54 protein-coding genes and 1 pseudogene (1 of these 55 cut by a window edge) are annotated in these 55996 nt (G+C 64.2%); 26 read left to right on the forward strand and 29 right to left on the reverse strand.

The window, feature by feature from the left end; all coding sequences use genetic code 11:
* Nucleotides 1–76 precede the first annotated feature (76 nt).
* Nucleotides 77–265 (reverse strand): annotated as a pseudogene (locus tag FJ986_RS28270) (VOC family protein); the annotation flags it as partial.
* 91 nt (nt 266–356) lie between these two features.
* Nucleotides 357–1166: a helix-turn-helix transcriptional regulator gene (locus FJ986_RS28275; protein ID WP_140522536.1), complete on the reverse strand. Its 810-nt coding sequence runs from the start codon at nt 1164–1166 to the stop codon at nt 357–359.
* Between the two features lie 143 nt (nt 1167–1309).
* Between FJ986_RS28275 and FJ986_RS28280 the strand changes: the two genes are divergently transcribed.
* Nucleotides 1310–2230 carry a zinc-binding dehydrogenase gene (locus tag FJ986_RS28280; RefSeq protein ID WP_140676594.1) on the forward strand — a complete coding sequence of 307 codons (921 nt, stop codon included), beginning with the start codon at nt 1310–1312 and terminating at the stop codon, nt 2228–2230.
* Nucleotides 2231–2256: 26 nt separating this feature from the next.
* On the opposite strand, the gene FJ986_RS28285 is transcribed toward FJ986_RS28280, so the two are convergent.
* From FJ986_RS28285 to FJ986_RS28315, 7 genes are all read right to left on the reverse strand, one after another.
* Nucleotides 2257–3009, reverse strand: coding sequence for an SDR family oxidoreductase (locus tag FJ986_RS28285; RefSeq protein ID WP_140500256.1), 753 nt, complete (start codon nt 3007–3009; stop codon nt 2257–2259).
* Between the two features lie 50 nt (nt 3010–3059).
* On the reverse strand, nt 3060–5324 hold the full coding sequence (locus FJ986_RS28290) for a transglycosylase domain-containing protein (RefSeq protein WP_140522540.1): 2265 nt from the start codon (nt 5322–5324) through the stop codon (nt 3060–3062).
* Between the two features lie 137 nt (nt 5325–5461).
* On the reverse strand, nt 5462–5608 hold the full coding sequence (locus FJ986_RS28295; RefSeq protein WP_140500260.1) for a hypothetical protein: 147 nt from the start codon (nt 5606–5608) through the stop codon (nt 5462–5464).
* 23 nt (nt 5609–5631) lie between these two features.
* A complete protein-coding gene (locus tag FJ986_RS28300) occupies nt 5632–5886 on the reverse strand; it encodes a GlsB/YeaQ/YmgE family stress response membrane protein (RefSeq protein ID WP_140500262.1) in 255 nt (84 codons plus the stop codon).
* A 110-nt stretch (nt 5887–5996) separates the two neighbouring features.
* Nucleotides 5997–6200, reverse strand: a complete 204-nt coding sequence (locus FJ986_RS28305) for a hypothetical protein (protein ID WP_140547282.1) — start codon at nt 6198–6200, stop codon at nt 5997–5999.
* Between the two features lie 83 nt (nt 6201–6283).
* A complete protein-coding gene (locus FJ986_RS28310; protein WP_140500266.1) occupies nt 6284–6904 on the reverse strand; it encodes a ribonuclease D in 621 nt (206 codons plus the stop codon).
* Nucleotides 6905–7052: 148 nt separating this feature from the next.
* Nucleotides 7053–8435 (reverse strand): M20/M25/M40 family metallo-hydrolase, encoded by a 1383-nt coding sequence (locus FJ986_RS28315; RefSeq protein WP_140584599.1) that lies wholly within the window; start codon nt 8433–8435, stop codon nt 7053–7055.
* A 474-nt stretch (nt 8436–8909) separates the two neighbouring features.
* On the opposite strand from FJ986_RS28315, the gene polA reads away from it, so the two are divergent.
* The gene (gene polA / locus FJ986_RS28320) at nt 8910–11861 is read left to right on the forward strand and encodes a DNA polymerase I (protein WP_181171654.1); all 2952 of its coding nucleotides are present in this window, start codon (nt 8910–8912) and stop codon (nt 11859–11861) included.
* A gap of 39 nt (nt 11862–11900) precedes the next feature.
* On the opposite strand, the gene FJ986_RS28325 is transcribed toward polA, so the two are convergent.
* The 8 genes from FJ986_RS28325 to FJ986_RS28360 form a co-directional block, all read right to left on the reverse strand.
* Nucleotides 11901–12305, reverse strand: coding sequence for a Fur family transcriptional regulator (locus tag FJ986_RS28325; protein WP_140500273.1), 405 nt, complete (start codon nt 12303–12305; stop codon nt 11901–11903).
* Nucleotides 12306–12488: 183 nt separating this feature from the next.
* Complete coding sequence (mgrA, locus tag FJ986_RS28330; RefSeq protein WP_140500275.1) at nt 12489–13535, reverse strand: L-glyceraldehyde 3-phosphate reductase; 1047 nt, start codon at nt 13533–13535, stop codon at nt 12489–12491.
* Nucleotides 13536–13668: 133 nt separating this feature from the next.
* Nucleotides 13669–14811, reverse strand: coding sequence for a Gfo/Idh/MocA family oxidoreductase (locus FJ986_RS28335; RefSeq protein WP_140500277.1), 1143 nt, complete (start codon nt 14809–14811; stop codon nt 13669–13671).
* 11 nt (nt 14812–14822) lie between these two features.
* Nucleotides 14823–15569 carry a sugar phosphate isomerase/epimerase gene (locus tag FJ986_RS28340; RefSeq protein ID WP_140624426.1) on the reverse strand — a complete coding sequence of 249 codons (747 nt, stop codon included), beginning with the start codon at nt 15567–15569 and terminating at the stop codon, nt 14823–14825.
* A gap of 39 nt (nt 15570–15608) precedes the next feature.
* On the reverse strand, nt 15609–16709 hold the full coding sequence (gene ugpC, locus FJ986_RS28345) for a sn-glycerol-3-phosphate ABC transporter ATP-binding protein UgpC (RefSeq protein WP_181168322.1): 1101 nt from the start codon (nt 16707–16709) through the stop codon (nt 15609–15611).
* A complete protein-coding gene (locus tag FJ986_RS28350) occupies nt 16709–17644 on the reverse strand; it encodes a carbohydrate ABC transporter permease (protein ID WP_140624427.1) in 936 nt (311 codons plus the stop codon). Before FJ986_RS28350 ends, ugpC begins: the two co-directional genes overlap by 1 nt.
* On the reverse strand, nt 17637–18530 hold the full coding sequence (locus tag FJ986_RS28355; RefSeq protein ID WP_140676597.1) for a sugar ABC transporter permease: 894 nt from the start codon (nt 18528–18530) through the stop codon (nt 17637–17639). The genes FJ986_RS28350 and FJ986_RS28355 overlap by 8 nt, the downstream gene beginning before the upstream one ends.
* Nucleotides 18531–18624: 94 nt before the next feature.
* A complete protein-coding gene (locus FJ986_RS28360) occupies nt 18625–19863 on the reverse strand; it encodes an ABC transporter substrate-binding protein (protein ID WP_140522554.1) in 1239 nt (412 codons plus the stop codon).
* 402 nt (nt 19864–20265) lie between these two features.
* Here FJ986_RS28360 and FJ986_RS28365 point away from each other — a divergent pair, with 402 nt between their 5' ends.
* Nucleotides 20266–21309, forward strand: coding sequence for a LacI family transcriptional regulator (locus FJ986_RS28365; RefSeq protein ID WP_140500287.1), 1044 nt, complete (start codon nt 20266–20268; stop codon nt 21307–21309).
* 102 nt (nt 21310–21411) lie between these two features.
* On the opposite strand, the gene gndA is transcribed toward FJ986_RS28365, so the two are convergent.
* The 6 genes from gndA to FJ986_RS28395 all read right to left on the reverse strand — a co-directional run bounded on the left by gndA (nt 21412) and on the right by FJ986_RS28395 (nt 27263).
* Nucleotides 21412–22860 carry an NADP-dependent phosphogluconate dehydrogenase gene (gndA, locus tag FJ986_RS28370; RefSeq protein WP_281405850.1) on the reverse strand — a complete coding sequence of 483 codons (1449 nt, stop codon included), beginning with the start codon at nt 22858–22860 and terminating at the stop codon, nt 21412–21414.
* Between the two features lie 115 nt (nt 22861–22975).
* Complete coding sequence (locus FJ986_RS28375; protein ID WP_140676603.1) at nt 22976–24610, reverse strand: copper resistance CopC/CopD family protein; 1635 nt, start codon at nt 24608–24610, stop codon at nt 22976–22978.
* A 53-nt stretch (nt 24611–24663) separates the two neighbouring features.
* A complete protein-coding gene (locus tag FJ986_RS28380) occupies nt 24664–25182 on the reverse strand; it encodes a YcnI family protein (protein ID WP_140676606.1) in 519 nt (172 codons plus the stop codon).
* A 38-nt stretch (nt 25183–25220) separates the two neighbouring features.
* On the reverse strand, nt 25221–25763 hold the full coding sequence (locus tag FJ986_RS28385) for a copper chaperone PCu(A)C (protein ID WP_140522558.1): 543 nt from the start codon (nt 25761–25763) through the stop codon (nt 25221–25223).
* Between the two features lie 102 nt (nt 25764–25865).
* Nucleotides 25866–26222 carry a DUF2946 family protein gene (locus FJ986_RS28390; RefSeq protein ID WP_140549462.1) on the reverse strand — a complete coding sequence of 119 codons (357 nt, stop codon included), beginning with the start codon at nt 26220–26222 and terminating at the stop codon, nt 25866–25868.
* A 138-nt stretch (nt 26223–26360) separates the two neighbouring features.
* Nucleotides 26361–27263, reverse strand: a complete 903-nt coding sequence (locus FJ986_RS28395) for a GntR family transcriptional regulator (protein WP_140513783.1) — start codon at nt 27261–27263, stop codon at nt 26361–26363.
* A gap of 252 nt (nt 27264–27515) precedes the next feature.
* Here FJ986_RS28395 and FJ986_RS28400 point away from each other — a divergent pair, with 252 nt between their 5' ends.
* The 6 genes from FJ986_RS28400 (at nt 27516) to FJ986_RS28425 (ending at nt 35122) form a co-directional block, all read left to right on the forward strand.
* The gene (locus tag FJ986_RS28400; RefSeq protein WP_140500299.1) at nt 27516–29021 is read left to right on the forward strand and encodes an altronate dehydratase family protein; all 1506 of its coding nucleotides are present in this window, start codon (nt 27516–27518) and stop codon (nt 29019–29021) included.
* A gap of 110 nt (nt 29022–29131) precedes the next feature.
* Nucleotides 29132–30130, forward strand: a complete 999-nt coding sequence (locus FJ986_RS28405; protein ID WP_140522562.1) for an aldo/keto reductase — start codon at nt 29132–29134, stop codon at nt 30128–30130.
* Nucleotides 30131–30464: 334 nt separating this feature from the next.
* The gene (locus FJ986_RS28410) at nt 30465–31460 is read left to right on the forward strand and encodes an ABC transporter substrate-binding protein (RefSeq protein WP_140500303.1); all 996 of its coding nucleotides are present in this window, start codon (nt 30465–30467) and stop codon (nt 31458–31460) included.
* A 62-nt stretch (nt 31461–31522) separates the two neighbouring features.
* Nucleotides 31523–33076, forward strand: coding sequence for a sugar ABC transporter ATP-binding protein (locus tag FJ986_RS28415; protein WP_140500305.1), 1554 nt, complete (start codon nt 31523–31525; stop codon nt 33074–33076).
* Nucleotides 33073–34041, forward strand: coding sequence for an ABC transporter permease (locus tag FJ986_RS28420; RefSeq protein WP_140500307.1), 969 nt, complete (start codon nt 33073–33075; stop codon nt 34039–34041). The genes FJ986_RS28415 and FJ986_RS28420 overlap by 4 nt, the downstream gene beginning before the upstream one ends.
* Nucleotides 34042–34102: 61 nt before the next feature.
* On the forward strand, nt 34103–35122 hold the full coding sequence (locus FJ986_RS28425) for a zinc-binding alcohol dehydrogenase family protein (protein WP_140676609.1): 1020 nt from the start codon (nt 34103–34105) through the stop codon (nt 35120–35122).
* A 119-nt stretch (nt 35123–35241) separates the two neighbouring features.
* Here FJ986_RS28425 and phnF read toward each other — a convergent pair whose 3' ends face one another.
* Complete coding sequence (phnF, locus tag FJ986_RS28430; protein WP_140657252.1) at nt 35242–35991, reverse strand: phosphonate metabolism transcriptional regulator PhnF; 750 nt, start codon at nt 35989–35991, stop codon at nt 35242–35244.
* Nucleotides 35992–36107: 116 nt separating this feature from the next.
* On the opposite strand from phnF, the gene phnG reads away from it, so the two are divergent.
* The 11 genes from phnG (at nt 36108) to phnE (FJ986_RS28485) (ending at nt 45899) form a co-directional block, all read left to right on the forward strand.
* Entirely contained in the window at nt 36108–36569 is a 462-nt protein-coding gene (gene phnG, locus FJ986_RS28435; protein WP_140500313.1) for a phosphonate C-P lyase system protein PhnG, read from the forward strand.
* Nucleotides 36569–37180: a phosphonate C-P lyase system protein PhnH gene (gene phnH, locus FJ986_RS28440; RefSeq protein ID WP_140676612.1), complete on the forward strand. Its 612-nt coding sequence runs from the start codon at nt 36569–36571 to the stop codon at nt 37178–37180. The genes phnG and phnH overlap by 1 nt, the downstream gene beginning before the upstream one ends.
* Nucleotide 37181: 1 nt before the next feature.
* The gene (locus FJ986_RS28445) at nt 37182–38294 is read left to right on the forward strand and encodes a carbon-phosphorus lyase complex subunit PhnI (protein WP_140676615.1); all 1113 of its coding nucleotides are present in this window, start codon (nt 37182–37184) and stop codon (nt 38292–38294) included.
* Complete coding sequence (locus FJ986_RS28450) at nt 38291–39256, forward strand: alpha-D-ribose 1-methylphosphonate 5-phosphate C-P-lyase PhnJ (protein WP_224705830.1); 966 nt, start codon at nt 38291–38293, stop codon at nt 39254–39256. The genes FJ986_RS28445 and FJ986_RS28450 overlap by 4 nt, the downstream gene beginning before the upstream one ends.
* Nucleotides 39253–40029, forward strand: coding sequence for a phosphonate C-P lyase system protein PhnK (phnK, locus tag FJ986_RS28455; protein WP_056577906.1), 777 nt, complete (start codon nt 39253–39255; stop codon nt 40027–40029). The genes FJ986_RS28450 and phnK overlap by 4 nt, the downstream gene beginning before the upstream one ends.
* Nucleotides 40030–40093: 64 nt before the next feature.
* Complete coding sequence (gene phnL / locus FJ986_RS28460; protein WP_140676618.1) at nt 40094–40801, forward strand: phosphonate C-P lyase system protein PhnL; 708 nt, start codon at nt 40094–40096, stop codon at nt 40799–40801.
* Nucleotides 40798–41415, forward strand: a complete 618-nt coding sequence (locus tag FJ986_RS28465) for a DapH/DapD/GlmU-related protein (protein WP_140500366.1) — start codon at nt 40798–40800, stop codon at nt 41413–41415. Before phnL ends, FJ986_RS28465 begins: the two co-directional genes overlap by 4 nt.
* A 259-nt stretch (nt 41416–41674) precedes the next feature.
* Nucleotides 41675–42523: a phosphonate ABC transporter ATP-binding protein gene (phnC, locus tag FJ986_RS28470; protein ID WP_140500368.1), complete on the forward strand. Its 849-nt coding sequence runs from the start codon at nt 41675–41677 to the stop codon at nt 42521–42523.
* 91 nt (nt 42524–42614) lie between these two features.
* Nucleotides 42615–43523 carry a phosphonate ABC transporter substrate-binding protein gene (gene phnD, locus FJ986_RS28475; RefSeq protein ID WP_140500369.1) on the forward strand — a complete coding sequence of 303 codons (909 nt, stop codon included), beginning with the start codon at nt 42615–42617 and terminating at the stop codon, nt 43521–43523.
* Between the two features lie 58 nt (nt 43524–43581).
* A complete protein-coding gene (gene phnE, locus FJ986_RS28480) occupies nt 43582–44538 on the forward strand; it encodes a phosphonate ABC transporter, permease protein PhnE (RefSeq protein WP_140513796.1) in 957 nt (318 codons plus the stop codon).
* A 2-nt stretch (nt 44539–44540) separates the two neighbouring features.
* Entirely contained in the window at nt 44541–45899 is a 1359-nt protein-coding gene (phnE, locus tag FJ986_RS28485; RefSeq protein ID WP_140513797.1) for a phosphonate ABC transporter, permease protein PhnE, read from the forward strand.
* A 220-nt stretch (nt 45900–46119) separates the two neighbouring features.
* Here the strand turns inward: phnE (FJ986_RS28485) and FJ986_RS28490 are convergent, their stop codons facing one another.
* Genes FJ986_RS28490 through FJ986_RS28500 form a run of 3 tightly spaced genes read right to left on the reverse strand, consistent with a single transcriptional unit; the run spans nt 46120 to nt 49308 of the window.
* A complete protein-coding gene (locus FJ986_RS28490) occupies nt 46120–46971 on the reverse strand; it encodes a sugar phosphate isomerase/epimerase (RefSeq protein ID WP_140676621.1) in 852 nt (283 codons plus the stop codon).
* A 38-nt stretch (nt 46972–47009) separates the two neighbouring features.
* Nucleotides 47010–48197: a Gfo/Idh/MocA family oxidoreductase gene (locus FJ986_RS28495; RefSeq protein WP_140500376.1), complete on the reverse strand. Its 1188-nt coding sequence runs from the start codon at nt 48195–48197 to the stop codon at nt 47010–47012.
* Nucleotides 48198–48252: 55 nt separating this feature from the next.
* Nucleotides 48253–49308: a sugar phosphate isomerase/epimerase gene (locus tag FJ986_RS28500; RefSeq protein WP_140676624.1), complete on the reverse strand. Its 1056-nt coding sequence runs from the start codon at nt 49306–49308 to the stop codon at nt 48253–48255.
* A 397-nt stretch (nt 49309–49705) separates the two neighbouring features.
* Between FJ986_RS28500 and FJ986_RS28505 the strand changes: the two genes are divergently transcribed.
* From FJ986_RS28505 to FJ986_RS28525, 5 genes are read left to right on the forward strand one after another with little or no spacing between them, the layout of a single operon-like run.
* Complete coding sequence (locus tag FJ986_RS28505) at nt 49706–50593, forward strand: sugar phosphate isomerase/epimerase (protein WP_140513800.1); 888 nt, start codon at nt 49706–49708, stop codon at nt 50591–50593.
* A 56-nt stretch (nt 50594–50649) separates the two neighbouring features.
* On the forward strand, nt 50650–51819 hold the full coding sequence (locus tag FJ986_RS28510) for a mandelate racemase/muconate lactonizing enzyme family protein (RefSeq protein WP_140584110.1): 1170 nt from the start codon (nt 50650–50652) through the stop codon (nt 51817–51819).
* A gap of 2 nt (nt 51820–51821) precedes the next feature.
* A complete protein-coding gene (locus FJ986_RS28515; RefSeq protein ID WP_140513801.1) occupies nt 51822–52538 on the forward strand; it encodes a FadR/GntR family transcriptional regulator in 717 nt (238 codons plus the stop codon).
* A 5-nt stretch (nt 52539–52543) separates the two neighbouring features.
* Nucleotides 52544–53524: a hydroxyacid dehydrogenase gene (locus FJ986_RS28520; RefSeq protein ID WP_140500385.1), complete on the forward strand. Its 981-nt coding sequence runs from the start codon at nt 52544–52546 to the stop codon at nt 53522–53524.
* Nucleotides 53525–53565: 41 nt separating this feature from the next.
* A complete protein-coding gene (locus tag FJ986_RS28525) occupies nt 53566–53955 on the forward strand; it encodes a hypothetical protein (protein ID WP_140500387.1) in 390 nt (129 codons plus the stop codon).
* An 18-nt stretch (nt 53956–53973) separates the two neighbouring features.
* Here the strand turns inward: FJ986_RS28525 and FJ986_RS28530 are convergent, their stop codons facing one another.
* Nucleotides 53974–55269: an amidase gene (locus tag FJ986_RS28530; RefSeq protein WP_140500389.1), complete on the reverse strand. Its 1296-nt coding sequence runs from the start codon at nt 55267–55269 to the stop codon at nt 53974–53976.
* 120 nt (nt 55270–55389) lie between these two features.
* Between FJ986_RS28530 and FJ986_RS28535 the strand changes: the two genes are divergently transcribed.
* The gene (locus tag FJ986_RS28535; protein ID WP_140676627.1) at nt 55390–55737 is read left to right on the forward strand and encodes a GFA family protein; all 348 of its coding nucleotides are present in this window, start codon (nt 55390–55392) and stop codon (nt 55735–55737) included.
* Nucleotides 55738–55857: 120 nt separating this feature from the next.
* Here the strand turns inward: FJ986_RS28535 and FJ986_RS28540 are convergent, their stop codons facing one another.
* Nucleotides 55858–55996, reverse strand: the 3' end of a protein-coding gene (locus FJ986_RS28540) for an MFS transporter (protein ID WP_140676630.1). 1076 nt of this gene lie beyond the right edge of the window; 139 of the gene's 1215 nt are visible here — the last part of the coding sequence; its start codon lies off the right edge, out of view; the stop codon is at nt 55858–55860.

The following is a 55996-nucleotide window of genomic DNA, read 5'->3' on the forward strand; positions in this document are numbered from 1 at the left end:
CAATCCAGCCAGCATCTTGAATCACAAACATCCGGTTTTGGGAATCCTACGATTCTCCCAAAATAGGAAATGCTCTATGGCCGTCCGGTGTGCGCATCATGGCAATCTCGACATGCTGATCGCCCAGTCCGGTGACACGTCCGGCCCATTCTCCTTCGATCGTGGCCCGTCCTTCGAGCTCGAGGCCGAGTTCGCGAAAGAAATCAACCGCCTCTCCGAGGTCTTCGACGACGATTCCTACGTTGTCCATTCGCTTGAGCGCCATGTTTCCAATCTCCAAGGTGTCGTTCGAATCTACAAGGCGTCGCCTGGTCCAACAATGTATGCTCGAGGTGCTCCGCCTGGAGCCAGGTTGATCACGCCACGAAGGCAGAGCCGCCATTTTGCGCGACGCTGCCGAGGTATTTTGCCGGGGGCTTGCCAAGCGCCTTCTTGAACATGGTGATGAAGGCGGTGACGGAATCATAGCCGAGATCGCCGGAGACCTGCTGCACGCTCGCACCGGAGGCCAGTTCTCGAATTGCGACGATCAGATGCAACTGCTGGCGCCAGCGTCCGAAGCTTAGGCCAGTCTCCTTCACGACGAGACGGGCGAGACTGCTCTCGCTGAGCGCAACCCGGCTGGCCCATTGCGACAATGTGCTGCGGTCGGCGGGATCCTGCGCCAACGCTTCGGCGATCCGCCTCAATCGCGGCTCGGATGAGATCGGCAGATGCAGCCGCTGGACAGGCATGCGCGGCAGCTCGGCAAGCAGCGTCATGATCAAAAGCGCATCCCTCGCCTCATCATCCCCCACGCCATCGGACAGTTCGATGATCAGTTCGCGCAGCAGCGGCGAGACCGAAAGGGTGCAGCACCGGTCCGGCAATTCGGCGGCTCCCGGCTCGATGTAGACGAAGAAGATCCGGGCGTTGGCGGTCGCGATATTGCTGTGCTCCATGTCGCCGGGAATCCACACCCCGCAATGCGGCGGCACCATCCACAGGCCGCTCGGGACGCGGCATGTGACGCCACCGCCGAGCGCGAAGACGAGTTGGCCTTTGCGATGCCGATGGGAGGGGACTTCGGCCCTGGTTTCGGTAACGTCGACGCGCACGGCGATTGCCGGTGCGAGGACGTCATCCACATTGAAATCGAGCCATGGGTAACGAAGAGGTTGTCTCATGATTGACGGCTTTTAGCGATTAAACGCCACGATAGCTAAATTCTTCAAGCTGGGAAGTCGATAGGTTCCAGCTTGCCCATGCACCCGGTTGATCAGGATGCCACCGCGCTTTGCATCCACAAACCAGCAGGAAGGTACGTCTCATGCTCGCCCTAGTCATGTCTTCCGACAGCCCCGCCGGACTGACGCTTGCCGAGGTCGAGGACCCACGGCCTCTCGCAAACGAGGCGCTTGTCTCGGTCCACACAACCTCGTTGAATCGCGGCGAATTGCGCCTGCTCACCATACGCCCGGACGGCTGGATACCCGGCCAGGACCTCGTCGGGATCGTCGAACGGCCAGCGGCCGACGGCTCCGGGCCAGCCGTGGGCGCCCGGGTCGCGGCTCTGGTCGACCAGGCGGGCTGGGCCGAACGCGTCGCGGTTTCGACTGACCGCCTCGCCGTCCTGCCGGATGACGTCAGCTTCGTTTCCGCGGCCACGCTTCCGGTCGCGGGCACCACCGCGCTCAGGACTTTGCGCCATGGCGGCGACCTTGCCGGCCAACGGGTCCTGATCACCGGCGCAAGTGGAGCGGTCGGCCGTTTCCAGATCCAGATCGCGCGCGAACAGGGCGCGAGCGTGACCGCGGTCGCGGCCTCCCGGCATGGCGAGGATCTCCGCCGCCTGGGTGCCGGGCAAGTCGTCGAGGCGATCGAACTGGCTGAGGGGCCGTTCTCGCTGATCACCGAATCGGTCGGCGGCCAAAGCCTTGCCCACGCGATCGAACGCGTCGCGCCCGGCGGGACGATCGTCATGTTCGGCTCAAGCAGTGGCGAACTCACGCCAATTGGGTTCCGCCAGTTCGTTCCGGGTCACGAGGGGGCGAGGCTTCAGACTTTCGCCTACTACACGTCTGGCGCGGGCATTGGCTCGGACATCGCCGCGCTGCTCGCTCTCGTTGCGGCCGGCCGGCTGGAAACCCGCGTCGCCCTGACCATGCCATGGACCGACATCGCCCAAGCCCTGGATGCGCTGCGACAGCGCAGCTTCAGCGGCAAGGCTGTTCTCACCATGACCGGATGAACGATCCCTAGCCTGAGGTCAGCCCATCACACGTGCTGGCCGCCATTGATGTGGATTTCCGAGCCGGTCACATAAGACGCCTGCCCGGAGCACAGGAAGAAGATGATGTCGGCGACCTCGGCCGTGGTACCCAGCCGCCTGAGCGGAATGGTCTCGACGATCTTGTCCGTGCCCGGCGACAGGATCGCCGTGTCGATTTCGCCCGGCGCAATGGCGTTGACGCGGATCCCGTGCGGCCCGAAATCATGCGCCATCTCGCGCGTCAGCGAGCCGAGCGCCGCCTTCGATGTCGCATAGGCGGTGCCGGCGAAGGGATGCACCCGGGTGCCGGCGATCGAGGTGACGTTGACGATCGACCCTTTCGCCGATGCCAGTTCCTTGAACAGCCCGCGCGCCAGCATGATCGGCGCGAAGAAATTGACCTGGAACACGTCGCGCCAGACATGCATCGGCGTGTCGATGGAGTTCATGCGGCTGTTGCCGTCCTTGAGCTTTGGCGAAATGCCGGCATTGTTGACCAGCGCGTGCAGCTGGCCGCCATGCGCCTCGAGCCGGTGGCGGATTTCGGAGACGGCGATGCCGACATCCTCCTGGTCGGCGAGATCGACCTTGATGTGGTCCTCGGGCCCGGCCGGCCACGGGCAATCCTCGGCAAATGCCTGGCGCGAGCAGGTGATGACGCGCCAGCCCTCGCGCGAGAAACGCTTGACCGTGGCATGGCCGATGCCACGGCTGGCGCCGGTCAGCACAATGGTCTTCCTGGTGTCGATCTCTGCCATGTCGGGAGGTGTAGCCGAACGGTGTGGCGCTGGCGAGAGGCGAGTTGCCGCTAGCCTCCGCCGAGAATGTCGAGGATCGAGGTCTGCCGCTTCTTGAGCGGACCGCCGACGCTGCCCGGCGGCACCGGATGTCCGACCGACGCGGTGGTTCCGGAATCGCCCGGCATATCGAAACCGTCGGCGTCGACGGTCTGGGCCGGGCGGGGCGCGCGAACCGGCGCTGGCTGCGCCGCGACGGCAGCGGGCGCCGACTGGCCGACAGGCGCTTGCGGCTTCGGAGCCGGCTGCGTCGCATCGGCCGATGGGATTTCGTCCGGCACGATCCTATCGGCCGGCGTCGACTTCCAGGTACCAGGCAGCGGCCGCACGGGCACGCCCTCATGCGCGGCGACCATGAACTCGTGCCAGGCCTGCGCCGGCAGCGCGCCGCCGGTGACCTTCTTCATCGGGCTGCCGTCGTCATTGCCGAACCATACGCCGGTGGTGAGATTGGCGGTGTAGCCCACGAACCAGGCGTCGCGCGAATTCTGGCTGGTGCCGGTCTTGCCGGCCGACGGCCAGGTGAAGGCCGCCTTCCTGGCCGTGCCGATCTCCACCGTCCCGGTCATCATCGAGTTCATCATGCCGACGATCTCGGGCTTCACCACGCGTGGCGCGCTGCCGCTGCCGGCGTCGTACAGCACCTTGCCCTCGGCTGATGTCACGCGGCGGATGAAATGAATATCCGGCTTGTAGCCGCCATTGGCGAAAGGCACATAGGCCGAGGTCAGCTCCAGCGGCGTCACTTCCGACGTGCCGAGCGCGATCGAGGTGTTGGCCTGCAAATCGGACTGGATGCCCATGCGATGCGCCGCCTCGACCACTGCGTCCGGCCCCACTTCCATGGTCAGCTGGGCCGCCACCGAGTTCAGCGACTTCGCCAAGGCGGTTGCCAGCGTCACCTTCCCGAAATACTTGCCGCCGTAATTGTCGGGTGTCCATTTGCCGATCTTGATCGGCGCATCGTTGCGCACGCTGTCGGGCGTGCGGCCGGCCTCGAGGGCGGCCATGTAGACGAACGGCTTGAACGCCGAACCGGGCTGCCGGCGCGCTTCCGAGGCGCGGTCGAACTGGCTGGTCGAATAATCGTAGCCGCCGACCATGGCACGCACCGCGCCCGAATCGTCGATCGACACCAGCGCGCCCTGGGTGACGTTGAGCTTCTTGCCGCTTTCGTCGATCAGCCGGCGGATCGATTGTTCCGCGAGCTTCTGCAGGTTCAGGTCGACGGTGGAATCGATGACGATGTCGCCGCGCACGTCGCCGATCAGATCGGGCAGCTCTTCCATGATGGTGTCGGCGACGTAGTTTTCCGAGCCTGTCCAGTAGGACGGCGCGCGCGTCGCCGGCGCGCTCATCGCCGTGGTCAGCTCCTTGGCGCTGATCTTGCCTTCGTCGCGCATAGCGGCGAGCACCAGCTGCGCGCGGTCCTCGGCGGCCTTGGGATCGCGCGCCGGCGACAGTCGCGACGGCGCCTTCAGGAGACCGGCAAGCAGCGCCGCCTCCGACAAGGTGACGTCGCGCGCGCTCTTGCCGAAATAACGGCGCGAGGCCGCTTCGACGCCATAGGCGCCCGAGCCGAAATAGACCCGGTTGAGGTACATTTCGAGGATCTGGTCCTTGGTGTGCTTGTGCTCCAGCCACAGCGCCAGCAGCACCTCCTGCACCTTGCGCTCCAGCGTGCGGTCCGGCGTCAGGAACAGGTTCTTGGCCAGTTGCTGCGTCAGCGTCGAACCGCCTTGCGAGAAATGCCCGCCGGCGAGGTTGGCGACCATGGCGCGCGACAGGCCGATCGGATCGACGCCGAAATGCGAATAGAAGCGGCGGTCCTCGATGGCGATGACCGCCTCGGGGATGTAGGGCGACATTTCGTGCAGGCCGACCGCCTCGCCGCCGCTCATGCCGCGATTGGCGAGCAGCTGGCCGTCGGCGGAGACGATCTTGATGTTGGGCGCGCGATCGGGGATCGACCAGGTCGTGGCCGCCGGCATCTTGGCGCCGTAGTAGACGACGACTCCGGCCACCGCGATGCCGCCCCAGATGGCCAGCACGAAGCACCAGTAGACCAGCCGGCCGAGCACGCCGAACAGGCCGCGCCGGCTTCGGTCGCGCCTGGCACGCGACGATTTTGCCTTCGGCGGTTTGCGTTTGGCGGAGGCTTTGCGGTTGCTGGGCACGACGCGATCCTCCTCGCTCACCGAAAGACCGGTCTGGGATCTCGCTTGTGGCGGTCCCTCGAAACTGGGTTCGATGCGGCTGTCTCTGCGGTTCGCCATGCGCTGCGCTTGATATCCCGATGCCTATGGCGTTCGGGTTGCAGAGTAGATGCGGCGGTTTAAAGGCGGGTTAAATCCGGCAGGCAGCGATAGTCAGGCGTGGGGAGCAATGCGGAGCCGGCAAGCCCGGGCTCCGTTCAGTTCTGCTGGATCGAGATGCCCTTGTCGTCGATCTTGAGCTCCACGCCTTTCGGCTTGGTCTGTTCGCGGTAGACGTAGACGCCGAGCGCGATGACCACGACGACGAGCGCGCCAATGACGAGATAAAGCGTATTCTGTTTCATGGCGCGCTCCTCGGTGCCCGGCCTCAGGCTCGCTTCAGGACCCTGACCAGGATCAGCAGGATGATGGCGCCGATCGTGGCGTGGATGATCGAGGCGAGGATGCCGCCGCCGATGGACAAGCCGATCCGCGGGAACAGCCAGCCCGCGATGAACGCGCCGATGATGCCGACGATGATGTTGCCGATCAGGCCGAAGCCGAAACCGGAGACGATGAGACCGGCGAGCCAGCCGGCGATGGCACCGATGATGATGAAGACGAGCAGGCTTTCGACGCCCATGGCGATTTCCCTCCGAGCAAGAGGCGAGCGCGGAGCGGAAAGCCCCGAATCGGCCTCGATATCAACGGCTTCAGGCTATGCGAAAGCCGCCGCCCTCGCCAGCGGCCTGCTCATTGGTCGCCGTCGTCGCTCCCGGCGGGCCGCCAGCTCGTCGGCTCGACCTTCTTCTGCGTATCGCTGTCGATGTAGACCCACCAGCCGCCGTCCCGGTATTGCGCGATGGATTCGTTGAGCACGCCGTCGCCGTCCTTCCAGGTCACGGTGACCTTGGAGCCGTCGGTGGGCGCGGTCGATATGGGCTTCCTATCCGCCATGTCATCCCTCTTTTCGAGCCGACGGAACACGACGGCCGGCATCTGGTCCCGGACGGAACATCGGCGGCAGCGCCGCGACGCCGTCAGCTATGAGCGAAAATATCCTCTTCGTCCCAGCCCATGAGGTCAAGCTTGGCGCGTGTCGGCAGGAAGCGGAAACAGGCGTCGGCCTCTTTCGTGCGATCCTCGCGCGCCAGCCGCGCCGCCAGCACGTCGCGCAGCCGGTGCAGATAGAGCACGTCGGATGCGGCGTATTCGAGTTGTTCGGGCGACAGCGTTTCGGCCGCCCAGTCCGACGATTGCTGCGCCTTGGACAGGCCGACGCCCAGAAGCTCGAAGCAGATGTCTTTGAGACCATGCCGGTCGGTGTAGGTGCGGGTCAGCCGCGAGGCGATCTTGGTGCAGAATACCGGCTCGGGCATCACACCGAACGCATGGTAGAGCACGGCAAGGTCGAAGCGCCCATAGTGGAACAGCTTGGTCACGCTGTGGTTTCCCAAGAGCTTGACGAGGTTCGGCGCTTCCTTTTGGCCCGGCGCGATCTGGATGACGTCGGCGCTGCCGTCGCCGGGTGAAATCTGCACCACGCACAACCGGTCGCGATGCGGGTTCAGGCCCAGCGTTTCCGTATCGATGGCAACCGCCCCGACATTGTAGCGGGACAGGTCGGGCAGATCGTTTTTGTGGAAACGGATATCGCTCATCGTCTTCTCCGGGGTCGCGCTTTCGGCATCGCGCATCCATCGAGCGGACGCGCGCGCTCCAGCACGTTGCGCTGGCAACCCGTCCTTGCCGTGATCGGCGGAAAAATCAACATAAACTTGATTTTCCCGCCTTTCGTGAGTTCCCGGCTCAGCGCGTGAGCGCGTCCAGAATGCGCGCCCAGGAGCGCTGGCCCTTGTGGAAGGAACTCAACTCGTACTTTTCATTGGGCGAGTGGATGCGGTCGTCGTCGAGGCCGAAACCGACCAGCAGCGACTCCATGCCGAGATAGGTCTGGAAGTCGCCGACCACGGGGATCGAGCCGCCGCCGCCGATCGTCACCGCCGGCTTCGGCCATTCGTCCGACAGCGCCGTCTTGGCCTTGGCCAGGAACGGCGAGTCGTAGGAAAGCTGGATCGCCGGCGAGCCACCATGCGGGTGGAACTCCACCGAACAGTCGGCCGGAATGCGCTCCCTGACGAATTGCTGGAAGGCGGCGCGGATCTTCTTGGGATCCTGCTTGTGGACGAGGCGGAAAGATACTTTCGCCGAGGCCTGCGCCGCAATCACTGTTTTGAAGCCCTTGCCGGTATAGCCGCCGGTGATGCCGTTGAACTCGGCCGTCGGCCGTGCCCAGGTGAGTTCCAGCAGCGAGCGGCCCTTTTCGCCCGACGGAATCGACAGGCCGACGGGGCCAAGGAACGTCTCGGCCGTTTCGCCCAGCGTTTCCCATGATTTCAGGATCTGCGACGGCGTTTCCTCGACGCCGTCATAGAAGCCCGGGATGGTGATATGGCCGTCCTTGTCGTGAATGTCGGCCAGCACCTTTGCCAGGATGCGGATCGGGTTGGCAGCGGCGCCGCCATAGAGACCCGAATGCAGGTCGCGGTCGGCGGCCTTCACGATGATCTCCTCGCCAACCAGCCCGCGCAGCCCCACGCAGATCGACGGCGTGTCGCGGTCCCACATGCTGGTATCGCAGACCAGCGCGAAATCAGCCTTGAGTTCATCGGCATTGGCTTCGAGGAAGGGCTTCAGCGACGGCGAGCCCGACTCCTCCTCGCCCTCGAACAGGATGGTGATGCGGCACGGCAGATTGCCATGCACCTGCTTCCAGGCCCGGCAAGCCTCGACGAAGGTCATCAACTGACCCTTGTCGTCGGCCGAGCCGCGCCCGGTGATCACCTTGTGGCCGGGCTCGATCTCCTTGACCGCCGGCGCGAACGGGTCGTTTTCCCAAAGCTCGATCGGATCGACCGGCTGTACGTCATAGTGGCCATAGAACAGCACATGCGGTGAACCGGCCGGCCCATCATGATGCGCAACCACCATCGGGTGGCCGGGCGTGTCGCGCACGCTGGCGTCGAAGCCGATCACCTTGAGTTCTTCCACCAGCCATTCAGCCGCCTTGCGGCAATCGGCGGCATAGGCCGGATCGGTGGAGATTGACCTGATCCGGAGCAGACCGAAGAGGCGCTCCAGGCTGTGGTCGAGATTCTTGTCGAGACGGTCGAGAACGGAGGAAATTGACATTGGCGAGCCTTTCGATTCAGTGCCGGAACCGTAAAGGCAGAGCGGGCAAACGAAAAGCCCGGGACCATTGGACCACGGGCTCAAGCGCGTATTCGAAACAAAAAAGACCGCCGTGGTGGAGGGGGAACCACGGCGGCCCTTCTACTCGAAACGATGCGGCAGCCCGGAGAGGGGGGATAGGCTGCCGCAGGTGTCCGGGATAGGCGGGGGACGGGCCTTGCTCCGGACGTCGGCGAAAATTGCCGATGCCATTTATCTGTGTCCTCGAACGTGGCGATTCAAGGGCACGAATATTACACTTTTGTAACATGGCCGTGAGCGGCCGTTGGACGGACGGAGCCAGGCAGTCCCGCGGGCGAAAATAATGCCGATTTCACCTCTTTCCAACCAACCTGTCGCCTGCCTGTCAGGGTGTTGCTGGAAGCGGTGCCTTTGGCATGGACCAAGCCGCCGCGCCGCGCTATCCCTGCCCGCATGAAAAAAGGCGATCATCTCTTTCTTGTCGACGGCTCCGGCTACATCTTCCGTGCCTATCACGCGCTGCCGCCGCTGACCCGCAAGTCCGACGGCCTGCCGGTCGGCGCCGTGTCCGGCTTCTGCAACATGTTGTGGAAGCTGATGCAGGATGCGCGCAACACCGATGTCGGCATCGTGCCGACGCATTTCGCGGTCATTTTCGACTATTCGTCGAAAACCTTCCGCAACGACCTCTATCCCGAATACAAGGCCAACCGTTCGGCGCCGCCGGAAGACCTGATCCCGCAATTCGGCCTCATCCGTCAGGCGACCAGGGCGTTCAACCTGCCCTGCCTTGAGATGGAAGGGTTCGAGGCCGACGACCTCATCGCCACCTATTGCCGTCTGGCCTGCGAGGCCGGCGGCGACACCACCATCATCTCCTCCGACAAGGACCTGATGCAGTTGGTCGGCCCGACGGTGAGCATGTACGATCCGATGAAGGATCGCCAGATCGGCATTCCCGAGGTCAGCGAGAAATGGGGCGTGCCGCCGGAGAAGATGATCGACCTGCAGGCATTGACCGGCGATTCCGTCGACAATGTTCCCGGCGTGCCGGGCATCGGACCGAAGACTGCGGCGCAATTGCTCGAACAGTTCGGTGACCTAGACGGACTGCTTGAGCGCGCCGGCGAGATCAAGCAGGAGAAACGACGCGAATCCATCATCGCCAATGCCGACAAGGCGCGCATCTCGCGCCAGCTGGTGACGTTGAAGAACGATGTGCCGGTGGCCGAGGGGCTGGACGAATTCGTCCTGCACGCGCCGGACGGGCCGAAGCTGATCGGCTTCCTCAAGACCATGGAATTCTCTTCGCTGACCCGCCGCGTGGCGGAAACCACGGGAACCGAGGCAAGCGACGTCCAGGCGATCGCTGTGACGGTCGAACGCGCCGACTCCGCGCATGGGCCGGATGTCGGCGCCGGCGCGCCGGTCGCGCCCAGCGCCGAGGCGAAGCAGGACGGCGAGACGGCCCTAGCCGCAGCCGGCGGCACGAAGGAGGGCAACACCCCTTCGCTTCTGTCGGCGCTTCGCCTGGAGGCCGCCACCGCCCGCAAGATCGACATTTCGGCCTATCAATGCATCCGCGATGTCGCCAGCCTGAAGGCCTGGGTCGCCGAGGCGCTGGAGACCGGCATCGTCGCCTTCGATGCCCGCGCGACGTCGCCCGATCCGATGCAGGCCGAACTGATCGGCTTGTCGCTGGCGACGGCGCCAGGTCGCGCCGCCTATGTGCCGTTCGCCCACAGGAGCGGAAATGGCGACCTGCTCGGCGGTGGTCCGATCGACAACCAGATCCCGCTGCGCGAGGCGCTGGCCGTGCTGAAACCGCTGCTCGAGGACAAGTCTGTCCTCAAGATCGCGCAGAACCTGAAATACGATCTCGTCATCATGAGCCGCTACGGTATCGACGTAGGCCCCTTCGACGATACCATGCTGATCTCCTACGTGCTCGATGCCGGCACCTCGCATGGCCACGGCATGGACGCGCTTGCCGAGAAATGGCTGGGCCATAGTCCGCTTCAGCTCAAGGACGTGACCGGCTCCGGGAAAAATTCCGTCGGCTTCGACCAGGTCGACGTCGACAAGGCGACCGCCCACGCGGCCGAGGACGCCGATGTGACGCTCAGGCTCTGGCTGGTGCTGAAGCCGCGGCTCGCCGCCAAGGGCCTGGTGTCGGTCTATGAACGGCTGGAACGGCCGCTGGTGCCGGTGCTGGCGCGCATGGAACAGCGCGGCATCTCGGTCGACCGGCAGATCCTGTCGCGGCTGTCGGGCGAACTGGCGCAGGGCGCAGCCCGGCTCGAGGAAGAAATCTACCAGCTCGTCGGCGAGCGCATCAACATCGGCTCGCCCAAGCAGCTCGGCGACATCCTGTTCGGCCGCATGGGTCTGCCCGGCGGCTCCAAGACCAAGACCGGCCAATGGTCGACCTCGGCGCAGCTTCTGGAAGACCTCGCCGCCGAAGGCCACGAACTGCCGCGCAAGATCGTCGACTGGCGCCAGCTGACCAAGCTGAAATCGACCTACACCGATGCGCTGCCCGGCTTCGTCAACCCGGACACCAAGCGCGTCCACACCTCTTACGCGCTCGCCGCGACGACGACGGGGCGGCTGTCATCCTCCGACCCGAACCTGCAGAATATCCCGGTGCGCACCGCCGAGGGGCGCAGGATCAGAACGGCCTTCATCGCCGACAAGGGCAACCGCCTGGTTTCGGCCGACTACAGCCAGATCGAATTGCGCGTGCTCGCCCATGTCGCCGAGATCCCGCAATTGCGGCAGGCCTTCGCCGACGGCGCCGACATCCACGCCATCACGGCCTCGGAAATGTTCAACGTGCCCGTGGAGGGCATGCCTTCGGAAGTGCGCCGCCGCGCCAAGGCGATCAATTTCGGCATCATCTACGGCATCTCGGCTTTCGGCCTTGCCAACCAGCTGTCGATCCCGCGCGAGGAGGCCAGCAACTACATCAAAAAATATTTCGAGCGCTTCCCCGGCATCCGCGACTATATCGAAGAGACCAAGGCCTATGCCCGCGAGCACGGTTTCGTCGAAACCATCTTCGGCCGCCGCATCCACTACCCCGAGATCCGGTCTTCCAATCCCTCGATCCGCGCCTTCAACGAGCGCGCCTCGATCAACGCGCGCCTGCAAGGCACCGCCGCCGACATCATCCGCCGCGCCATGGTGCGCATGGACGAGGCGCTGGAGAAGGCCAGGCTTTCGGCCCGCATGCTCTTGCAGGTGCATGACGAGCTGATCTTCGAGACGATCGAGGCGGAAGTGGAGGCGACGATCCCCGTCGTGCGCCATGTCATGGAGAACGCGGCCATGCCGGCGGTGTCGATGTCGGTGCCGCTGCATGTGGACGCTCGAGCGGCGAACAATTGGGACGAGGCGCACTAGCGCCAGGCCGGCATCACCTGAATATCGATACACCTTAGACTAGGCAGCTTGCGCCCGGCACTTGGCACATGTCCCGCGGAACTCGATCACCGCCTTCTTGGCGGCAAAGCCGGTGGAGCGCACCCATTCGTCCAGCCGGTGGCCGACATCATGGTCGGACATTTCGCTCACCTGGCCACATGTGTCGCAGATGGCGAAAGCGGTCATGGAATGGCTGTGATCGTGCGGTTCGACGCAGGCGACGAAGGAATTGAGGCTTTCCAGCCGATGCACGAAGCCGGACTTCACCAGCGTGTCGAGCGCGCGGTAGACCTGCAGCGGCGCGCGGAAACCCCGCTCGCGCAGCTGGTCAAGCAAGGTGTAGGCGCTGAGCGGCCCGCTGGCGGCCTCGAGTTTCTCGAGCACGCACAGCTGGTTCTTCGTCAGCACATCCCTTGCCGCCATGATCCTGTTTCCGACCTGCCTTGTGTCACATACAGGCCGTTTCCATATGCAAACGGCCCGTCCCATTCAGATAGCGACGAACCGCTGTCTTTGCTACTCCTCTGTTGAAACGCGCTGGCGCGGCATTCCGCAAACGATACCGGCGGGAGGGCTCCCACCGTTGTCGTTTGCCGGCTCCGATGCCTACTTCCTCGGCGGGCCATTGCGCTCGGCCGAGGCTGCCCACAGATTGATGTCGGACTCGCGCGCATAATTGTCGATCTCGGCAAGCTCGGCGTCGCTGAAGTCGGGCGCCTCCAGCGCGCCGACACAGTCCTCCACCTGCTCCGGCCGGCTGGCGCCGATCAGCGCCGATGTCACCTTGCCCTTGCGCAGCACCCACGCCAGCGCCATCTGCGCCAACGTCTGGCCGCGGCGGCCCGCGATCGCGTTCAATGCCTGTATGTTGGCGATGGTCTTGTCGTTGATGAAGGCCGGCCGCAGCGACTTGCCCTGGGAGGCACGGCTGCCCTCGGGGATGCCGCCGAGATATTTGTCGGTCAGCATGCCCTGTGCCAGCGGCGAGAACACGATGGAGCCGACGCCCAGCCCATCGAGCGTATCGAGCAGGCCATCGTCCTCGACCCAGCGGTTCAGCATCGAATAACTCGGCTGATGGATTACGCAAGGCGTGCCGAGCCGCTTCAGTATATCGGCCGCCTCGCGCGTGCGCTGCGAATTGTAGGATGAGATGCCGACATAGAGTGCCTTGCCCGCGCGCACCGCATGGTCGAGCGCGCCCATCGTTTCCTCCAGCGGCGTATCCGGATCGAAGCGGTGCGAATAGAAGATGTCGACATAGTCGAGCCCCATCCGCTTCAGGCTCTGGTCGAGGCTGGCCAGCAAATATTTGCGTCCGCCCCATTGACCGTAGGGCCCCGCCCACATCTCGTAGCCGGCCTTGGTCGAGATGATGAGTTCGTCGCGGTAGGCGGCGAAGTCGGTGCGCAGTATCTCACCGAACGCAATCTCGGCCGAGCCGGGCGGCGGCCCGTAATTGTTGGCGAGGTCGAAATGCGTGATGCCGAGGTCGAAGGCCTTGCGCACGATCGCCTGCTTGGTCCCGTGCGGCGTGTCGTTGCCGAAATTGTGCCACAGCCCCAGCGAGATCGCCGGCAGCTTCAGGCCGGACCGCCCGCAGCGGTTATAGACCATTTTTTCATAGCGGTTTTCGGCGGCGACATAGGGCATGGGGAAAATCCTCGAAGCTGGATGGATTGGGCACTGTCATCGGAACGCGACGCGCAGGCCCTGCGCCCCAACCCTTACCCTCTCCCCGCGAAAACGGGGAGAGGGTTCATCAAAATTATCGATAATCCGCGCTCTAGCTCTTCTTCGCCATCAGCGCCTTGGCTTCCTTGATGCCGAGCGCGGCTGGACGTTCGCAGGTGGTCTGCATGGCGACGAACTTGCCGGTTTCCCCCGAGCGCAGGATTCCCGTCATGACGTCGACGGCGTGCAGCGCCAGCTCCATCGAGCAGCGGTGCGGCCTGCCCTCGGAGATCGCAATCGCCATGTCGGCGAGACCGGCGGTGCGATAATTGGCCATCATGCCCTGTGAATGCATCTCATTGGGCACGCCGAACGGATGCTGCCATTTCGGCAGCTTCTTGACCGGCTTGGCCGCTTCAGTGAAGCGCACGTCGCCGCCGAAGAAGTTCGGATCCGGCACGAACACACTTCCCATCTCGCCATAGAGCTCCATCGGCGCATGGCCATGGCTCCAAACGTCCCAGCTGGTGTTGAGCGTGATCACGGCTCCATTCTCGAACTCCAGCAGGCCGTGGATGGTGGTCGGCGTGTTGACCGGGATCCTTTCGCCCGCGCGCGGCTTCGAACTGATCGTGCGTTCCTTGGCCGGGGTTGTGGCGAAGGCCGCCACCTGCTTCACCGGTCCGATCAGCTGGATCAGATTGGTGATGTAGTACGGCCCGATGTCGAGCACGGGGCCGGCGCCCGGCTGGAAGAAGAAGTCCGGATTGGGGTGCCAGTGCTCCATGCCGTGCCCCATGACATGGCAGGTGCCGCTGGTGATCCTGCCGAGCTTGCCGGTATCGATCAGGTTGCGCACCAACTGATGCGCGCCGCCGAAGAAGGTGTCGGGTGCCGAGCCGATGCGAAGTCCCTTCTTCTCCGCCCGCTTCTTCAAGTCGAGCCCCTCCTTGACCGAAAGCACGAAGGGCTTTTCCGAATAGACATGCTTGCCCGCGTCGAGCACCTGTTTCGACACTTCGTAGTGCACGGCCGGAATGGTCAGGTTGACGATGATGTCGATGTCGTCGGCCTTGAGCAGGTCCTCGACCGTCTCGGCGCGCAGCTTGAACTCCTTCGCCCGCGCTTTCGCGGCGTCCATGTTGATATCGGCGCAAGCCCGCATCTTGATGCCGCGAAACAGCGGCGCCAGCGAGAAATATGCCTTCGAGATGTTGCCGCAGCCGATGACGCCGACGCCAAGTTTGTTTGCCATGATGCTTGTTCCTAATAGGCCTTTACGGTTGCGATCGAACGGCGGGCGAAGCGCTCGATGTCATTGGGATTGTCCTGTTCCATGACGAAGTATTTGGCCGCGCTCTTGGCCCGCAGCGCCTCGATCAGGCCGGCCCAGTCGATCGTGCCGTGGCCGACATCCGACCAGCCGTCCTCGTCCAGCCCCTCGCCCGGCCTTGCCATGTCCTTGACGTGGACGGCAACGATGCGCTTGCCGTGCTGTTCGATCCAGGGCAGCGGATCGGCGCCGCCGCGCACCACCCAGGCGACATCCATCTCCCAGCCGATGTCGGGCGCGGAAGCCAGGATGTGAGCCTGTGGCAGCGAGCCGTCGGCGAGCTTCTTGAACTCGAAATCATGATTGTGCCAGGCAAAGCCGTAGCCGGCCTTCTTCGCCGTCTCGCCGACCTTGGCCAGGCGCTCGCCGAAGCCGCGCCAGCCGGCAGCGTCCGAAGGCCTGGACTCAGGCATGAGGTAGGGGCAGATCAAAAGCTTGATGCCGAGCGCTTCAGCTATCCTGCGCACGCCGTCGAAATCCTTCTCCAGTGCGTCGATCGAAAAATGCCCGGTCGGCATGGCAAGGCCGTTTTTATCGAGTTCGGCCCGGAAGGCCTTGGGATCGTCATAGACGCCGCCGAAGCCTTCGACCTCTGTGTAGCCGAGCTTGCCGAGCATCTCGAGCACGCTTTCCCAGGGCTGAAAATTGCGTGCGCTGTAAAGTTGGAATGACCAGTTCATCGTCTTTGTCCGTTCTGCTTGGGGGATGGTTATCGGGCTTTAGATGCGGCTGCCGGTTTGGGCATCGAAGAGCGAGGCGCGCATCGGGTCGAAGCCCACCGTCACCGCCTCATCGTTTTTGGGGGTCCGTTCCGAGGTGACCCGGACGCTGAAATTCTGCTTTGCAAGCTTCAGCCACACCAGCGTGTCGGACCCCATCGGTTCGACCACCTCGACATTGGCCGCCGTCGAGAATGGCCAGCCCGTGCCGCTGTTCAGGCTGACATGCTCGGGCCTGATGCCGAACACGGCAGGGCCGGCTTCCGGTTGCTTGTCGAAATGATAGGTGCCGAGTGGAACCTTGAGATTGTCGGCCACGAAAAACCAGTTGCCAGCGTCTTTCTCGAGCCTGCCGTCAATGAAGTTCATCGCCGGCGAACCGAGGAAGCCGGCGACGAAGCGGTTGACCGGTTTGTTATAGATGGTCTGCGGCGCGTCGAGTTGTTGGATGACGCCGCCGCGCATGACCGCGATACGGTCGGCCAGCGTCATCGCCTCGATCTGGTCATGCGTGACGTAGATCATGGTGTTCTGCAATTTGCGGTGCAAAAGCTTGATCTCGACGCGCAGTTCGGAGCGCAGCTTGGCGTCCAGGTTCGACAGTGGCTCGTCGAACAGGAACACGTCGACGTCGCGCACCAGCGCGCGCCCGATCGCCACGCGTTGGCGCTGGCCGCCGGAGAGCGCCGCAGGCTTGCGCTGCAACAGCGGCTCGATCTGCAGGATCTCGGCGGCGCGCGCTATGCGCCTCGCGATCTCGTCCTTGGGCACGCCCGCGACGCGCAGCCCGAAGGACAAGTTCTTCTCCACCGTCATCTGCGGATAGAGTGCGTAGGACTGGAACACCATGCCGATGCCGCGGTCCTTGGGCTCTTCCCAGGTGACGTTCTTGCCCTTGATGAAGATGCGGCCGTCCGAAATGTCGAGCAGTCCGGCGATGCAGTTGAGCAAGGTCGACTTGCCGCAACCCGAGGGTCCGAGCAGCACTATGAACTCGCCCTCGGCGACGTCGAGGTTGAGCGTCTGCAGCACCGAGACCAAGCCGAAGTTCAGCGACAGGTCCTGGATCGAAACGCTGGTGCCGTTTGCCGCCATCGACATCACCCTTTCACCGCGCCGGCGGCAATGCCGCGCACGAACAATTTGCCGGAAATGAAGTAGACGATCAGCGGCACCAGTCCGGTCAGGATGGTGGCGGCCATATTGACGTTGTATTCCTTCACCCCCTGCACCGAGTTGACGATGTTGTTGAGCTGAACCGTCATCGGATAGGTGTCGGGGCGCGTATAGACAACGCCGAACAGGAAGTCGTTCCAGATGCCGGTCACCTGCAGGATGACGGCGACGACGAAGATCGGCAGCGACATCGGCAACATGATGCGCAGGTAAATGCCCCAGAAGCCGGCGCCGTCGACGCGCGCAGCCCTGAACAGTTCCTCCGGCATGGAGGTGAAATAGTTGCGGAACAAGAGCGTCAGGATTGGCATGCCGAAAATGGAATGCACGATCACCAGGCCGCTCAGGCTGCCATAGAGGCCGATCTCGCGCAGGATGATGACGATCGGATAGATCATCACCTGATAGGGGATGAAGGCCCCGACGATCAGGATGACGAAGAACGTGTCGGCGCCCTTGAAGCGCCAGTTGGCGAGCGCGTAGCCGTTCACCGAGGCGATTGCGATCGACAGGATCACCGAGGGGACGGTGATGCGCACCGAGTTCCAGAAACCGCGAGAGAGACCGTCGCAGTTGAGGCCGGTGCAGGCCTGCGACCATGCCTTGACCCACGGCTCGAACGTGATCTCGACCGGCGGCGAGAAGATGTTGCCGAGACGAATTTCCGGCATGCCCTTGAGCGAGGTGACAACCATCACGTAGAGCGGCAGCAGGTAGTAGAGCGCCACCACGATGAGCGTGCCGTACAGGAAGATGTTGCGGCGCGACAACATGTGCCGGGGCTTCGGTCCGCTCGGTCCCGAGGCATCGGCGCGGATGGCGGCTTGGGATGCGGCCAGGGAGACGGCATGATCAGACACGCTTGCGGCCTCCGAATTCGAGATAGGCCCACGGCACGATGACGATCATCACCGACAGGAGCATCATGGTCGAGGCGGCAAAACCCTGGCCGAGGTTCTGGGCGAAGAACATGTAGTCGTAGACATATTTGGCTGGCACTTCAGAGGAAATGCCGGGACCGCCGCTGGTCTGCGCGACGACGAGGTCGTAGACCTTGACGATGCCCGACGCGATGATCACCAGCGTGGTTATGAAGACCGGCCGCATCATCGGGATGATGATGAAGAGATAGGTCTTCCAGGTGGGGATGCCGTCCACCCGCGCGGCCTTCCAGATGTCCTCGTCGATGCCGCGCAGGCCGGCCAGCATCAGGCACATGATCAGCCCGGTGCCTTGCCACAGCGCGGCGATCAATATGCCGTAGATGACGATGCTCGAATTGTAGAGCGGATCGAAATTGAAGCTTGTCCAGCCGAGGTCGCGAACCACTCCTTGAATGCCGAAATCGGGATTGAGCAGCCATTGCCAGACGAGGCCGGTGACGATGAAGGAAAGCGCGAAGGGATAGAGAAAGATGGTGCGGAACGTGTCCTCGAAACGGATCTTCTGGTCGAGCAGTGCCGCAAGCAGGAAGCCGATTACCAGCGAGAAGACGAGCGACAGCACGCCGTAGATCAAGAGATTCTCGATCGAGACGAGCCAGCGCGGCGTCGCCCACAGCCGGTAGTACTGGTCGAGCTCGACGAAATGCAGCCGCGGCAGAAGCTTCGAATTGGTGAAGGAATAAAGCACCGTCCAGGCCGTGCCGCCGACAAACACCACCAGCGCGGTGAGGATCATCGGGATCGAGGCGACCTTCGCATTGAGGTTGCGGAAGAGTTGGCTCGGGCGTTCGCTCTTGCTCATCGGTGCAGCCATGCTGGATCGGGTAAGGGCGACAAGGTCGGCACGCCTCGCTCCCGGCCCTGAGGTGGCCGGGAGCGAGGCGGCTTGTCGGCGGTCAATCGGCCGAGGCGATGATGTCGGCGAAGCGCTTTTGCGCTTCTTCGAGCGTCATGTCGGGCTTGGCGAAGAACTCCGAGAACAGGTCCTCCTTCTGCTTCTGGCTGTCCTGCGAGAGCAGTTGGTCCGTCCAGGGAATGACGGCCCCCTTGGCCAGGATGTCGAGCCCCTTCTTCATGCAATCGTTGGCAGCGTTGAGGTCGACGTCGCCGCGCACCGGCAGCGAGCCTTTCTTGAGATTGAAGGCGACCTGGGTCTTGGGATCGAGCAAGGTCTCGGCCAGCACTTCCTGCGCCTTGGACTTGTCGGCGTCCTTGAGCAGCGGGAAGTAGAAGGCGTCGCCGCCGGTGGCGATGACCTCGTTCAGGCCAAGCCCGGGAAGGCAGGTATAATCCTTGCCGGCTGTCTTGCCGGCGACCTGGAATTCGCCTTGCGCCCAGTCGCCCATGATCTGGCCGCCGGCCTTGCCGGTGATGACCATGTTGGTCGCCTGGTTCCAGTCCTGCACATTGGTGTTCTTGGCCATCTTGCGCGCATCGTCGGCGGCCTTGAAGACCTTGGCGACTTCAGGACCGGCGGCGAACGTCGCATCCTTGTCCTTGTAGACCTTGAGGAAGGTGTCGGTGCCGCCCACCGCGGCGAGCAGCACGTCGAATGCGCCCGACGCCTGCCAGGCCTGCCCGCCGACCGCGAGCGGGACGATGCCGGCCTTTTCCAGCGCCGGGGCGGCGGCGACATATTCGTTCCAGTTCTTCGGCACCGGCACGCCCGCCTTCTCGAAGGCCGCGTTCGACAGCCACAGCCACTGCCAGGAGTGAATATTGACCGGCACGCAATAGATCTTGCCGTCGATGGTGCAACCGTCGAGCAGGCTCTTCGGCCGCACGACCTCGGTCCACTTGCCCTTGATGGCGACATCGGTGAGGTCGCGCATCAGGCCTGCCTGCACCAGCTCTTCCGCCTGCCGGCCGTGATTGAACTGGGTGGCGCCCATCGGGTCGCCGCCGGTGATGCGGCTGATCATGATCGGCCGCGCCGTGCCGCCGGACCCGGCGATGGCGCCGTCGACCCAGTGGTTGCCGGTTGCGTCGAAGGCCTTGGCGAGTTCGGCGACCGCCGCGGCCTCGCCGCCGGATGTCCACCAATGGGTGACTTCCAGATCGGTTGCGGCCGCCGGCCCGGCAAAATTCAACGCCACCGTCGCCGCAAGCGCGGCGGTCAGGAATTTGTATCGCATTTCGGTTTCCTCCCAGAATCTGAAACGTTACAGATTTTCGATACGGCAATTGTAAGACATGCGCAACCCTTCCCTTGAAAGTCAGTTCGATATTTTTCGAGCCGCGAACAAAATCCTTTCGGGATGGAGCCCGTTGTGCAGCGCAATACGCAAAATCCCACATGGCAAGACAGAACGCTCGCAAGAAGCTTGCTCCCAATGCCTTTCCTGCTGATTCCCAACGCTTTTCGGCGGCGAGCCCATGCGGACTTTCGACCTCGGCCACAGCCTGGTCGAACACCGGTCGTGACAATCTGTAACGTTTCAGTATAGGCTTGTTCAGCTAAGGAGACGCGCCATGGGAGCGACGGCGGCATTGCCGGCCTGGCCGGCGGCTGCTAAGCGCCTGACGGGGCGGGACGAATGGACAGACGGCGCACGGACAGCGATGACGAGACGTCGGCCAGGGAGCGGCCGACGCTGAAGACGCTTGCCTTCATGACCGGGCTCGGCGTCACCACCGTGTCGCGGGCGCTGAAGGACGCGCCGGAGATCGGCGCCGAGACCAGGCGCCGCGTCCAGCTCGTGGCCAAGCAGATCGGTTACCGGCCGAACCGCGCCGGCGTGCGCCTGCGAACCGGCAAGACCAACGTCATCAGCCTCGTGCTCAACACCGAGCACGAGATCATGAGCTTTGTCTCAGACATCATCTACGGCGTCACCGAAGTCATCGCCGATACGCCCTACCATCTGATCGTCACGCCCTACTCGCGCTCGCAGGATCCGCTGGATCCGGTGCGTTATCTCGTCGAGACCGGCTCCGCCGATGGCGTCATCATTTCGCGCACGCAGCCCAACGATCCAAGGGCCCGCTACATGCTGGAGCGCGGCATACCTTTTGCAACGCACGGCCGCACCGATATGGGGCTCGTGCACCCCTATCATGATTTCGACAATTACGCCTTCGCGGCCGAGGCGGTGCGCCATCTGGCCGGCTTGGGCCGGCGTCGGCTGGCTCTGGTGACGCCGCCGGTCGGCCTGACCTATCATGGCCACACCGTGAACGGCTTTGCCGACGCGCTGAGCGAAGTCGGCGCCTCGGAGGTGCCGTTCAACACCGTTTCGATCGACCACTCGATCGAGCAGATCAGGATGAGGACCGCGCAGCTGATGCGCCGCGACATCAGGCCGGACGGCATCGTCAGCAGCGCCGCGGCCGCCACGCTTGCCATTGTTGCCGGCATCGAGGACGCCGGGTTGAAACTCGGCCGCGACATCGACGTGGTGTCGAAGCAGTCGTCGGAACTGCTGCATCTGTTCCGCCGGGAACTGCTGATCGTCAACGAGAACTTCCGGCTGGCCGGCTCCGAGCTCGCCCGCGCCGTGCTCGGCTGGATCGGCGGCGCGGCGCCCGGCTCGCTGCAGTCGCTCAGCGCGCCGGGCGAAGTTGTGGCCTATCGCGGCTGATTGAAGCCCCGCCGCCAGAGCAATTCCCGCGTAGCTTTCCTAAGGCATTGCCCAAAAAACAAAGAGATAGAGCGGTACGCCGTTCCGCGAAACGCTGAACCGCTAGCCGGCGGCGCCGCTCCCCCAGGGTCCATGGAAGGCGCCCTTGTCATCGATACGCTCGAAGCCATGCGCACCGAAGAAATCACGCTGTGCCTGGATCAGGTTCGAGGTCCCGCGGCCCTGGCGATAGCTGTCGAAATAGGCAAGGGCCGAAGACAGCGCCGGCACCGGCGAACCGGCTTCTGAAGCCCTGGCCACGACACGCCGCAGTGACGGATGCGCCTCCTGCATCATGGTGATGAAGGCCGGCGCCATCAGGAGATTGGTCGAAGCGCCGCCGCTGCCGAAAGCTTCGGCCATGGTGTCGAGCATCTGCGATCGGATGATGCAGCCGGCACGCCAGATCTTGGCGATGGTCGGCATCGGCAGGTTCCAGTTGAACGCCTTCGAAGCGCCGCTCATCACCGCGAAACCTTGCGCGTAGGCTGATATCTTGCCGGCGAACAGCGCCAGTTCCAAATCCTTGAGCAGGTCTGCCTTGTCGCCCGAAATCCTGGTGACGCCGATGTTGCCATAGGCTTTTTCCGCCGCAAGCCGCTCGTCCTTGATCGACGACAGGACGCGTGCCGCCACCGCCGCCTCGATGGCGGTCGCCGGAATGCCGAGTTGCTGTGCCTCGATGACCGACCATTTGCCGGTGCCCTTCTGGCCGGCGCGGTCGAGGATGATGTCGACCACCGGCTTGCCGGTCTTGGGATCATCTGACGCCAGCACCTTGGCGGTGATCTCGATCAGGTAGGAGTTGAGCCGGCCCTTGTTCCAGCCGGCGAATACGGCGCCGATCTCCTTCGGCCCCATGCCCAGGCCGTCGCGCAGGATGCCGTAGATCTCGCCGATCATCTGCATGTCGGCATATTCGATGCCGTTGTGAATGGTCTTGACGAAATGGCCGGCGCCGTCGGTGCCGAGCCAGGCCGCGCATGGCTCGTCCTTGAACTTGGCGGAGATTGCCGTCAGCACCTTCTCGACGCGCTTCCAGGACTCTTCGGTGCCGCCGACCATGATCGACGGCCCGTGGCGCGCACCCTCCTCGCCGCCGGACACGCCCATGCCGATGAAGGTGAGGCCGGAGCCCGCCAGCTCGGAAAAGCGCCGCATCGTGTCGCGGAAATTGGCGTTGCCGGCATCGATGACGATGTCATTATGGGACAGCACGCCGCGCAATGCGGCGATCTGTTCATCGACCGGCTTGCCGGCCAGCACCATGATGATGATCGGACGCGGCGGCCGGATCGCGGCGGCGAGTTCTTCCAGGCTGTAGCAGGGGACAACCATATCCCTGAGCGCGCCGGCATTCTCGACAAAGGCATCCGTACGCGCCTTGGTGCGATTGAAAACAGCGATGCGGTGCCCGTGCTCGGCGATGTTGAGCGCCAGGTTGGAGCCCATCGTGCCAAGGCCGATCAGGCCGATTTCGGCTTTTTCCATGTTTCTTCCCTGCTTTCGGATCTTGTTTGTTCGAGCCCGCGATTGCCGGGGTTTCGCCAAGATGCATCCTGCCAGGGATGATTGACGGGCCTTCAGGCTCGCGTCAACCGCCTCGCCGAATTGTGTTGGAGAGCCATCACGGCCTGATGTCTACCGGCGCCTCGATCTTCACCATCTCGAAGTCGGAGACCAGTATGTCGATGCGCGCCGTCCACCGGCCAGGGACCGGGATGACGAGATCGTCGACACGCCAGCTGCCGTCGCCGGGCTTTGTCGCGGCCCGCTTCAGCGGCTCGATGCTGGAGTCCGGCTTCGACAGCACAAGCGTCACCTCCTTGGCGTCGAGCGGCCCGAAATCGCCGGTCATGATGATCATCGAGGCGGCGACCGGCCCGGCATGGCCGGGCGTGATGCTGAGGTCGGCCATCGCCTTCAGCGCGTGGATATGAACCGACACCGGCTGCGCCGCGGCAATCGCCAGCGCCCGCGGCGGCGGTGTGAAGCGCCAGCCGGCGGCAACACCGAAGATGGCGAGTACGATCAGTATTTCAACGCCGATCGAACGGGTGAGCCTGCGCCGCACTTCCGTCGCCCCCGCTTCGGCCATTGCCGTCAATCTCCAGCGGTTGACGGCGGCGAGCGTGAACAGGAAGACCAGCAGCGCGAGCTTGACCAGCAGCAGCCGGCCATAGGCGGTGTTGACCAGGGCTGCGGGTGTTTGCACCTGGATGACGGCCAGCACCACGCCGGCGGCGGCAAGCAAGGCCACCACCGGCATGATAGCGGCGGAGAACCGGCGAAGGAACGTGACGGCTTCGGCATCCTGCCGTTTCAGCGCGAGTCCGAGCGGCGCCAGCGCGCCGGCCCAGAAGGCAATGCCCGCGCCATGCAGGAACACCATCGGCCGCGTCAGCCATTGCGGCTCGGCGGCACTTGCGTGGCCGCTGGCGGCGAGCGCGAGGCCCGTTCCGGCCAGGCCGGCGAGCGCGAGGGGCCTGGCGGCCGCGCGCGGTCCGGCCAGCGACAAAAGGCCGAGCCCCAGCGCGATCAACGCGATCAACACCGTCCAGCCGAAGCTGGTGCCGAGACCGGCGGTCCAGATGGCCGGCTGCGCCATATGCGAGAGCGGCGCGCCGAGCGCATCCAGCCCTTGAAAGCCAAGCGACATGGGTGCCGCGACCAGCCCGCACAGGATTGCGGCAGCAACGAAGCGCTGTCCGGCGCGGCCACCCCGCGCCAGCCAGGCGAGAGCGAAGGCGCCGCCGACGCCGAGGAACAGGCCGATATAGAGGCAGACCTTGCCGATCCAGATCGCCGAGCGCAATTGCCAGTCGACGGCTTCGGAAACAGCCGGCGGCTGGCTCGCCGCGCCGATGGAAAACAGCAGAGAGCCGCCGACCGGATGACCGTCGGCGGAAATCACTCGCCAGCTCAGCACATGCGTGCCCGATCCGAGTGCCTGCGGATCGTCGATCACGACGGTCTGGTCGCTGAGGCGGAAGGACGTCAGCGGAACGGGCGTGCCGTCGGGCTTCACCAGCGTCAGCACCAGTGGCGAGACCGGTTCGCTGAAAGTCAGCGCGAATTGCGCCGGGGCCTGCGACAGCACGGCGCCGTCGGCCGGATCGGTCTTGATCAGCGCGGCGTGCGCAAAGGCCTGATTTGTCGTGGCCACGGCAATCAGCATGGCCAAGGTCAGCAGCCCTATGGCAGCTCGGCCGATGAGCTTGCCGGTCGCGCGAACCGTCCTGGAAGGGAATATCACCGTCATGTCATTGCCATGAAATGCGGCGCGCTCCTGACAATGGAGCGCATCGCGAGAGCTTACTTTTTCGGCGTGAGCTCGATGCCGGGCGCGGGGTTCTCCAGGGCGTCTTCGTCCTGCCCGGCCGCCGGGATTTCGATCCAGCGGTCGGCGGCGCCACCGCACTCCTGCACCACCGGGAAATAGAGTTTCTGACCCGCCGGGAGGTCTGCCGTCAGCATCGCACGGAAGACGAACTCGTCGTAGAATTCGTCCGGCAGATTGCCGCCGCTCCAATCGACCTCCTTGACGCCGTCGGCCACCGCCTGGCCGGAGAGCTGGTAGGATTTCTCGTACTTGCCCTTCTTGGTCTGCAGCGTCCAGCCGGGCTTCGGCATCGGCTTCACCGCGATCACCCCTTCCGGGATCTGCACGCGCACGGCGGTCGTCGCCTTGCCGTCACAGCCATGCGGCACCCGCAGGATGGCCTTGTAGGTCGAACCGACCGCCGCTTCCTGTGTTTCGAGCGTGATATGCGCGAAGGCGGCACTGGTTCCCAGCGCCAGAAGCGCGCCGGCCGACAAAAGATACTTGTTCATGATGGTCCCTCTGAATTCAATAGTTGTGGATGGCGCGGTCAATTGGCGTGGTCGTCCATGCCGCCGCCCATGCCTTCGACAGCGAACTCGACGTTCACGGCGCCAGCCTTTTCGAAGGTCAGCGTGGCGGCGAATTCTTCGCCCTGCTTGGGTTGCCGCTTCAGGCCGATGAACATCAGGTGATAGCCGCCGGGCGCCAGCGCCACCTTGCCGCCGGCCGGGATTTCCAGGCCTCCCGTCACCGGCCGCATGGTCATGACGCCGTCCTTGACGCCCATTTCATGCAGCTCTGCTTTTTCGGAGACGTCGGAGGAAATCGACAGCAGCCGGTCGGGTGCATTGCCCTTGTTGGTGATGGTGAAATAGCCGCCGGCCACCTTGGCGCCTGTAGGTGTCGCGCGCGACCAGGGATGCTCGATTTCGAGATCGCCGGCCTTGAATTCATGCGCGCAGACGGCCTGGGCACCGAAGAACAAGAGGACAAACGCCAGCACGGCAAGGCCGACACGTTCATTGAAACGGCGCAGGAACTTGGTGCGGCCGCCCGAAGGAGGCGCCGCGATATGAAAAGCTTGGGACATGGTTTGCTCCATGAATAGGGGATCGCGCCGATGGCCGGTCGCGAAAGATCCGTTCTTTGGATGAAAGCACCGGCGGAAGGTTCCGCCGGGCGTAGAGCAGGCTCAGGCCGACAGCGGCGGCGCGCGCGGGTTCGACGGCGACCGCTGGCGCGCGAAATCGAGATGCGTGGCCGCCGGAAAGATGAAAACGACGGCTTCGAACGAAAGCGAGGCCAGCGCAAGCCCGGCATCGGGTGGCGGCGCAAAGGCCGCTGAAACCATGCTGCAGCCCAGCATGCAGCATGCCGGCAGATGCGACGGATGCGGGCCGCCATCGGGAAGCTGGGCAGTGCCCTCGTGGGTGCAGATGACGTTGCCGAAGGCGTCGATTTGCGAGGCGGCCGGTCCGGTGGCGAAGGCGAATGCGCTCAGCGTCGACTGAAGCAGCAGCAGGTAGGCCGCGACAAGCGCGACCGGAATGCTCCACCGTCTCCCCTTTTTGGTCAAATGACTTGCCTGTTCAAACCATCTGCATCTTCAAGCGATCACCGGAAGATGTCTACCACGGCAGCAAGAGACGGAAAATCGGCAAATCGGTGCTGCGGCAACGCGGCGCGATCAGGGCCTCTGTGGATGCCGGCTCTCGGGGATCGAGGTCAGCAGCGTCTGGCGCGCCGACTTCAAATGCTTGCGGCAGGCGGCATCGACCTTGCCCAGGTCGCGTGATTTGAGCGCCGCGATATAGGCCAGATGCTCGCCGATCGCGATTTCGTTGCGCTCGCGCTCCTGCGCCTTGTTCCACTGGTAGTGGTAATGGAAGATCATGGCGATGACATCATAGAAATCGACGATGAAGCGGTTGTGCGAGGCGCGGTGGATCAGCCGATGGAAGCGCTCGTCGAGCTCCGAGAACTCGTTGAAGCGCGTGGCGATGTCACGGGCGAGGCCGCGGTGTTCCTCTTCGAGATTGTCGAGATCGACCCACACCGCGCTGTCCTGCGGCAGTGCGGTGAACGCCGATGCCGAGCGCAGCTCGAACATCTCGCGGATTTCCGTCAACTCCAGCGCGAAGGCGCGGGTGAAACCCTTCAGCACCCAATGGCTGTTACGGCGCTTCTCGATCAGGCCGAAGCGGGAGAAGCGGATCAGGAACTCGCGCACGCTGGTGGTGCCGACGCCGATCTCGCGCGCCAGTTCGAGCTCGTTGATCTGCATGCCGGCCTCGGCGCCGCCGGCGAGCAGCCTGCGCATGAACGACCGCTCGATGATCTCGGCCAGCGTGTCGGTCTCTTCCTCGGGAAAGAAATCATCGGGGCGCGTTTCACGCAGCACCGTCTTGGCGCGCTTGTTCCAGGCGATCAGTCCGGTTTCTTCCATGCGCCCAAGGATGCTGCGCACCGTGGTGCGGCTGACGCCGAGCAGCGTACCCAGTTCCGGTTCCGAAGGCAGGCTGCGCGTCTCGTCGAGCAGCCTGAGGCACCTGTTATAGGCATCCTTGTAAACGTTGTTGCTCTTCGACATGCCCTGACCCATCGCTGGCCGGCGCTTGCGGCGGCCGGCTTGAAGCGCAATATGATGTTCCTATCGCCTTCGAAAGCGGAATCGCTTTGCCGAGGGGCTCGCTTACCGGTTGCAGCGCCGCTACTCATCCAGCCGCACAGGAACTGCCGGAAAAAACAATTGACGCAAAACTGTTTTTTCACGATAAAAGACATTAACTCTTAACAAGCGCGTGTCAATCCGCGCCTCCCAGGATCACCCCAGGAAACGCCCGTGAACGCCTCCAACTCAATTCTTCTGTCCCCAGCCGACAATGTCGCGGTCGCCAACGGCCGCATCGAGACCGGCACCGCGCTGCCCGGCGGCGCGCTTGCCGCCGCCGTCATCGAGCCCGGCCACAAGGTGGCGATCAAGCCGATTCCCGCCGGGTCCGCCGTGGTCAAATATGCCCAGGCGATCGGCCGCGCCACGCAGGACATCGCGCCCGGCGAGCATGTCCATTCGCACAATCTGGTGTTCGAGGCCGGCCGCCTGCCGGTGGTGCCGCCAAGCGAGGCCGAGCATGCGACCGAGGCCGACCGCGCCCGCACCTTCATGGGTTATCGCCGCGCCGACGGCCGCGCCGGCACGCGCAACTTCATCGGCATCATCGCCAGCGTCAACTGTTCGGCCACCGTCTGCCACGCCATCGCCGACGCAGCCAACCGCACGCTGCTGCCAAAATATCCCGGCATCGACGGCTTCGTCCCGATCGTCCACGGCCAGGGCTGCGGCATGAGCGCCACCGGCGACGGGATGATGGTGCTGCACCGCACATTGGCCGGCTATGCCCGCCATCCCAATTTCGGCGGTGTGCTGATGGTCGGGCTCGGCTGCGAGGTCAACCAGCTCACGCTGTACGGCCAGAAGGGTGCGGCCGCCGGTAAACGCCATTTCAACATCCAGGATGCCGGCGGGTCGCGCAAATCGGTCGAAAAGGCGATGGGCGTGCTGGCCGAGATCGCCGAGGAAGTCGGCCAGCTCAAGCGCGAACCCATCCCGGTCAGCGAGATCGTCGTCGGCCTGCAATGCGGCGGCTCCGATGGCATGTCAGGCATCACAGCCAATCCGGCGCTGGGCGCTGCCGTAGACATCCTGGCCGGCGTCGGCGGCATCGGTATTCTCTCCGAGACGACGGAAATCTACGGCGCCGAACATCTGCTCGCCTATCGCGCCGCGACGCCCGAGATCGCCAAGAAGCTCGACGGCTACGTCAAGTGGTGGGAGGACCACGTCGCCAAGCACGGCGCCTCGATCGACAACAACCCCTCGCCCGGCAACAAGCGCGGCGGCCTCACCACCATCCTGGAGAAATCGCTGGGCGCGGTCGCCAAGGGCGGCCAGACGCCGCTCAACGGCGTCTTCGGCTATGCCGAAAAGGTCACCGGCAGCGGGCTGGTGTTCATGGACACGCCCGGCTACGACCCGGTGTCCGCCACCGGCCAGGTGGCGGGCGGCGCCAACATCATCGTCTTCACCACCGGCCGCGGCTCCTGCTTCGGCTGCCGGCCGACGCCGTCGATCAAGGTCGCCACCAACTCGACCATGTATCATCAGATGGAAGAGGACATGGACGTCAATTGCGGCGTCATCGCCTCCGGCGAGAAGACCATCGCCGGCATGGGCCGCGAGATCTTCGAACTGATCGTCGAGACGGCCTCCGGCCGCAAGACCAAGAGCGAGGATTTCGGCTACGGCGACAACGAGTTCGTGCCCTGGCATCTCGGCGCGACGCTCTAGCTCTTTGAAGTCGCGCAGTCCGGAAAGTGGCCACGAGCTTTCCTGGAATGCTGCGGCTTGAGGTCTTGGAATCTGCCGCGCCGGATAATGGCGGGCAACGGAGGTTGTGCATGGAAAAACGCCGCATCGGCCAGACGGCGCTCGAGGTCACCGAAGTAAGCTTCGGCGGTGCCGCGATCGGCGGGCTCTACCGCGCCTGTTCGCGCGAGGCGGCGATGGAAACGTTGCAAGGCGCGTGGGAGGCGGGCCTGCGCTATTTCGACACCGCGCCCTTCTATGGTTTCGGCCTGTCGGAGCGGCGTTTCGGCGACTTCCTGCGCTATAAGCCGCGCGATTCCTATGTGCTGTCGACCAAGGTCGGGCGCCTGTTCCGGCCCGTTCCGGAGGATCAGGTTCCCGATCACTCCTATGTCGATCCGCTGCCCTTCGCGCTCGACTACGACTATTCCTATGACGGCATCATGCGCTCGGTCGACTTCAGCTATGCGCGGCTTGGTCTAAACAGGATAGACATCCTGTTTGTGCACGACATCGGCGTGTACACGCATGGCGTCGAGAAGACCAAAATGCACTTTCGCCAGTTGATGGACGGTGGGCTCAAGGCGCTCGAAGAACTGAAAAACTCCGGCGTCATTTCCGCCTACGGGCTCGGCGTCAACGAAGTCCGGATATGTCTCGACGTGATGCGTCGCGCGCCGCTCGATTGTATCCTGCTCGCCAGCCGCTATTCCTTGCTCGATCGCAGCGCCGAGGCCGAACTTTTGCCGCTCTGCCGCGCCCGACAGACTTCGCTGGTCATCGGCGGTGTGTTCAACTCCGGCATATTGGCGACCGGACCGGTGCAGGGCGCCCATTTCGACTACAAGCCCGCCAGCGGTGACGTGCTCGACCGCGTCGGCGCGATGGAGCGGATCGCGGCCGAAGGTGGTTACCCGCTCGCCGCCGCCGCGTTCCAGTTCCCTCTCCAGGAATCCTCGGTCGCCACCGTGCTGACCGGCACCGCCAAGCTGGCGAACCTGACCCGCAACCTCGAACTGCTCGATGTCGACGTGCCTCAGGCGGACTACGCCAGGTATCGCCCCTACACCGTGGTGCAGGAATTGGCATGAAGCCGCCGGCCCGCCCGGGTGAAGGTGCGATCGCGGGGCTTCACGATCCCGCGAACCGGAGAAGGAACGGGCATTCTATATTGACTAATTTATGGAATTAATATTCCATAAATTAGTCACGCGAAACGGAAGCGTCGGGCAGCGTGGGGAGAGCAAGGCGCCAGTGCGGTCATGACCGCCATGCCCCGAGGATGGCATAAACACCGCTTGCATCGACCGGATTGATGCACTATCAAAATATTGCAACTGTTTTTTATTGATAAAGTTCTGTTTGGCTACGCCTATCCGAACCGAGCTTCCATATCGTTCACCGGGCGACCTAGGGAGGAATTCCATGAAATTCGTGACCAGCATTCTCAATCGCCGCGCAGTCATGGCGCTGGCGGCCGCGTCGATGCTTGCCGGCGTCATGCACCCGGCGCCGGTTTCGGCGGCGGACGTGACCATTCCGATCATCGTCAAGGACACCACGTCCTTCTACTGGCAGATCGTGCTGGCCGGGGCCCGCAAGGCCGGCAAGGATCTCGGCGTCAACGTGCCGGAGCTCGGCGCCCAGGCAGAAACTGACGTCAACGGCCAGATCTCGATCCTCGAAAACGCCGTTGCCAGCAATCCGGCGGCGATCGTCATCTCGCCGACCGAGTTCAAGGCGCTCGGCAAGCCGATCGACGAAGCCGCAGCCAAGGTCAAGGTTATCGGCATCGATTCCGGCGCCGACTCCAAGGCCTTCACCTCCTTCCTGACCACCGACAACGTCCAGGGCGGCCGCGTTGCCGCTGACGGCCTCGCAGCGGCCATCGGCGAAGCCAATGGCGGCAAGATCGAGGGCGACGTTGCCCTGATCACCAACACGCCTGGCGCCGGCTCGCTCGAACAGCGCAAGCAGGGCTTCATCGAGCAGCTCAAGGCGAAATATCCGGGCCTGAAGCTGGTCGCCGACAAATATGCCGACGGCCAGGCCACCACCGGCCTCAACATCGCCACCGACCTGATCACGGCCAATCCGAACCTCAAGGGAATTTTCGCTTCCAACCTGATCATGGCGCAGGGCGTTGGGCAGGCTGTCGCCGAAAACAGCCTCGGCGGCAAGCTGGCGCTGGTTGGCTTCGACAGCGACGAGAAGCTGATCAAGTTCCTCAACGATGGCGTCATTTCCGCCCTCGTCGTCCAGGATCCCTACCGGATGGGCTATGACGGCATCAAGACCGCACTTGCCGCCTCCAAGGGTGAAAAGGTCGAGACCAATGTCGACACCGGCGCCAACCTGGTCACCAAGGCCAACATGAAGGATCCCAAGATCGACGCGCTGCTCAACCCGAAGCTCAACTGAGTATCGGCACGCGCAACCGTTTCCGGGGCCTCTGCGCCCCGGAAACAACAGGGAGGATTGCCATGACGTCGACCGCGCAGGAACTGCATCCGGCCCCCGTGCTGGAGCCCGGCAGGACGATCCTCGAGCTGCAGGGTCTGGAAAAGCGCTATCCCGGCACGCATGCGCTGAAGCCTGTGACCCTGGCCTTCAAGGCGGGAGAGATCCACGCCATCGTCGGCGAGAACGGTGCCGGCAAATCGACCCTGATCAAGCTCCTGACCGGCGTCATCCCGCGCACCTCCGGAGAGGTTGTGTGGGAAGGCAAGCCGGCTGCCCTGGCGACGCCGCACGAAGCCATGGCGCTCGGCATCAACGCCGTGCACCAGGAAGTCGTGCTCTGCCGTCACCTGACCGTCGCCGCCAACATGTTCCTCGGCGAGGAGAACTCGCGCTTCGGCATCCTCCAGCAGCGAGCCATGGTCAGGGAAGCGCAGAAGATCATCGACGGTCTCGGCTTCGACCTGCCGGCGCATGTCGTGCTCGGCGATCTCACCATCGGCCAGCAGCAGCTGATCGCCGCCGCCCGCGCCACCGTGCGCGGCACCAAATTCCTGATTTTCGACGAGCCCACCGCGTACCTCACCCGCAAGGAGGCCGACCAGCTGTTCACGCTGATCCGCCGCCTGAAGGGTGAAGGCGTCACCATCATCTACATCAGCCATCGCATGGAGGAGGTGTTCGAGCTCGCCGACCGCGTCTCGGTGCTGCGTGACGGCACGCTGGTCGGCACCCGCAACATCGCCGAGACCAATGAGCCGGAGCTGGTCAAGCTGATGATCAACCGCTCGATCGAGCAGATCTATCACAAGGAGCATTTCACGCCGGGCGCCGTCATCGCCGAGGCGCGGAACCTGTCCGGCAAGGGTTTCGAGAATGTCTCTCTGTCGGTGCGCGCGGGCGAGATCGTCGGGCTCTACGGCCTGATCGGAGCCGGCCGCAGCGAATTCGTCACCACCCTCTACGGCCGCCACCGCAAATCGGCCGGCCAGGTGTTGTGGGAAGGCAAGGAGGTGCAGGTCAACTCCGAGCACGACGCCATCAAGCTCGGCATGGCGCTGGCACCGGAAAGCCGCCGCGACCAGGGCCTGTGCCTCAACCTGCCGGTTGCATTGAATCTCAACCTGCCGATCTACAAGCGCATATCGAAAAATCTGCTGATCTCGTCTGCGCAGGAGAAGGCCGAGGCGGACCGGCAGATCGCCGACCTCAGGATCAAGACGCCGACGCGCGGCGCGCTGGCCTCCAGCCTGTCGGGCGGCAACCAGCAGAAGATCGTCATCGGCAAGTGGCTGGCGCACGGCGCCAAACTGTTCATCTTCGACGAGCCGACGGTCGGCGTCGATGTAGGCACCAAGGCCGAGATCTACCGGCTGTTCAGTGTGCTGTTGTCCAAGGGCGCGGGCATCATCCTGATCTCGTCCTATCTGCCTGAGGTCTACGAACTGGCTGACACGCTGCATGTGTTCAGGCGCGGCAAGCTGGTGGCCACGCATGGTTTCCGCACCGCCGATCACGAGGACATTCTGAGCCAGGCCCTGGCCGAGAAACAAGAAAAGACGGGAGGACAGACATGAGCACCGAGGCGATCCCTGCCGAAAAGCCGAAGCGCAACTACAATGCCCTGTTCGGGCTGACGCTGCTTGGCCTGCTGCTTCTGATGTGGGTCATCCTGGCGGTCGCGACGCCGTCCTTCGCCTCGGCGCTCAACATCACCAACCTGCTGCGCCAGGGTTCCCTGATCGCCATCCTGGCCGTCGGCCAGACCTTCGTCATCATCACCGGCGGCATCGACCTTTCCGTCGGCGCCATCGTCGGCTTCGCCACCGTCATCGTCGCGCTGCTGATCAATGCCGGCTGGCCGGTCTGGATCGCGGTTCTGGCGACGCTGCTGGTGGGGGTCGCCATCGGCCTGTTCCACGGTTTCGGCATCGTCAGGATGGGCCTGCCGCCCTTCATCATCACGCTGGCGACCATGACCTCGCTGCGCGGCATCGGTCTCCTGATGACCAATGGCAATTCGATATCGATCAACAGCGACGCGTTCCAGGCGTTTTCGCGCGGCTCGCTGCTGGGGATCCCCTATCTGTTCTGGATGGTAATCGTGGTTGCCCTGCCCTCCTACGTCTTCCTGCACCACACGCGATGGGGACGCTATCTCTTCTCCGTCGGCTCGAACGCGGAAGCCGCGCGCCTCTCCGGCGTCAACGTGCCGCGCACGATCTACATGGCCTATGTGCTGTCCGGCCTGTGCGCGGCCTTCGTCGGCGTGCTGCTCGCGTCCCGCATCGGCATCGGCAATCCGACGCAGGGCGACACCTACGAGCTGCAAGCCATCGCCTCGTCGGTGATCGGCGGCACGTCGTTGTTCGGCGCCATCGGTTCGGTGCACGGGCCGCTGATCGGCTCGTTCATCCTCTCCACCATCAACAACGGCGCCAACCTGCTCAACGTCAACACGTTCTGGCAGCGCGTCATCACCGGCATGTTGATCATCGTCATCGTCTACTTCGACGGCCTGCGCCGCCGAGGTGGCAAGTAAAATCGATCGCCGGCCGGGTCGAAAATCCGCCGACGATTCCATGAACCGACTGGATTGAAGCATGAAAGCCGTTGTCTGCCGTTCGCCCGGCGACCTTGTCGTGGAAGACCGTCCCGCGGCTGGCTCGCCGCCTCCCGGCTGGGCGCTGGTGGCGGTCAGCCATGTCGGCATCTGCGGCACCGACTACCACATCTTCGAGGGCAAGCATCCCTTCCTCGCCTACCCCCGCATCATGGGCCATGAAGTGTCGGGGACCATCGTCGAGGCGGGCGAAGGCGTTGGTCTTGCCACGGGCGAGCCGGTCATCATCAATCCCTATCTGGCGTGCGGCAAATGCATCGCCTGCCGGCACGGTAAACCCAATTGCTGTGTCCGGATCGAAGTGCTCGGCGTGCATCGCGACGGCGCCATGTGCGAACAGATCCTTGTCCCGGAACAAAACCTCTATCCAGCCAACGGCCTGTCGTTGGCCGATGCCGCGGCCGTCGAATTCCTGGCCATCGGCGCCCATGCGGTGCGGCGCTCGCGTGCCGATCCCGGCGCACGGACGCTCGTCATCGGCGCCGGACCGATCGGGCTCGGCACCGCCATCTTCGCCCGCATCGCCGGGCTCGACGTGACGCTGCTCGACATGAGCAGCGAAAGGCTCGGCTTCGCCGCCAATGAACTCGGCTTCAAGACCCTCGACGGGTCGCGCGGCGCGGCATCCGATCTGGTCAGCGAAGCGACATCAGGCGAAGGCTTCGACGTGGTCTTCGACGCCACCGGGAACACCGGCTCGGTGCAGTCGGCCTTCGCTCATGTCGCGCATGGCGGGACATTGGTGCTGGTCAGCGTCGTGAAGGACGACATCGCCTTTTCCGACCCCGAGTTCCACAAGCGCGAGATGACGCTTGTCGGCAGCCGCAATGCCTTGAGGGCCGATTTCGACCACGTCGCCGCTTCGATCCGCGATGGCGCGGTGCCGCTGGCCAAGCTCGTCACCCACCGCACCACGCTTGCCGACACGCCACGTGACCTCGCCCGCTGGGCGCATGAGAAATCCGGCCTGATCAAGGCCGTGATCGAGGTGGGGGCATAAGATGGCAGGCGGTGAACCCGGCCTGAGTTGACGACGCCCCGCGCAGGTCGACCCCCAAACGCCAAGCCGCTGACAACCGAGCTGGTCTGGTACCAGCGTTAGTATAAGGCCGACACGCCCTACAGCGCCGACAGTTTCAGCTCCACCCGCTCCGCCGGGAAGCGCGCCTCGGCGAATTGGATCGGCCGGCCGTCCGGCGTCATGTTGACGGCCACCGTGACCAGCACGATGCCGCCCGGCTGCAGATCGAGGTCGGCGAGGTCGGAAGCATCGGCGTGACGCGCCGACAGCACCGTCGATTGCCTGAGATAATCGTCTATGCCGAAACGCTTGAGCGATGCGGTGATCGACCCGGTCTCGGCCATGGCCACATCGATGCCGGCGAAGCGCCTGGCGTCGAACCAGCCGGAAGCGCGCGACACCGGCTTCCCATCGGCCTCGCCGCGCGTCTCCAGGCGAATCACATCCGATCCCCTGGCAAGGCCCAGGGCTTCGGCGACGCGCCGGCTGGCCGGCTCGACCGATGAGGACAGGAGCACGATATGCCGCTCCGACGCCTGGCCCTGCAAGCCGGTTGAAAATCGCGTGCGCGCGCCGATCGGATAGGACAGCCGCTTGCGCGACAGCACGAAAGTGCCGCGCCCCTGCTCGGCCCGCAGTACCCCGTCTTGCACGAGCGCCGCGATGGCGCTGCGCACCGTGTGACGGTTGACGCCATAGCGCTCGGCCAGCGCCACCTCCGGCGGCAGCGCGGCATTCTCCGCGAAATCGCCGGCAGCGATCGATTGCAGGATTCGGTCGGCGATCTGGCGCCACAACGAGACGCCGCTGCGCCGCTCGATACCGTCAGCCACGTGTTTTCCGTTCACGGTTTCGCCCCTGGCCGGCCCCTGTCACGCACCCGTCATGGACTCGCGTTAGGTAATGGGTATAATTCGTATGGTTGTCTATATCAATAGACAAATTAGAAGCAAGGATGTTGCTCATGCGAGGACAGGAAGCGCGCGACCAGGCCGAACGCAAGGCGGCCATGGCAACCCTGGCGCAGTCCAGCGGCGACGACATCGTTCGCCTCTGGAACGAATCCGGCCTGCCTGCCGAGGCCGAACTGCTGCGCGGTCCCGAGACCGGCCTGGTCACCATGCGCGGCCGCATCGGCGGCGGCGGCGCGCCGTTCAATGTCGGCGAGGCCACCGTGACCCGCGCCACAGTGCGCCTGCCGTCCGGACAGGTCGGCCATTGCTATGCGCTCGGCCGCGACAAGCAGAAGGCGAAGCTGGCGGCCATCGCCGACGCGCTGTGGCAGGACCCCGCCCACCGAGAGGCGGTCGAAACGGGCCTTCTCGCGCCGCTGCGGGCTGCCTTGACCACGGCACGAGAAAGGCGCCGCGCCGAAACGGCGGCAACGAAGGTGGATTTCTTCACCATGGTTCGCGGAGAAGATTGATGGATATCGCAGCGCAATCGATCGAGGGCGGGTTCGCCGATCCGGTGTTCAACGCCCAGACGGTGTTTCGCGCCGTCATGGACGCAATGGCGCGGCCGGGCAGCGTGCAACCCTTGCCGGCCCTGGCCCGCCCGCCGGCGCCGCTTTCGGCGACATCGGGCGCGGTTGCGCTGGCATTGTGCGACAATGACACGCCGCTCTGGCTCGACCCGGCCCTGCATGCCTCGGCAGCGGTCATGTCCTGGCTCGGCTTTCACAGCGGCGCGCCGCTGGCCAACACCCCGGCCGACGCGCATTTCGCCTTTGTGGCCTCGCCGGCCGAGATGATGGCGCTCGACGGTTTCTCGCAAGGCACGCAGGACTATCCCGACCGCTCGACCACATTGATCCTGCAGGTCGGCGATCTCACGTCAGGCACGCCGCTGCTGCTCGAAGGTCCTGGCATCGAGAAGACGGCGACGATCGCGCCGGCCCTCATGCCGCGTCATTTCATCGAGCAGTGGAAGCAGAACATCAACCGCTTTCCGCGCGGCGTCGACATCATCCTGGCGGCACATGACAGCCTCGCCTGCCTGCCGCGTACGACACGCATCAAGACGACGGAGGCCTAGCATGTATGTCGCGGTAAAAGGCGGCGAAGCTGCAATCGCCAACGCCCACAGCCTGCTCGCCGACCGTCGGCGCGGTGACCGCTCGGTACCGGCACTGCGCCTCGACCAGATCGTCGAACAGCTGGCGCTCGGCGTCGACCGGGTGATGAGCGAAGGCTCGCTTTACGATCGCGAACTCGCCGCACTCGCTATCGTGCAGGCGCGCGGCGACATGATCGAGGCGATCTTCCTGGTGCGGGCCTACCGCACCACGCTGCCGCGCTTTGGCTATACAAATGCCATCGACACCGCCACCATGCTGGTCGAACGCCGCGTTTCGGCGACCTACAAGGACCTGCCCGGCGGCCAGTTGCTTGGGCCCACCTTCGACTACACGCACCGGCTGCTCGATCCCGAGCTTGCCGCCGGCGCCGATGTCGCCGCGCCCTTGCGGCGCGAGACGGAAGCGCAGGCAATGCCGCGCGTCTCGGCGATCCTTGCCCGCGAAGGGCTGATCGAGCCGGACGGAGACATGCCTCAGGACCATGTCCCCGGCGACATCACCCGCGAGCCGCTGGAGTTCCCGATGGCTCGCGACATCCGCCTGCAGGCGCTGTCGCGCGGCGACGAGGGGTTCCTGCTGGCGCTCGGCTATTCCACGCAGCGCGGCTATGCCCGCAACCATCCCTTCGTCGGCGAGATCCGCATCGGCGAGGTCGAGCTGGAGCTCGACGTGCCCGAACTGCCTTTCGCCGTGCCGCTCGGCACGGTGCGCGTTACCGAATGCCAGATGGTCAATCAGTTCAAGGGCTCGGCAAAGGCACCACCGCAATTCACCCGCGGCTATGGCCTGGTCTTCGGCCAGAGCGAGCGCAAGGCGATGGCCATGGCACTCTGCGACCGCGCTCTTCGTGCAAGCGAACTCGGCGAGGACATTGTCGCCGCCGCCCAGGACGAGGAATTCGTCATCTCGCACTCCGACAACGTCCAGGCGACCGGCTTCGTCGAACATCTGAAGCTGCCGCATTATGTCGACTTCCAGGCCGAACTCGACCTCGTGCGCCGCATGCGCGCCGAGTACGACGCCCGCGAAAATCCCAGCAAGATTGAAGAGAAGAAAGAGGCCGCGGAATGAGCGCGCAACCGACCGACATCGCCGCCTATAACTTCGCTTATCTCGACGAACAGACCAAGCGGATGATCCGTCGCGCGATCCTCAAGGGCATCGCCATTCCCGGCTATCAGGTGCCGTTCGCCTCGCGCGAAATGCCGATGCCCTATGGCTGGGGCACCGGCGGCGTCCAGGTTACCGCTTCGATCATCGGCCCCGACGATGTGCTGAAGGTCATCGACCAGGGCGCCGACGACACCACCAATGCGGTCTCGATCCGCGCCTTCTTCAAGAAGGTCGCCAATGTCGCGGTGACGACCGACACGGCCAGCGCCAGCATCATCCAGACCCGCCATCGCATTCCCGAACATCCGCTCGCCGCGGGCCAGGTGCTGGTCTACCAGGTGCCGATCCCCGAGCCCCTGCGCTTTCTCGAGCCGCGCGAGACCGAAACGCGCAAGATGCATGCGCTGGAGGAATACGGCCTCATGCATGTGAAGCTCTACGAGGACATCGCCAAGCACGGCCGCATCGCCACCACCTACGCCTATCCGGTGAAGGTCGAGGGCCGCTATGTGATGGACCCGTCGCCGACGCCGAAATTCGACAATCCCAAGATGCACCGCTCGCCGGCTTTGCAGCTGTTCGGCGCCGGCCGCGAGAAGCGCATCTATGCGCTGCCGCCCTTCACTGATGTGGTCAGCCTCGACTTCGAGGATCATCCGTTCGAGGTGCAGACCTTCGACCAGCCCTGCGCGTTGTGCGGCGCCGAGAACGTTTATCTCGACGAGGTCATCCTCGACGACCACGGCGGCCACATGTTCGTCTGCTCCGACACCGACCACTGCGAGAAGCGGCGCAGCACCCCTACCTCCCCCTTGTGGGGAGGTCGCGCCGAAGGTGGGGGTAGCGACCCATCGGCAGCCCCCACCCCGGCGCTGCGCGCCGACCCTCCCCACAAGGGGGAGGGTAAGGAGATACAATGACCGACGAACCCTTGCTGCGCGTTTCGGCGCTCTCGAAATTCTACGGCTCGCGCGTCGGCTGCGACAACGTCACCTTCGATCTGTGGCCGGGCGAAGTCCTGGCTGTCGTGGGCGAATCCGGCTCCGGCAAGACGACATTGCTCAACTGCCTGTCGACGCGGCTGCTGCCCTCATCCGGCACCGCCAGCTACCGCATGCGCGACGGCCAGTTCCGCGAACTCTACCGCATGAGCGAGGCCGAGCGCCGCTTCCTGATGCGCACCGACTGGGGCTTTGTCCACCAGAATCCGGCCGACGGCCTGCGCATGACGGTGTCGGCCGGCGCCAATGTCGGCGAACGCTTGATGGCGGTGGGCGACCGCCACTACGGCAAGATCCGCGCCACCGCCGTCGACTGGCTGTCGCGCGTCGAGATCGAGGAAGACCGCATCGACGACGAGCCGCGCGCCTTTTCCGGCGGCATGCGCCAGCGCCTGCAGATCGCCCGCAACCTCGTCACCGGCCCGCGGCTGGTGTTCATGGATGAACCGACAGGCGGCCTCGACGTCTCGGTGCAGGCGCGCCTGCTCGACCTCTTGCGCGGCCTCGTCACCGATCTCGGCCTCGCCGCCATCGTCGTCACCCATGACCTCGCGGTGGCGCGGCTTTTGTCGCAGCGCATGATGGTGATGAAGGACGGCCGCGTCGTCGAAAGCGGCCTCACCGACCGCGTGCTCGACGACCCGCGCGCGCCGTACACGCAATTACTTGTTTCCTCGATTCTGCAGGTTTGACGATGGCGCCAAGTCACCCCCCTCTGTCCTGCCCGCAAACGAATAACGATTGGAGTACCTTCTGATGCCGACGCCTCTCGTTGTTTCCGACGTCGCCAAGAGCTTCACCATGCATCTGCGCGACGGCATCAAACTGCCTGTCGTCGCCGGTGTCTCCTTCTCGATCCGCGCCGGTGAATGCACCGTGCTCGGCGGCCCGTCCGGGGCCGGCAAGAGCTCGATCCTGAAGATGCTCTACGGCAATTACGCCGTCGACGAAGGCCAGATCATCGTCACGCACGAAGACGGGCTGATCGACCTTGCCAGCGCCAGCCCGCGCACCGTGCTTGCCGTGCGCCGCCAGACCATCGGCTATGTCAGCCAGTTCCTGCGCACCGTGCCCCGCGTATCGGCGCTCGACGTCGTCGCTGAGCCGCTCGTAGAGCGCGGTGAGGATCGCGAAGCAGCAAGAAGCAAGGCGCGCGCCCTGCTGGCGCAGCTTAACCTGCCGGAAAAACTCTGGGCATTGCCGCCGGCGACCTTCTCCGGCGGCGAGCAGCAGCGCGTCAACATCGCGCGCGGCTTCATCACCGGGCACCCGATCCTGCTGCTCGACGAGCCGACAGCTTCGCTCGATGCCAGGAACCGCGAGGTGGTGATCGAACTCATCGCCGCCAAGAAGGCGGCAGGCGTCGCCCTGCTCGGCATCTTCCACGACCATGATGTGCGCGAAGCGGTGGCCGACCGCATCATCGACGTCACCGCCTTCGCCCCGGGAAAGCTCGCCGCATGAGCAGGAAATTGTCGGAGACGCCGCTGGTCCACCCGACGGCGGACGTGGAGAATTCGACGCTTGGCCGGTGGACCGAAATCGCCGACCGCTGTCGGGTTTCGGAAAGCGAACTCGGCGACTATTCCTACATGATGCAGGACTGCGCCGTCTGGTGTGCGACGATCGGCAAATTCTCCAACATCGCGGCAAGCGTGCGCATCAACGCCACCAACCACCCGACCTGGCGACCGACGCTGCACCACTTCACCTACCGCGCATCGGACTATTGGGACGATGCCGAACACGAGAGCGAATTTTTCGCTGAGCGCCGCGCCAGGCGCGTCACAATCGGCCACGACACATGGCTTGGCCATGGCTCGACAGTCCTGCCCGGCATCACCGTCGGCGATGGCGCCGCCGTCGGCGCCGGAGCGGTGGTATCGAAGGATGTCGCTCCCTACACCATCGTCGCCGGCGTGCCGGCAAAGCCGATCCGCGAGCGCTTCGACCGCCGCACCGCCGAGCGCTACCAGGCGCTTGCCTGGTGGGATTGGGACCATGCGAGGCTGCGCGCCGCACTCGACGATTTCCGTCAGCTCGAGGCCGAAGCTTTCCTGGAAAAATACGGTGGATGACGGTGGTGAATGGAATAGGGCTGCTCACTATTCGCATCCCTTACATAGAGTTCGGGCAGGGGGCTGTCTTCTCGAGCCGCCTGCCTTCCGCAGCTTCAGGGACATGGAGCACTTCGAGGAACTGATGGTCCTGGCCTGATCGCGCACGACACGGCTGTGGGTGGTAACAAAACTGACATCAATCCGACACCGCAGGTTCATGGCGCTGCGCTAGCGAGGGTCAACAGGACCTTCAACCGCGACTGGACGGGAACGCACCATGTCAGCCACGCTCGAAATCCGCGGCGTCACCCGACGATTTGGCAAGAACACCGCCGTTAACGATGTCAGCATCTCGATCCCGCAGGGTCAGATGGTCGGCGTCATCGGCCGTTCCGGCGCCGGCAAGTCGACGCTTCTGCGTATGATCAACCGCCTCATCGATCCCAGCCATGGATCGATTTTCTTCGACGGAGCCGAGGTCTCGCAATTGCGCGGTTCGCCGCTCAGGCGCTGGCAGCGCGACTGCGCCATGATCTTCCAGCAATTCAACCTTGTGCCGCGCCTCGACGTGCTGACCAATGTGCTGCTCGGCCGGCTGAACCATCGTCCGACCCTGTCGAACCTTTTCGGCATGTTCTCGCGGACCGAGTGTGCGCAGGCGGTCGCCGCCCTCGAGCGGCTCGATATCGCCCGTACCGCGCTGCAGCCCGCAGGCACCTTGTCGGGCGGCCAGCAGCAGCGTGTCGCCATTGCCCGCGCCATGATGCAGCAGCCCCGGGTGATCCTGGCCGACGAGCCGATCGCTTCGCTCGACCCGCTCAATGCCAAGGTGGTGATGGATTCGCTGCAGGACATCAATTTGCGCGAGGGCATCACCGTGGTCACCAACCTGCACACGCTGGACACCGCCCGCACCTATTGCAACCGCATCATCGGCATGGCCGCGGGCAAGGTCGTGTTCGACGGGCCGCCGGAGGAGCTTAACCGCGAGGCCGTCCGTCTCGTCTATGGCGCCGACAGCAATGGCGGCGAGATATCCGAGGCCATCACCTCGACCAGCGTTGCCTTCAAGCAAAAGATCGCCGCATCCGCCGGACCGCTCGAACCCGCATTCCCGGGTTACTGAGAGCGACCTGGATCGCCAGCCCGCGTCAGGGCACCCGTCAAAATCACCAACGCCGCCGGCGCGGGGCCGGAACCTACAGGAGAGAAATCAGATGTTCAGGAAAATGGTTTTCAGCGCCGTTTCGGTGCTTGCAATGGCCACCGGCGCGGCGCATGCCGCCGATATGAAGGAATTCCGCGTCGGCATCCTCGGCGGCGAGAACGAAACCGACCGGCTGCGCAACTACCAGTGCCTGGCCGATCACCTGAAGGCTGAATTCGGCTTCGAGAAGGTCTCGCTGTTCCCGGCCGCCGACTATGACGGCGTCATCCAGGGCCTGCTCGGCGGCACGCTCGACTTCGCCGAACTCGGCGCTTCCGGCTATGCCAGCGTCGTCCTCAAGGATCCCAAGGCGGTAACCCCGATCCTCACCACCCAGCAGACCGACGGCGCGACCGGCTACTATTCGATCGGCCTGGCGCTGAAGTCCTCCGGCATCACCGACATCAAGTCGGCCAAGGGCAAGAAGCTCGGCTACGCCGATCCGGATTCGACCTCCGGCTACCTGATCCCGCTGACGCAGATTCCGAAGGACACGGGCGCGTCGAACGAGACCTTCTTCGCCTCGACCCAGTTCAATGGCGGCCATGAGAACAATGTGCTCGCCGTGCGAGACGGCAAGGTCGACGTGGCCGTGGACGATTCCTCCGGCATCGGCGACTTCAAGGACGGCTACACCTCCGGCACCTTCCACAAGGAAGTCGCCAAGGGCGCCGTCGACCCCAACGACTTCGTCGAGGTCTGGCGCTCGGGCCTGATCCCGAACGGTCCGCTGGTCGTGCGCACGGCGCTCGGCGACGAGATGACGGCCAAGCTGGCGGCCTTCTTCACCGACCTGCCCAAGAAGGACAAGGCTTGCTTCGAAGGCGTCGAAGGCGGTGATTTTACCGGCTACGTTCCGGTGAAGGCGGATTTCTATAACGTCATCGTCGAAGCCCGTAAGGCAGCCATCGGCGGCTAAAGGCAGAAGTCAGGAAGGGCGGCGTCGAGAAAACGCCGCCCTTCTTGCATCTCCGACCATGACCCTTTCCCTGACAGCTCCTTCCGGCGCCACGCACCAGATGGCCGACGCCTGGCGTCGCCAGACCTCCTTGCGCCGGCTCTACACCGCCATCGGCGTCGGCCTGCTGTTGGTCGCACTCGGCGGCACCATGTGGTTCGCCGACGATGCCAATGCCGGACACTTCTTCGACCGGCTTCCGCACATACTGGATTTCCTGAGCTGGCTCGTTCCCAAGGACTGGAACGATGTCTGGCGGGCGCTGTTCGACATCGCCTCCCCGCATGACACCGGCACGCAGGAATTCAACTTTCCGCTCGGCCGCGCCTATGTCTGGGGCGGCTTCTACATCCCCGAATATTTCGAGCTGATGCTGACCACGCTTAACGTGGCGCTGGTCTCGACATTTATCGGTTTCGTCTTCGCCGTGCCGTTCTCCTTCATCGCGGCGCGCAACCTGACGCCGCATCCGCTGCTGCGGCTTGTCGTCAAGCGCTTCATGGAACTGCTGCGGGCTTTTCCCGAGATCGTCATCGCCGGCCTGTTCGCGGCCATCGTCTCGATAGGTCCGATCGCCGCCATCATCGCCATCGGTCTGCATTCGATCGGCGCGTTGGGCAAGCTGTTCTATGAGATCAACGAGAACATCGACATGCGCGCCGAGGAAGGCCTGCGGGCCGTCGGCGCCAACTGGTTCGAACGGGTACGCTTTGCCGGCCTGCCGCAGGTGCTGCCCAATTTCATGTCCTATACGCTGCTCAGGATCGAGATCAACGTGCGCATCTCCACCATCATGGGCGCGGTCGGCGGCGGCGGCATCGGCGAGGAGCTGAAGCTGTCGATCTCGCGCGGCTTCGGCGCCAAGACGATAGCCTTGGTGCTGCTCCTGTTCACGACCATCTTCATCGTCGACCAGTTCTCCGCCTGGCTGCGCCGCAAGCTGGTCGGCGAACAGGCCTTTGTGATGAGCGCCTGATCATGACCGCCGCCGAAATCCAGTCGATCGAGGAACGCTTCCCGCAAGTGTTCCGCCGGCCGTTCCACAAGCGTTTCGGGCCGCTGCTGCTGCTTGGCGGCATCTTGCTCTACCTGCTCTACGCGCTGTGGTTCTTCAATCTGCCGCAAGTGCTGCGGGAATCGCATTGGGAGCGGCTGCCGCTGTTCCTGACCCAGTGGATCAGTTACGACGTGCAGCCGATCTTCCGCCTCGACGAGCCGCAGATAACGGCCAAATACCCCCGCTTTTCCGTACTCGGCCCCAATCCCCACCCGGATTGGGTCAAGACCAACGCCGACGGTTCGGTGACGGTCCTGATCGACGGCACGGCGAAGTCGGTCACCTTCGACAAGGCACGAGCAACGATCGTCGCCGCTGGGACGAGCGTGGCGGTGGCGCTGGACAGCGGCAAGCCGCTGGTCTCGGGACCTGTTCCCGACTGGGTCACCGTGCATGAGGATGAGGTCGTCGCCGACATGGGCTTCGCCGGCGAGGTCCGCGTCGCCCCCGATCGCGTCAGGATCCGCAAGCGCTTTCTCGGCTGGGCGAACTTCGTCTTCGACACACGCTCGCCCTTCTTCGGAAAATCCGCCGGCGAGGTGGTGTCACTGATCACGTCGGGCCCCGAGCTGAAAGCGGGCACCTCCAATCTGGCGCTCGCCGGCAACAACATCTGGAACAATGCGCAGTGGCAGCATGGCGATGTCTGGACAAAGCTGTTGCAGACCATCGTCATGGCCTTTCTCGGCACCGCGCTCGGCGGCATCGTCGCCTTCCCGCTCGCCTTCTTCGCCGCCCGCAACATCACCCCCAACCGGCTGGTAAACCAGCTGCTCAAGCGCTTCTTCGACTTCATGCGCTCCATCGATATGCTGATCTGGGCACTGTTCTTCACGCGCGCCTTCGGACCGGGTCCGCTGGCCGGCAGCGCCGCGATCTTCTTCACCGAGATCGGCACGCTCGGCAAAACCTATTCCGAGGCGCTGGAGAACATCGATGACAAGCCGCGCGAAGGTGTTGTGTCGACAGGCGCCAACCGTCTTCTGGTGCAGCGCTACGGCGTACTGCCGGAAGTGGTGCCGGTGTTCATCAGCCAGACGCTCTATCAGTGGGAATCCAACACCAGGGGCGCAACCATTATCGGCGCCGTCGGCGCCGGCGGCATCGGCCTGAAACTGTGGGAAGCGATGCGCACCAATTCGAACTGGGCCAACGTCTTCTACATGGTGCTGCTGACGCTGGTCGTGGTCTTCATCTTCGACAACATTTCCAATTTCCTGCGCCGCAGGCTGAGCCGGACGATTCACGACTACAACAGGTTGCAGGCCGAGCAGGGCTAACCTTGTGACGCATAAGCACGGGCATCGTATGGTGCCGCGCCAAGGATCGACCCCCACTCCGTCGAGCTGCGCTCGACACCTCTCCCCCGATCGACGGGGGAGAGGAATGGCGCCAGGCCGTCCTGGCTGACGCCTGTCGCCCTAGGCCGAGGCTTCTTTCTATCCGCCAAAGGTCGCCGACGCAGGTCTTGTTCGCGTCACTATCGCCCGACCAAGGCACCTAGGCGGCCTTCTTCCACCCGTTCTTGATATGCTTATATCCATCCCGATAAACCGCTTCCGGGCTCTCGGAAAAATCGCGCCACACCTTGGTCGCCGCCGCGAGATCCTTCAGCGAACGTCCAAACGCCTCGATCGTCAGCCAGTCGTCGTAGCCGCTCTTGCGGATGGCCGAGAATGTTTCCTTCCAGGGGATGTTGCCGCGCCCCGGCACGCCGCGATCGTTCTCCGATATATGGATATGCACGACATTCCTGCGATGCTTCGTATAGGCGCCGATCGGGTCTGCCTCCTCGATATTGGCGTGGAAGGTGTCGTACATCGCCTTGATGTGCGGCCGGTCGATGGCATCGATATGCTCCGACAGGTCGGCCATCGTGTTGAGGAGATAGCATTCGAAGCGGTTGAGCGCCTCGAGCCCGATGGTGACGTTCCGCTTGCCGGCATGATCGCCGATGGCGCGCTGCGAGGCGACGGAGCGTTTCTTCTCGGCCGCGGTCGGGCCGGACCCGGAAAAGGCGCCGAGCGTCGAATGCAAGGGGCCGCTCAGCGTTCTGGCGCCGAGGGCGTCTGCGCAATCGATCGCCCATTTCATGTAGTCGACACCGGCCTTGCGCGTTGCCGCATCGGCCGAGATCAGGTTCATCGCCGGATCGCCCATCGCTGAAACGGCGGTCCGTTCAAGCCCTATGCGATCGAGCAGCTCGCCGAGTTTCCTGTAGTCGTCCGGCATACCGGCAAAGATCGGTATCTCGACGCCGTCGAAGCCGGTGGCCTTGATGTCGCGAAGCAATGGCTCGTGCTTCTTCGATACGGCCGTCGTCCACAAGAACATGCACATGCCGATTTTCATCGACGCCCCTCCCCAAAATGATCCCCCGCGAGGTCAATTTAAAGTTTCGTCCACGCTCCATTCTTCTTCGACGATTTCACGCAGGCCTCGATGAAGGCCATGCCCTCGACGCCGTCCTGAATGGTCGGGAACACGACGTCCTTGGCAGGTTTGCCGCCCTTGCGCCGCGCGGCGCGGATGGCGCGTGCGGCCTCCTGGTAGATGTTGGCGAAGCCTTCGAGATAGCCTTCGGGATGACCGGAGGGAACGCGGCTGACACGGCCCGCCACCGGCAGCGCGCCGGCGCCGTTGCGGGTGATCAGCTGCTTGGGCTGGCCGAACGGCGTATACCAGAGATAGTTCGGGTCGGCCTGCACCCATTCCAGCCCACCCTTCGAGCCATAGATGCGCAGCTTCAGCCCGTTCTCATGGCCGGGCGCCACCTGGCTTGCCCAGATCATGCCTTTTGCCGCATGCGTCTTGCCGACCGGCTTGAAGCGCAGCATGACGTTGACATTGTCGTCGAGCTGCCGTCCCGGCACGAAGGCGTCGAGATCGGCCGACAGAGTGTCGAGTTCCAGCCCGGAGACAAAGCGCGCAAGATTGTAGGCATGCGTGCCGATGTCGCCGAGCGCGCCGCCGGCGCCGGCCTGCTTGGGGTCGGAACGCCACGCCGCCTGTTTTTGACCGGTGGCGGCAAGGTCCTCCGTCAGCCAGTCCTGCGGATATTCCGACTGCACGATGCGGATGTCGCCGAGCACGCCCTTGGCCACCATCTCGCGCGCCTGGCGGATCATCGGATAGGCGGTGTAATTGTGGGTCAGCACGAACACCTTGCCGGTCTTCTCGACGATCGCCGCGAGCTTCTTTGCCTCGGCCAGCGTCGTCGCCAGCGGCTTGTCGCAGATGACATGGATGCCGGCTTCAAGAAACGCCCTGGCCGCCGGCACATGCACATTGTTCGGAGTGACGATGGCCACCGCCTCGATGCCATCCGGGCGCTTGGCCTCGGCCTTGGCCATCTCGGCATAGGACGCGTAGCTGCGCGAAGGGTCGAGCCCGAGCTCGGCGGCAGAGGCCTTGGCGCGCGCCGGATCGGACGACAGCGCGCCGGCGACCAGCACGAACTCATTGTCCATGCGCGCCGCGATCCGGTGCACCGCGCCGATGAAAGCGCCTTGCCCGCCACCGACCATGCCATAGCGGATCGGGCCGCCTCCCGTTTCCGACTTCGATGCACCGACCATGTCGTCTCCCTCGTGTCTGAGATACCTCCCCCTCGAGGGAGAGGGAAAACCCGCGCTAGATTCCCATCATGGCGCGCAGCACCTTCTTATCCGTGGCACCGCCGGCGAAATCGTCGAACGCCTTCTCCGTCACCCGGATGATGTGGTGCTGGATGAAGGGCGCGCCTTCGGCCGCGCCATCTTCCGGATGCTTCAGGCAGCACTCCCACTCCAGCACCGCCCAGGAATCATAATTGTACTGCGTCAGCTTGGAGAAGATGCCGCCGAAATCCACTTGTCCGTCGCCGAGCGAGCGGAAGCGGCCGGCGCGGTTCGTCCAGCTCTGGTAGCCGGAATAAACGCCTTGCCGCCCGGTCGGATTGAACTCGGCGTCCTTGACGTGGAAGGCCTTGATGCGCTCGTGGTAGATGTCGATGAATTCGAGATAGTCGAGCTGCTGCAACAGGAAGTGCGACGGATCGTAATTGATGTTGCAGCGCTTGTGGCCGCCGACCGCGTCGAGGAACATCTCGAACGTCGCCCCGTCGAACACATCCTCGCCGGGATGGATTTCGTAGCCGACGTCGACGCCATTGTCCTCATAGACATCGAGGATCGGCTTCCAGCGCTTGCCTAGTTCTGCGAACGCCTCTTCGATCAATCCGGCCGGCCGCTGTGGCCAGGGATAGAGGTAGGGGAAAGCCAGAGCGCCGCTGAAGCTCACCGAGACGTCGAGCCCGAGATTGCGCGACGCCTTGGCCCCGAACTGCATCTGTTCGACCGCCCATTGTTGCCGCGCTTTGGGGTTGTTGTGCACCGAAGCCGGCGCAAAGCCGTCGAATTGCGCGTCATAGGCCGGATGCACCGCCACCAATTGCCCCTGCAGATGCGTCGATAGTTCGGTGATGTCGACGCCGGCGTCGGCACAGATGCCCTTCACCTCGTCGCAATAGGCCTTGGAAGACGCAGCCTTCTGGAGGTCGAACAAGCGCGCGTCCCAGGTCGGGATCTGCACGCCTTTATAGCCGAGGCCGGCCGCCCATTTTGTGATCGATGCAAGCGAATTGAACGGCGCTGCATCGCCCGCGAACTGCGCCAGGAACAGTCCAGGGCCCTTCATCGTCGTCGGCATCGGCATCCTCCCTCATTGTTCGCGACCGAGCATAGCGCTGATTGAAGACAGGGCCAGCCACTTTGGTCTGTTCTCAACGGTCACTTGCATGCATTGTCATTCTGGTATTACCAAACGTGGCGATTTGGTCAAGCCTTGCCTCTCACATTCAGAGCCCTCCACCGTGCCACGGGAGGGCAGCATAGTCCAATATAATCAATGGAGTAATCCAGACATCAAGTTGCCATCGCACAGTTCTTGCCGCGCGTGGGAAATTGCTGTAGACCTCGTCTTGGGCCCAATTGGTCGAACCAGTTTGCGAAGAAATGCTGGAACGCCTTGGGGAGGAACCGTCCGTCACATCCGGTGACGGCATGTTGCAGGCGAACCATTAGGGACGATCCGGGAAGGACAGACCATGCATCTTTCGACGCACAACTGGATGCGCGCGGAACCGTTGGAGACGACGCTCAAGCGCATCAAGAAATTCGGCTATGAGTCGATCGAGATTTCCGGCGAGCCCGACCAATACAAGACCAAGGAGACGCGCGCGCTCCTGAAGGAGCACGGCATACGCTGCTGGGGCGCCGTGACCTTGATGCTGGGCGAACGCAACCTTGCCGCCCGGGACCAGGGCCAGCGCGAGCGCTCCGTGCAATACGTCAAGGACGTGTTGACCATGGTCAGCGAACTCGACGGCGAGATCATCACGCTGGTTCCCGCGACCGTCGGCAAGGTCGTGCCGGACGGCACCGAGGAAGAGGAATGGAAGTGGGTGGTCGATGCCACCAGGGAGTGCTTCACCCACGCCAAGAAGGTCGGCGTCAAGATCGCGGTCGAGCCGCTCAACCGTTTCGAGACCTACCTGTTCAATCGCGGCGCCCAGGCCCTGGCATTGGCCGACGCTGTCAGCCCGGAATGTGGCGTCTGCCTGGACGCCTACCACATCCATATGGAGGAATTTAACGTCTACGACGCGATCCGTAAGGTCGGAAAGCGCCTGTTCGACTTCCATGTCGCCGACAACAACCGCTTCGCCGCAGGCCTTGGCCAGATCGACTGGCCGAAGATCGTGGCGACCTTGCGGGAGGTCGGCTATGACGGGGCGCTGACCAACGAGTTCGTCGCGCCTGTCGACCGCACACCGGCCGCGCCCTACCCCGACATGGTCGAACGCCACCCGGTCGACATCTCGCCCGAGCAGCTCAAATTCATCCAGGATCACGGCTCCAGCGTGCTGACGGAAAAGTTCTACACCGACCAGATGCGGATCACTGCCGAAACGTTGCTGCCGCTGATCAAGTAGCCGATCCGATTGGGAATGAGCCCTCCCGCCATCCGGCGGCAGGGCCGGGGAAGACCATGCGCATCAAAAGCGTCCAGGCCTGGTGGATTCGCATACCGATCGAGGCGGCCAAGCAGCACCGCAGCGATTTCGGTCAGGTGACGACCTTCGACGCCGCCATCCTGCGCATCGAAACCGATGACGGGCTGGTCGGCTGGGGCGAAGGCAAGAACGCCGCCGGCAGCGCCGGCAGCTATGGTGCGCTCGTCCATATGCTGAACCGCGAGGTCGGGCCGCAGCTCGTCGGCCGCGATCCGGCCGATATCGGCATCATCTGGGAAATGCTCTACAACGGCGTGCGCCACGACAGCGCGGCGCGCGCCGGCCATGCCATGCCGCAGCTGGCGCGGCGCGGCATGAGCGTGGCCGCCATCAGCGCCGTCGACATCGCGCTCTGGGACATACTGGGCAAATCGCTCGGGCAGCCGGTCTGGCGGCTGATCGGTGGGCGCAAGCTCGATCGCATGCCAGCCTACGCCTCGGGTGGCTGGGCGTCCGCCGACGCGATCGGCGACCAGCTCAAATCCTATGTCGCCAAGGGCGGCTTCAAGGCGCTGAAGATGCGCATCGGCGCCATGGATGGCGCCGCGCATGTGTCGGCCGCTCGCGTTCGCGCCGCCCGTGAGGCGCTCGGCCCCGACGTCGAGTTGATGGTCGACGCCCATGGCACCTATACGGTGGCGGAGGCCAAGCGTTTCATCCATCTCGCCGGCGATCTCGACCTTGCCTGGTTCGAGGAGCCGGTGATCGCCGACGACAAGTCCGGCCTTGCCGAAGTCCGTGCCTCCGGCGCCATACCGATCGCCACCGGGGAAAGCGATGCGACCCGCTATGCCTTCCGCGACCTCGCCGTGCTCAAGGCCGCCGACATCTTCCAGCCCGATCCCGCCTTCTGCGGCGGCATCAGCGAGGCCATGAAGATCGGAACCATCGCCAGTGCCTTCAACCTGCGCTTTGCGCCGCATCTATGGGCCGGCGCGCCCTGCTTCTTCGCCGGGCTGCATGTCTGCGCCGCCTCGCCGTCGAGCTTCACCGTCGAATACTCGCTCGGTGCCAATCCGATGATCCACGACCTTGTCGAAGAGACTGTCGAAGCCAGGGACGGTATGATAGCGATCCCCGAAAAACCCGGATTGGGATTCACCATTTCGGAGCGATTCCTGGAGGCGCACGCGCAACGCAATTGACGATGAAAGAAAACAACCTTCTCGCGGAGCTTGCCGCCTATCTGTTCTCCCATTCCGACAAGGAGACGGGCCGAACCCCGTCGGAACGCGAACTGGCGGAGCATTTCGGCGTCAGCCGCGGCCAGATCCGCGAAGCGCTGGCCATTCTCGAGGCCATGCGCATCGTCGAGCGCAGGGCCAAGTCCGGCATCTATATCGACACCAAGCAGGCCAGCGTCGAGGCGCTGGCGCTGTTCGCGCGCGCCGGCCTGCCGCTCGATCCCTTGCAGATCTACGAGACGGTCGAATTGCGCAAGATCCATGAGATCAAGGCGGCCGAACTTGCATGCTCGCGTGCCACCGAGGAGAATTTCGAACGGCTGCGCGAGATCCTGAAGGCCTCGGAAGAACGCATCGCGGCAGGCGAAGGCCTCGCCAAGGAGGACCGCGAATTCCATCTCGAGATCGTGCGCGCCACCAAGAATGGCGTCTTCCACAACATCTGCAGCGTTTACTATTTGATGGGCGAGCAGCGCCTACCGATCTACTTCAACGATCCGGAGCGCAGCGTGCGCTCGCATGCCGAACACATCCAGATATACGAGGCGCTGCTGCGGCGCGACGGCAATCTCGCCCAGGCGCTGATGAGCGCCCACCTGCAGGGCGCGGAAAGCTACTGGAAGGGGCTGATCGAAGGCCTCGGGGCGGCGCCGCAAAACCCGACGCTCGAACAGGCCTGACGGGGATGACGCGCATCCTGTCGACGCACAGACTGCATCCGCGCGCCGCGGCCATGCTGGCGGGGGCGGGTGAGCTTGTCGTCGCCTCGGCCATCGATCCGGGCACGCTGGCCGCCGAGGCGAGGAATGCCGACATCGTCATTGTGCGCGCGCCCCTGCCGCCCCTGCTGTTCGAGGGTGCCACCAGGTTGCGGGCAGCGATCCGCCATGGCGCCGGGCTCGACATGATCCCGATGGAAGCAGCGACCGCGGCAGGTGTGCTGGTCGCCAACGTGCCGGCGGTCAACGCACGCTCGGTGGCCGAGCATGTGATGTTTGCAGCCCTCGCCCTGCTTCGGCAGTTTCGTGTCGTCGACCGCGACCTGCGCGCCAAGGGCTGGCTTGCCGGTCGCGAGCACGCCAATTCCAACATCGAGCTCGCCGGCAAGACGATCGGCATCGTCGGTCTCGGCGCCGTCGGACAGGCCGTTGGCCATATCGCCGCGCATGGGTTCGACCTGAAAGTGGTCGCAACGACCCGCAGCATGCAGCCGGCGCCGGACAAGGTCGGCTTCCTGTCGATCGACGCGCTGGTCGAGCAGAGCGACATCATCGTCCTGTGCTGTCCGCTGACGCCGGAAACGCGCGGCCTGATCAGCCGCGAACGCATATCGCGCATGAAACCCAACGCGCTGCTGATCAACGTGTCGCGCGGGCCCGTCGTCGATGACGACGCGCTGATCGAGGCCTTGCGGGAGCGCCGCATCGGCGGTGCCGCGCTCGACGTGTTCTCGACGCAGCCGCTGCCACCGGATCATCCCTATTTCAGCTTCGACAATGTCGTCATCACCCCGCACATGGCCGGCATCACCGAGGAATCGATGATGCGCATGGGCGTTGGCGCGGCCGGCGAGGCCCTGCTGGTCCTGGCAGGCAAATTGCCGGTCAATCTGCGCAACCCGGAAGTGGTCGGGCATTATCGGCGACGGTTTCCCGCCGACAGCTAGACCATCGCCGTTTCGCCCCAATTCTTCGCGACGCTGGAGCCATGTCCGTTCTCCGCCTCGCATTCCTGTGCCTTGCCACCACTTCAGCGGGCCTGCTGCCCTCGCTCGCCGCGGCCGAAAGCAGCTATGTCTATTGCGACAACGGGCTGCGCTGCTTCAAGGCTCCCTGCCCATCGAACAGCGTGCTCGACCTCGCCACCGGCAAGATCATCAAAGGCGTGTCGATCGACACCGGCGGATTGCCGACGAAGGACAAGGCGATGGTCGAGGCGTCGGATGCGCTCTCTGCCGGCAAGATTGTCGTCAGGGGATCGATCGAGCGACGCACCCAGACCATCACCGGCAAGCAATACAGCCTGCCGTGGCTGATCGCGACGGCCGTCGAGCGCGCCGCCAAGGACAGCGAACGCAAGCACTGCTCTTCACACTGACATTCGGTTCAGTCCCGATCAGCCGCCCAGCAATCTCTCCACTTCAGCGGCGATGCTCAGCAGACGGCGGTCGTGGCCGTGGCGCGCCACCAGCATCAAGCCGGCCGGCAGCGCCATGCCTGGTATCGGCAGCGAGATCGCGCAGAGATCGAACTGGTTGGCCACCTGCGTGTTGCGCAGCAGCAGGCCCTCCGTGCGATCGCGCAGACCGGCATCTTGCGCCAGGGAGACGATGGTCGGCGCTGTCACCGGCGTGGTTGGCAGGGCCAGCACATCGACCGACGTCAGCCGCTCATCCATGGCGGCGGCCAGCACGGCACGGCGACGCAGTGCCCTGATGTAAACCGGGGTCGGCAGCATTGCCGCCCGCGACAAGGGTCCGCTCACATGCGGGTCAACCGGCACCGGAGAGCCCGCCGCCAGCCAGTCTGCATGCACTTCGGCCCCTTCCATCGCGGCGATCGAACCGCGTTTTGTGACCGCGCGAAGGTCGGCGATCAGGTCGTCGATCGACAGGTCCGCGACCCGTGCGCCGGCCTGCTCGATCTTGCCGAGGCAGCGCTCGAACGCTGCTGCCACCGCGCCTTCAGTCTCTCCGAAAAGCACGCCGCGCGGGAGACCGATGCGCAGCCCCGCAAGGGCGAGTGGCGCAGGCAGCGCCAAGTCCTCGCCCGCCATCACCGCATCGGCCGCGGCGCATTGCGCCACGGTGCGGGCGAGCGGGCCGACCGAGTCCAGCGTGGCCGACAGTGGAAAGGCGCCTGTGAGCGGCACCCGCCGCGCCGTCGGCTTGAAGCCGACGACGCCGTTAAGTGCCGCCGGAATACGGATCGACCCGCCAGTGTCGGAACCGATGGAGATTTCGCTCGTCCCCTCGCCGACGGAAACGCCGGCGCCGGAGGAAGAGCCGCCGGGAATGCGGTCGGCATCGGTCGCGTTGCCAGGCGTGCCATAGTGCTGGTTGTCGCCGATGGCGGTAAAGGCGAACTCGGTCATGTTGGTCTTGCCGATGATCACCGCGCCGGCTTGCCGCAGCCGGCGCACAATCATGGCGTCGCCAATTGCCGGCGCAGCATCCTTGAGCAGCAGTGATCCGGCCGTGGTCGCCTCGCCGCAGACATCGAACAGGTCCTTGATCGAAATGATCGTTCCGTCGAGCGGTCCGAGCCTCACGCCGGCCCTCCGCCGCGCGTCGGCGGCATCGGCTGCGGCTCGCGCGGCTTCGATATAGAGTTTCGTGAACACACGTTCTTCACCGGCACGGGCGGCGAGACGCGCAAGGGTAGTTTCCAGGTGATCGCGGACGGATTGCATCTTCGGTGTCGGACTCCGGACCTCTGGGACGTCTTAAGCTTAGCAGCCGGCGCGTGGCGTGCCGAGACTTAACCCGGCGCGGGCGGTTTTGCACCCCTGGCGGACGCAAGGAAGAGAACGATGCTCTACAAAGGCAGCTGTCATTGCGGCAAGGTCGCCTTCGAGTTCGAGGCGGAACTGACCGGAGCCGTGCGGTGCAATTGCTCGATCTGCTCGCGCAAGGGCGCCTTGCTGTGCGCCGTTCCGCATCAGGCGCTGCGGGTGCTGGCCTGGAGCGACGAGATCGGCACCTACACATTCGGCAACCACGCCATCGCGCACCGCTTCTGTCGCACCTGCGGCATCCATCCTTTCGCCGAGGATGTGCGCGAGGGGAGTGAACGCAGCGCCTACATCAACGTCAACTGTGTCACCGATGTCGATCCGTCCGCCTTGTCGATCTTCGACTTCGATGGGCGTTCAGCCTGAGTTTCGCCGGCAGCCTGCCGCGTCTGCCTGTCAGCGACGCCGCCATCGCAAAGGCAACGGCCCGAGAACCATGATGGTTCTCGGGCCGTTGCGCAAGTCAGGGATGCTTGTCGGGAGAGCCTACTCGGCGCGTTTTGGGCCGAGCAGAAACACCACGACTGCCGCCAGCAAAGTCGCCACGCCGCAATAGGCGAAGGCACTGGCGACGCCGGCATGATCGACCAGCAGGCCGCCAAAGACGGCGCCGAGCGCAATCGCC

Source organism: Mesorhizobium sp. B1-1-1 (genome assembly GCF_006442955.1).
GTDB lineage: Bacteria > Pseudomonadota > Alphaproteobacteria > Rhizobiales > Rhizobiaceae > Mesorhizobium.

Bases quoted from the DNA above. Each gene is read 5' to 3' on its own strand.
- FJ986_RS28310 (WP_140500266.1), bottom strand. From the start codon at position 6,904: ATGAGCGATATCCGTTTCCACAAAAACGATCTGCCCGACCTGTCCCGC.
- FJ986_RS28420 (WP_140500307.1), top strand. From the start codon at position 33,073: ATGAGCACCGAGGCGATCCCTGCCGAAAAGCCGAAGCGCAACTACAAT.
- phnL (WP_140676618.1), top strand. From the start codon at position 40,094: ATGCCGACGCCTCTCGTTGTTTCCGACGTCGCCAAGAGCTTCACCATG.
- FJ986_RS28275 (WP_140522536.1), bottom strand. From the start codon at position 1,166: ATGAGACAACCTCTTCGTTACCCATGGCTCGATTTCAATGTGGATGAC.
- phnG (WP_140500313.1), top strand. From the start codon at position 36,108: ATGCGAGGACAGGAAGCGCGCGACCAGGCCGAACGCAAGGCGGCCATG.
- FJ986_RS28445 (WP_140676615.1), top strand. From the start codon at position 37,182: ATGTATGTCGCGGTAAAAGGCGGCGAAGCTGCAATCGCCAACGCCCAC.
- FJ986_RS28500 (WP_140676624.1), bottom strand. From the start codon at position 49,308: ATGCCGACGACGATGAAGGGCCCTGGACTGTTCCTGGCGCAGTTCGCG.
- FJ986_RS28505 (WP_140513800.1), top strand. From the start codon at position 49,706: ATGCATCTTTCGACGCACAACTGGATGCGCGCGGAACCGTTGGAGACG.
- FJ986_RS28365 (WP_140500287.1), top strand. From the start codon at position 20,266: ATGGACAGACGGCGCACGGACAGCGATGACGAGACGTCGGCCAGGGAG.
- FJ986_RS28450 (WP_224705830.1), top strand. From the start codon at position 38,291: ATGAGCGCGCAACCGACCGACATCGCCGCCTATAACTTCGCTTATCTC.
- FJ986_RS28355 (WP_140676597.1), bottom strand. From the start codon at position 18,530: ATGAGCAAGAGCGAACGCCCGAGCCAACTCTTCCGCAACCTCAATGCG.
- FJ986_RS28340 (WP_140624426.1), bottom strand. From the start codon at position 15,569: ATGAACTGGTCATTCCAACTTTACAGCGCACGCAATTTTCAGCCCTGG.
- FJ986_RS28520 (WP_140500385.1), top strand. From the start codon at position 52,544: ATGACGCGCATCCTGTCGACGCACAGACTGCATCCGCGCGCCGCGGCC.
- phnE (WP_140513797.1), top strand. From the start codon at position 44,541: ATGACCGCCGCCGAAATCCAGTCGATCGAGGAACGCTTCCCGCAAGTG.
- FJ986_RS28490 (WP_140676621.1), bottom strand. From the start codon at position 46,971: ATGAAAATCGGCATGTGCATGTTCTTGTGGACGACGGCCGTATCGAAG.
- FJ986_RS28295 (WP_140500260.1), bottom strand. From the start codon at position 5,608: ATGAAACAGAATACGCTTTATCTCGTCATTGGCGCGCTCGTCGTCGTG.
- phnH (WP_140676612.1), top strand. From the start codon at position 36,569: ATGGATATCGCAGCGCAATCGATCGAGGGCGGGTTCGCCGATCCGGTG.
- FJ986_RS28375 (WP_140676603.1), bottom strand. From the start codon at position 24,610: ATGACGGTGATATTCCCTTCCAGGACGGTTCGCGCGACCGGCAAGCTC.
- FJ986_RS28380 (WP_140676606.1), bottom strand. From the start codon at position 25,182: ATGAACAAGTATCTTTTGTCGGCCGGCGCGCTTCTGGCGCTGGGAACC.
- FJ986_RS28465 (WP_140500366.1), top strand. From the start codon at position 40,798: ATGAGCAGGAAATTGTCGGAGACGCCGCTGGTCCACCCGACGGCGGAC.
- FJ986_RS28285 (WP_140500256.1), bottom strand. From the start codon at position 3,009: ATGGCAGAGATCGACACCAGGAAGACCATTGTGCTGACCGGCGCCAGC.
- polA (WP_181171654.1), top strand. From the start codon at position 8,910: ATGAAAAAAGGCGATCATCTCTTTCTTGTCGACGGCTCCGGCTACATC.
- mgrA (WP_140500275.1), bottom strand. From the start codon at position 13,535: ATGCCCTATGTCGCCGCCGAAAACCGCTATGAAAAAATGGTCTATAAC.
- FJ986_RS28535 (WP_140676627.1), top strand. From the start codon at position 55,390: ATGCTCTACAAAGGCAGCTGTCATTGCGGCAAGGTCGCCTTCGAGTTC.
- FJ986_RS28360 (WP_140522554.1), bottom strand. From the start codon at position 19,863: ATGCGATACAAATTCCTGACCGCCGCGCTTGCGGCGACGGTGGCGTTG.
- FJ986_RS28395 (WP_140513783.1), bottom strand. From the start codon at position 27,263: ATGTCGAAGAGCAACAACGTTTACAAGGATGCCTATAACAGGTGCCTC.
- FJ986_RS28415 (WP_140500305.1), top strand. From the start codon at position 31,523: ATGACGTCGACCGCGCAGGAACTGCATCCGGCCCCCGTGCTGGAGCCC.
- FJ986_RS28515 (WP_140513801.1), top strand. From the start codon at position 51,822: ATGAAAGAAAACAACCTTCTCGCGGAGCTTGCCGCCTATCTGTTCTCC.
- FJ986_RS28315 (WP_140584599.1), bottom strand. From the start codon at position 8,435: ATGTCAATTTCCTCCGTTCTCGACCGTCTCGACAAGAATCTCGACCAC.
- phnK (WP_056577906.1), top strand. From the start codon at position 39,253: ATGACCGACGAACCCTTGCTGCGCGTTTCGGCGCTCTCGAAATTCTAC.
- FJ986_RS28530 (WP_140500389.1), bottom strand. From the start codon at position 55,269: ATGCAATCCGTCCGCGATCACCTGGAAACTACCCTTGCGCGTCTCGCC.
- FJ986_RS28510 (WP_140584110.1), top strand. From the start codon at position 50,650: ATGCGCATCAAAAGCGTCCAGGCCTGGTGGATTCGCATACCGATCGAG.
- phnC (WP_140500368.1), top strand. From the start codon at position 41,675: ATGTCAGCCACGCTCGAAATCCGCGGCGTCACCCGACGATTTGGCAAG.
- FJ986_RS28280 (WP_140676594.1), top strand. From the start codon at position 1,310: ATGCTCGCCCTAGTCATGTCTTCCGACAGCCCCGCCGGACTGACGCTT.
- FJ986_RS28410 (WP_140500303.1), top strand. From the start codon at position 30,465: ATGAAATTCGTGACCAGCATTCTCAATCGCCGCGCAGTCATGGCGCTG.
- FJ986_RS28525 (WP_140500387.1), top strand. From the start codon at position 53,566: ATGTCCGTTCTCCGCCTCGCATTCCTGTGCCTTGCCACCACTTCAGCG.
- FJ986_RS28305 (WP_140547282.1), bottom strand. From the start codon at position 6,200: ATGGCGGATAGGAAGCCCATATCGACCGCGCCCACCGACGGCTCCAAG.
- FJ986_RS28425 (WP_140676609.1), top strand. From the start codon at position 34,103: ATGAAAGCCGTTGTCTGCCGTTCGCCCGGCGACCTTGTCGTGGAAGAC.
- ugpC (WP_181168322.1), bottom strand. From the start codon at position 16,709: ATGTCGATGGCGGCAAACGGCACCAGCGTTTCGATCCAGGACCTGTCG.
- FJ986_RS28405 (WP_140522562.1), top strand. From the start codon at position 29,132: ATGGAAAAACGCCGCATCGGCCAGACGGCGCTCGAGGTCACCGAAGTA.
- FJ986_RS28385 (WP_140522558.1), bottom strand. From the start codon at position 25,763: ATGTCCCAAGCTTTTCATATCGCGGCGCCTCCTTCGGGCGGCCGCACC.
- FJ986_RS28335 (WP_140500277.1), bottom strand. From the start codon at position 14,811: ATGGCAAACAAACTTGGCGTCGGCGTCATCGGCTGCGGCAACATCTCG.
- FJ986_RS28290 (WP_140522540.1), bottom strand. From the start codon at position 5,324: ATGGCGAACCGCAGAGACAGCCGCATCGAACCCAGTTTCGAGGGACCG.
- phnE (WP_140513796.1), top strand. From the start codon at position 43,582: ATGACCCTTTCCCTGACAGCTCCTTCCGGCGCCACGCACCAGATGGCC.
- FJ986_RS28300 (WP_140500262.1), bottom strand. From the start codon at position 5,886: ATGGGCGTCGAAAGCCTGCTCGTCTTCATCATCATCGGTGCCATCGCC.
- FJ986_RS28325 (WP_140500273.1), bottom strand. From the start codon at position 12,305: ATGGCGGCAAGGGATGTGCTGACGAAGAACCAGCTGTGCGTGCTCGAG.
- phnD (WP_140500369.1), top strand. From the start codon at position 42,615: ATGTTCAGGAAAATGGTTTTCAGCGCCGTTTCGGTGCTTGCAATGGCC.
- FJ986_RS28495 (WP_140500376.1), bottom strand. From the start codon at position 48,197: ATGGTCGGTGCATCGAAGTCGGAAACGGGAGGCGGCCCGATCCGCTAT.